At 36.7% G+C, this 57,671-nt stretch carries 50 protein-coding genes and 1 tRNA gene (1 of these 51 cut by a window edge); 23 read left to right on the top strand and 28 right to left on the bottom strand.

What is annotated here, in order from left to right; translation table 11 throughout:
• Positions 1–34: 34 nt before the first annotated feature.
• From IC610_RS15525 to hutI, 3 genes are read right to left on the bottom strand one after another with little or no spacing between them, the layout of a single operon-like run.
• Positions 35–190, bottom strand: a complete 156-nt coding sequence (locus tag IC610_RS15525) for a hypothetical protein (protein WP_191737669.1) — start codon at positions 188–190, stop codon at positions 35–37.
• A 6-nt stretch (positions 191–196) separates the two neighbouring features.
• Positions 197–1,324 carry a DUF695 domain-containing protein gene (locus IC610_RS15520; protein ID WP_228462946.1) on the bottom strand — a complete coding sequence of 376 codons (1,128 nt, stop codon included), beginning with the start codon at positions 1,322–1,324 and terminating at the stop codon, positions 197–199.
• Entirely contained in the window at positions 1,305–2,531 is a 1,227-nt protein-coding gene (hutI, locus tag IC610_RS15515) for an imidazolonepropionase (RefSeq protein WP_191737668.1), read from the bottom strand. The genes IC610_RS15520 and hutI overlap by 20 nt, the downstream gene beginning before the upstream one ends.
• A 200-nt stretch (positions 2,532–2,731) precedes the next feature.
• Between hutI and ruvB the strand changes: the two genes are divergently transcribed.
• The 3 genes from ruvB (at position 2,732) to coaE (ending at position 5,346) form a co-directional block, all read left to right on the top strand.
• Complete coding sequence (ruvB, locus tag IC610_RS15510) at positions 2,732–3,754, top strand: Holliday junction branch migration DNA helicase RuvB (RefSeq protein WP_191737667.1); 1,023 nt, start codon at positions 2,732–2,734, stop codon at positions 3,752–3,754.
• A gap of 80 nt (positions 3,755–3,834) precedes the next feature.
• The gene (locus tag IC610_RS15505; protein ID WP_191737666.1) at positions 3,835–4,701 is read left to right on the top strand and encodes an MBL fold metallo-hydrolase; all 867 of its coding nucleotides are present in this window, start codon (positions 3,835–3,837) and stop codon (positions 4,699–4,701) included.
• 9 nt (positions 4,702–4,710) lie between these two features.
• Positions 4,711–5,346: a dephospho-CoA kinase gene (coaE, locus tag IC610_RS15500; RefSeq protein ID WP_191737665.1), complete on the top strand. Its 636-nt coding sequence runs from the start codon at positions 4,711–4,713 to the stop codon at positions 5,344–5,346.
• 227 nt (positions 5,347–5,573) lie between these two features.
• On the opposite strand, the gene IC610_RS15495 is transcribed toward coaE, so the two are convergent.
• From IC610_RS15495 to IC610_RS15480, 4 genes are all read right to left on the bottom strand, one after another.
• Entirely contained in the window at positions 5,574–9,416 is a 3,843-nt protein-coding gene (locus IC610_RS15495; protein WP_191737664.1) for a fibronectin type III domain-containing protein, read from the bottom strand.
• 372 nt (positions 9,417–9,788) lie between these two features.
• Positions 9,789–12,806: a reprolysin-like metallopeptidase gene (locus tag IC610_RS15490; protein ID WP_191737663.1), complete on the bottom strand. Its 3,018-nt coding sequence runs from the start codon at positions 12,804–12,806 to the stop codon at positions 9,789–9,791.
• A 168-nt stretch (positions 12,807–12,974) separates the two neighbouring features.
• On the bottom strand, positions 12,975–15,011 hold the full coding sequence (locus tag IC610_RS15485; protein WP_191737662.1) for a M43 family zinc metalloprotease: 2,037 nt from the start codon (positions 15,009–15,011) through the stop codon (positions 12,975–12,977).
• Positions 15,012–15,184: 173 nt separating this feature from the next.
• Positions 15,185–17,185 (bottom strand): M43 family zinc metalloprotease, encoded by a 2,001-nt coding sequence (locus IC610_RS15480; protein WP_191737661.1) that lies wholly within the window; start codon positions 17,183–17,185, stop codon positions 15,185–15,187.
• Between the two features lie 123 nt (positions 17,186–17,308).
• Here IC610_RS15480 and IC610_RS15475 point away from each other — a divergent pair, with 123 nt between their 5' ends.
• Entirely contained in the window at positions 17,309–17,779 is a 471-nt protein-coding gene (locus tag IC610_RS15475; RefSeq protein ID WP_191737660.1) for a hypothetical protein, read from the top strand.
• A 15-nt stretch (positions 17,780–17,794) separates the two neighbouring features.
• Here the strand turns inward: IC610_RS15475 and IC610_RS15470 are convergent, their stop codons facing one another.
• The 10 genes from IC610_RS15470 to lpxB all read right to left on the bottom strand — a co-directional run bounded on the left by IC610_RS15470 (position 17,795) and on the right by lpxB (position 31,249).
• On the bottom strand, positions 17,795–18,457 hold the full coding sequence (locus tag IC610_RS15470) for a DUF6048 family protein (RefSeq protein ID WP_191737659.1): 663 nt from the start codon (positions 18,455–18,457) through the stop codon (positions 17,795–17,797).
• The gene (locus IC610_RS15465) at positions 18,423–18,899 is read right to left on the bottom strand and encodes a hypothetical protein (protein ID WP_191737658.1); all 477 of its coding nucleotides are present in this window, start codon (positions 18,897–18,899) and stop codon (positions 18,423–18,425) included. The genes IC610_RS15470 and IC610_RS15465 overlap by 35 nt, the downstream gene beginning before the upstream one ends.
• A 1-nt stretch (position 18,900) precedes the next feature.
• Positions 18,901–21,369: a zinc-dependent metalloprotease gene (locus IC610_RS15460; RefSeq protein WP_317173442.1), complete on the bottom strand. Its 2,469-nt coding sequence runs from the start codon at positions 21,367–21,369 to the stop codon at positions 18,901–18,903.
• 44 nt (positions 21,370–21,413) lie between these two features.
• Positions 21,414–22,820 carry a 23S rRNA (uracil(1939)-C(5))-methyltransferase RlmD gene (gene rlmD, locus IC610_RS15455; RefSeq protein WP_191737656.1) on the bottom strand — a complete coding sequence of 469 codons (1,407 nt, stop codon included), beginning with the start codon at positions 22,818–22,820 and terminating at the stop codon, positions 21,414–21,416.
• Between the two features lie 161 nt (positions 22,821–22,981).
• Complete coding sequence (locus IC610_RS15450; protein WP_191737655.1) at positions 22,982–24,538, bottom strand: TlpA family protein disulfide reductase; 1,557 nt, start codon at positions 24,536–24,538, stop codon at positions 22,982–22,984.
• Between the two features lie 139 nt (positions 24,539–24,677).
• Complete coding sequence (locus IC610_RS15445) at positions 24,678–25,445, bottom strand: succinate dehydrogenase/fumarate reductase iron-sulfur subunit (RefSeq protein ID WP_191737654.1); 768 nt, start codon at positions 25,443–25,445, stop codon at positions 24,678–24,680.
• A gap of 24 nt (positions 25,446–25,469) precedes the next feature.
• On the bottom strand, positions 25,470–27,482 hold the full coding sequence (locus IC610_RS15440; protein WP_191737653.1) for a fumarate reductase/succinate dehydrogenase flavoprotein subunit: 2,013 nt from the start codon (positions 27,480–27,482) through the stop codon (positions 25,470–25,472).
• Between the two features lie 16 nt (positions 27,483–27,498).
• A complete protein-coding gene (locus IC610_RS15435; RefSeq protein ID WP_191737652.1) occupies positions 27,499–28,161 on the bottom strand; it encodes a succinate dehydrogenase cytochrome b subunit in 663 nt (220 codons plus the stop codon).
• A 146-nt stretch (positions 28,162–28,307) separates the two neighbouring features.
• Positions 28,308–30,083: a ComEC/Rec2 family competence protein gene (locus IC610_RS15430; RefSeq protein WP_317173441.1), complete on the bottom strand. Its 1,776-nt coding sequence runs from the start codon at positions 30,081–30,083 to the stop codon at positions 28,308–28,310.
• Between the two features lie 44 nt (positions 30,084–30,127).
• Positions 30,128–31,249 (bottom strand): lipid-A-disaccharide synthase, encoded by a 1,122-nt coding sequence (gene lpxB, locus IC610_RS15425; RefSeq protein ID WP_191737706.1) that lies wholly within the window; start codon positions 31,247–31,249, stop codon positions 30,128–30,130.
• Positions 31,250–31,353: 104 nt separating this feature from the next.
• On the opposite strand from lpxB, the gene IC610_RS15420 reads away from it, so the two are divergent.
• The 17 genes from IC610_RS15420 to ligD all read left to right on the top strand — a co-directional run bounded on the left by IC610_RS15420 (position 31,354) and on the right by ligD (position 46,527).
• Positions 31,354–31,863, top strand: a complete 510-nt coding sequence (locus tag IC610_RS15420; protein ID WP_191737650.1) for a DUF2480 family protein — start codon at positions 31,354–31,356, stop codon at positions 31,861–31,863.
• 3 nt (positions 31,864–31,866) lie between these two features.
• Entirely contained in the window at positions 31,867–33,123 is a 1,257-nt protein-coding gene (locus IC610_RS15415; protein ID WP_191737649.1) for a protein O-mannosyl-transferase family, read from the top strand.
• Positions 33,124–33,198: 75 nt separating this feature from the next.
• Complete coding sequence (locus tag IC610_RS15410; protein WP_191737648.1) at positions 33,199–33,852, top strand: DUF937 domain-containing protein; 654 nt, start codon at positions 33,199–33,201, stop codon at positions 33,850–33,852.
• A gap of 134 nt (positions 33,853–33,986) precedes the next feature.
• Positions 33,987–34,532: a DUF2975 domain-containing protein gene (locus tag IC610_RS15405; RefSeq protein WP_191737647.1), complete on the top strand. Its 546-nt coding sequence runs from the start codon at positions 33,987–33,989 to the stop codon at positions 34,530–34,532.
• A gap of 33 nt (positions 34,533–34,565) precedes the next feature.
• Positions 34,566–35,129 (top strand): DUF2975 domain-containing protein, encoded by a 564-nt coding sequence (locus IC610_RS15400; RefSeq protein WP_191737646.1) that lies wholly within the window; start codon positions 34,566–34,568, stop codon positions 35,127–35,129.
• A gap of 3 nt (positions 35,130–35,132) precedes the next feature.
• On the top strand, positions 35,133–35,336 hold the full coding sequence (locus IC610_RS15395) for a helix-turn-helix domain-containing protein (protein ID WP_056035798.1): 204 nt from the start codon (positions 35,133–35,135) through the stop codon (positions 35,334–35,336).
• Positions 35,337–35,352: 16 nt separating this feature from the next.
• Positions 35,353–35,778, top strand: coding sequence for an ankyrin repeat domain-containing protein (locus tag IC610_RS15390; RefSeq protein ID WP_228462945.1), 426 nt, complete (start codon positions 35,353–35,355; stop codon positions 35,776–35,778).
• Positions 35,779–35,884: 106 nt separating this feature from the next.
• Positions 35,885–36,319 carry an ankyrin repeat domain-containing protein gene (locus IC610_RS15385; protein ID WP_191737645.1) on the top strand — a complete coding sequence of 145 codons (435 nt, stop codon included), beginning with the start codon at positions 35,885–35,887 and terminating at the stop codon, positions 36,317–36,319.
• Positions 36,320–36,512: 193 nt separating this feature from the next.
• Positions 36,513–38,267, top strand: a complete 1,755-nt coding sequence (aspS, locus tag IC610_RS15380; protein ID WP_191737644.1) for an aspartate--tRNA ligase — start codon at positions 36,513–36,515, stop codon at positions 38,265–38,267.
• A 35-nt stretch (positions 38,268–38,302) separates the two neighbouring features.
• Positions 38,303–38,839, top strand: coding sequence for a hypothetical protein (locus tag IC610_RS15375; protein ID WP_191737643.1), 537 nt, complete (start codon positions 38,303–38,305; stop codon positions 38,837–38,839).
• Positions 38,840–38,968: 129 nt separating this feature from the next.
• On the top strand, positions 38,969–40,039 hold the full coding sequence (locus IC610_RS15370; RefSeq protein ID WP_191737642.1) for a hypothetical protein: 1,071 nt from the start codon (positions 38,969–38,971) through the stop codon (positions 40,037–40,039).
• A gap of 234 nt (positions 40,040–40,273) precedes the next feature.
• Positions 40,274–41,710, top strand: coding sequence for a DNA helicase RecQ (gene recQ, locus IC610_RS15365; protein ID WP_228462944.1), 1,437 nt, complete (start codon positions 40,274–40,276; stop codon positions 41,708–41,710).
• A 96-nt stretch (positions 41,711–41,806) separates the two neighbouring features.
• Positions 41,807–42,466 carry an HRDC domain-containing protein gene (locus tag IC610_RS20035; protein ID WP_317173440.1) on the top strand — a complete coding sequence of 220 codons (660 nt, stop codon included), beginning with the start codon at positions 41,807–41,809 and terminating at the stop codon, positions 42,464–42,466.
• Between the two features lie 87 nt (positions 42,467–42,553).
• Entirely contained in the window at positions 42,554–43,099 is a 546-nt protein-coding gene (locus IC610_RS15360; protein WP_191737641.1) for a hypothetical protein, read from the top strand.
• A 70-nt stretch (positions 43,100–43,169) separates the two neighbouring features.
• Positions 43,170–43,955, top strand: a complete 786-nt coding sequence (gene ku / locus IC610_RS15355) for a non-homologous end joining protein Ku (protein ID WP_191737640.1) — start codon at positions 43,170–43,172, stop codon at positions 43,953–43,955.
• Positions 43,956–43,957: 2 nt separating this feature from the next.
• Positions 43,958–44,560: a DNA polymerase ligase N-terminal domain-containing protein gene (locus tag IC610_RS15350; RefSeq protein ID WP_191737639.1), complete on the top strand. Its 603-nt coding sequence runs from the start codon at positions 43,958–43,960 to the stop codon at positions 44,558–44,560.
• Between the two features lie 41 nt (positions 44,561–44,601).
• On the top strand, positions 44,602–46,527 hold the full coding sequence (ligD, locus tag IC610_RS15345; protein WP_317173439.1) for a DNA ligase D: 1,926 nt from the start codon (positions 44,602–44,604) through the stop codon (positions 46,525–46,527).
• A gap of 1 nt (position 46,528) precedes the next feature.
• On the opposite strand, the gene IC610_RS15340 is transcribed toward ligD, so the two are convergent.
• The 6 genes from IC610_RS15340 to IC610_RS15315 all read right to left on the bottom strand — a co-directional run bounded on the left by IC610_RS15340 (position 46,529) and on the right by IC610_RS15315 (position 51,685).
• Complete coding sequence (locus IC610_RS15340) at positions 46,529–46,990, bottom strand: hypothetical protein (RefSeq protein ID WP_191737638.1); 462 nt, start codon at positions 46,988–46,990, stop codon at positions 46,529–46,531.
• Positions 46,991–46,993: 3 nt separating this feature from the next.
• The gene (locus IC610_RS15335) at positions 46,994–47,725 is read right to left on the bottom strand and encodes an SDR family NAD(P)-dependent oxidoreductase (RefSeq protein ID WP_191737637.1); all 732 of its coding nucleotides are present in this window, start codon (positions 47,723–47,725) and stop codon (positions 46,994–46,996) included.
• Positions 47,726–48,149: 424 nt separating this feature from the next.
• Complete coding sequence (locus IC610_RS15330) at positions 48,150–49,700, bottom strand: hypothetical protein (RefSeq protein WP_191737636.1); 1,551 nt, start codon at positions 49,698–49,700, stop codon at positions 48,150–48,152.
• A gap of 209 nt (positions 49,701–49,909) precedes the next feature.
• Positions 49,910–50,266 carry a preprotein translocase subunit YajC gene (gene yajC, locus IC610_RS15325; protein ID WP_056074939.1) on the bottom strand — a complete coding sequence of 119 codons (357 nt, stop codon included), beginning with the start codon at positions 50,264–50,266 and terminating at the stop codon, positions 49,910–49,912.
• Positions 50,267–50,271: 5 nt separating this feature from the next.
• Positions 50,272–50,778, bottom strand: coding sequence for a DUF1573 domain-containing protein (locus IC610_RS15320; RefSeq protein ID WP_191737635.1), 507 nt, complete (start codon positions 50,776–50,778; stop codon positions 50,272–50,274).
• A gap of 1 nt (position 50,779) precedes the next feature.
• A complete protein-coding gene (locus tag IC610_RS15315; RefSeq protein WP_191737634.1) occupies positions 50,780–51,685 on the bottom strand; it encodes a transcription antitermination protein NusB in 906 nt (301 codons plus the stop codon).
• 90 nt (positions 51,686–51,775) lie between these two features.
• Between IC610_RS15315 and IC610_RS15310 the strand changes: the two genes are divergently transcribed.
• A complete protein-coding gene (locus IC610_RS15310; protein ID WP_191737633.1) occupies positions 51,776–53,437 on the top strand; it encodes an ABC transporter ATP-binding protein in 1,662 nt (553 codons plus the stop codon).
• Between the two features lie 100 nt (positions 53,438–53,537).
• The gene (locus tag IC610_RS15305; RefSeq protein ID WP_056035754.1) at positions 53,538–53,873 is read left to right on the top strand and encodes a DUF3276 family protein; all 336 of its coding nucleotides are present in this window, start codon (positions 53,538–53,540) and stop codon (positions 53,871–53,873) included.
• Between the two features lie 118 nt (positions 53,874–53,991).
• On the opposite strand, the gene IC610_RS15300 is transcribed toward IC610_RS15305, so the two are convergent.
• The 5 genes from IC610_RS15300 to IC610_RS15280 all read right to left on the bottom strand — a co-directional run.
• Positions 53,992–54,067, bottom strand: a tRNA-His gene (locus IC610_RS15300).
• A 36-nt stretch (positions 54,068–54,103) separates the two neighbouring features.
• A complete protein-coding gene (bshB1, locus tag IC610_RS15295; RefSeq protein WP_191737632.1) occupies positions 54,104–54,823 on the bottom strand; it encodes a bacillithiol biosynthesis deacetylase BshB1 in 720 nt (239 codons plus the stop codon).
• Between the two features lie 76 nt (positions 54,824–54,899).
• Positions 54,900–56,576 carry a tetratricopeptide repeat protein gene (locus tag IC610_RS15290; protein ID WP_191737631.1) on the bottom strand — a complete coding sequence of 559 codons (1,677 nt, stop codon included), beginning with the start codon at positions 56,574–56,576 and terminating at the stop codon, positions 54,900–54,902.
• 77 nt (positions 56,577–56,653) lie between these two features.
• The gene (locus IC610_RS15285) at positions 56,654–57,523 is read right to left on the bottom strand and encodes a PstS family phosphate ABC transporter substrate-binding protein (protein ID WP_191737630.1); all 870 of its coding nucleotides are present in this window, start codon (positions 57,521–57,523) and stop codon (positions 56,654–56,656) included.
• On the bottom strand, positions 57,516–57,671 hold the 3' portion of the coding sequence (locus IC610_RS15280) for a hypothetical protein (protein ID WP_056074950.1). Its footprint extends 45 nt past the window's final position; only the last 156 of its 201 coding nucleotides appear in the window; its start codon lies beyond the right edge, outside the window; it ends in the stop codon at positions 57,516–57,518. Before IC610_RS15280 ends, IC610_RS15285 begins: the two co-directional genes overlap by 8 nt.

The raw sequence follows: 57,671 nt of genomic DNA, 5'->3' as shown, positions 1-57,671 counted from the left end.
TTTTTTTATCAACATAAAATATTTCTCATCTTAATTAACCTCTATTTCTTCTATAAACGTTATGAGTAGTAAAACCATGAAAAACGAAGTAGTTAGTTGAAACAGAATCGTAGTTTTTTTCTTCTTTTACTCTTTGAAATATTCTGTGATGCAGTAATTCCTCATCATCATTTCTTCCCTGCCAAATCATTTCAATTTAATTTTGATTTACGTTATAACGTTCAAAACTCTGCCAGTATTTATCCTTGTAAATTTCAAGTGACATTTTATATTCAGGATGATTTTTGATAATGTTCTGCAAAACCTTTGACGGCTTTCTGAAATCTTTGCTTGCAAAATAAATCTCTCTTACATTATTGGCGCTTTCCCTCCCTATATAAACACTTCCGCCTCCTGTTTTCAGATTTTGATAAGCGTTTTCTTCGATACTGTCTAATTTTGCATAATCACCGCTCTCAGGAAGCCCGTTGTTTTCGTTTCCGTTGTATTCAATTTTCAATGCAGAAATCCATGGATAGGATGCTTTGGCTTCGTAGTTCAGCGCAGTTGTATTGACTGTCGCAATCAGAGGTAATCCGTTATTCAGAACAGCTTCTAAAATAGAGTAAGCGTCTTCGTCACCCATATCTTTCAGATCCTTATATTTCTCAATAAATTCTCTTTCCCTCCACGATAAAAAATCTCTTAATTTGGAAACAGGAACAAGCTCAGCTTCTGCCTCATCTGTACCGACAACATTAAATGTATCGATCTGCGTTGCAAAATTAAGTTCGCCCAGAAAATTATCCAGAAAAATGCAGACTCCGGTTACGCAGTCGTTTTTGTTTTCTTCAGTAAGACCTTCGTAGACAAAAGTCACATCGATTTCATCCGGATAACCTTCGATTTCGTTGGAATAGAAGAAAATATTATCCTGCGAAAAGTCTTTGCCATCCATTTTTATTCCGTGGTCAAGGTTCATTTCAGGTTTCAAGGCTGTGAATTTCCAGCGCTCAGATTTTGGAGCCTCGGCAATGATTTCTTCAGCAAAAACGATATTTTTAACATCTCCGTCCGCTGTAATGATGAGTTCGGCTACAGCATCGTCGCTCATCCCGCACAGGAAATAGTAGCCTTCATTAAGTTGCTTCAGCTTGGGTGAAATGATATCAAAAAAATCAGTCTCAATGTTTTTATGATTTTTAATGACTTCATAAAACTCTTTTTCTTCCGTTAAAAACCAATCCCAGAAATCTTTATAGGTTTTGATTTCCACTTCCCTTTTTTCTTCTTTCTTTCCGAAAACTTTATTGAAAATTCCCATATTATTGTATTTTTTCTCCATCAATAAAAACATTTTCTGCCTTCAGACTTCCCTGACTGTAAAGCACATTCTGGAAATTATCTGTTTTGAAAGTAACAAAATCTGCTTTTAAACCTTCTTTTAATATTCCTCTGTCTTCCAAACCTAATGCAAAAGCTGAACGGAAAGTCATTCCTGACAAAACTTCCGCGGTGGTCAGTTTTTCAAATGTGGCTAAAATGGATGCTTGTGTAATCAGATTTCCCATCGGCGCTGACCCCGGATTCCAGTCGCTTGCAATGGCAACGATGGCTCCTGCATCCAGCAGTTTTCTTGCCGGAGTAAATTTTTCACCTAAACCTAAACTTGCACCTGGCAATGCTGTCGCAACTGTATTTGAGTTAGCTAAAAACTCAATATCCTCATCAATTGTTGCTTCCAGATGATCAGCAGATTTCGCTCCGACTTCTACAGCGATTCTTGAACTTCCAGGAGTGAACTGGTCTGCATGAACTGTAATTTCAAAACCTAAATCTTTAGTTTTAAGTAAGAATTCTTTGCTCTCTACCGGCTGGAAGGCAGATTTTTCAATGAAAATATCAACGCGCTTTGCCAGATTTTCTTCTTTTACTTTTGGTAAAATTTCTGTTAAAATATAATTTAAATATTCTTCGTTTGTTCCCTCAAAATCTCTTGGTTTTAAATGTGCCGAAAGACAGGTCGGAACTAAAGTTGCCTTTGTATGTTCCTGTGCCTTTTTGATGATGCGAAGCATCTTAAGTTCGTTTTCTACGTCTAAACCGTAGCCACTTTTTACTTCAATTGTTGTAATTCCCAAAGAAATTAAAAAATCAATTCTTTCTAAAAGTGTTTTGAGCAATTCGTCTTCTGATGCTTTTCTTGTATGCTGAACGGAACTCCAGATTCCACCTCCACTTTCAGCGATTTCCAGATATGTTTTTCCCGCATTACGCATGGCAAAATCATTCGCACGGTTTCCGCCAAAGCAGATGTGCGTATGAGAATCCACGAAGGCTGGAAGAACAATTTGATCTCCTTCAATGTTTTCAATTTCTATATTTTGATTTTCAGTTTTTAGCGTTTCGAAATTTCCGGTTTGCAGGATTTTACCATTCTGAATTAAAATTCCGCCATCAACAATAATTTCGAGTTGTGCGTCTGAAAGTTTTCCTCTTAACGGAAGATTGGCAAGTGTGACAACCTGCCTGAAGGGACCAAATAGTTTCATTAAAAATTAGGTTAAGGTTGAGGTTGAGCCTAAAAAGTACAACGCTGCAATTTTCTATTTCAAAAATACTTAAAATATATCAATTCAGTAACCGATATACGGCACGTCTTCCAATCTTTCACATTGTCGTAAATTTATCTCAGTCTCAACCTTTGCCTAAACCTAAATTTATTATCTTTACGGTAAATGAAACTGAATTAATGCCCGATTTTTTACATCCAGATAAAGACAATTACTCCAACGAAGAGCTGATGCAGGAAGAGCAAATCCGTCCGCAGAGCTTTAAGGATTTCGCCGGACAGCGAAAAACACTGGAGAATCTTGAAGTTTTCGTCAGCGCTGCCAAAAGACGTGGCGGTGCGCTCGATCATGTACTGCTGCACGGTCCGCCCGGCCTGGGAAAAACTACTTTAGCCAATATTATTGCCAATGAACTGGGAGTTGGCTGCAAAATTACATCAGGGCCTGTTTTGGATAAGCCCGGAAGTTTAGCCGGACTGCTGACCAATCTTGAGGAAAATGATGTGCTTTTCATCGATGAAATTCACAGGCTTTCTCCTGTTGTTGAAGAATATCTGTATTCTGCAATGGAAGATTATAAAATCGACATCATGCTGGAAACCGGCCCGAATGCGAGAAGTGTTCAGATTGGTTTAAATCCTTTCACTTTAGTTGGGGCAACGACGAGAAGCGGAATGCTGACAAAGCCCATGTTGGCAAGATTTGGAATTCAAAGCAGACTGGAATATTACACGATTGAACTCCTGTCGATGATTATTATCAGAAGCGCCAGGGTTTTGGGCGTGAAAATTTATGAGGATGCTGCGATTGAGATTGCGAGAAGAAGCCGTGGAACACCAAGGATAGCCAATGCTCTGTTACGGAGAGTGCGTGATTTTGCTGAGATAAAAGGTGACGGTGAGATTGAAATTGAAATTACAAAATATGCTCTGAATTCTCTTAATGTTGACGAATTTGGTTTAGATGAAATGGACAACAAAATCATGCGCGTGATGATTGAAAATTTCAGAGGTAAGCCTGTCGGAATTTCAGCTTTGGCAACTTCCATTGCAGAAAATCCGGAAACTTTAGAGGAAGTTTATGAACCGTTTTTAATTCAGGAAGGTTTCATTATCAGAACTCCGCGGGGTAGAGAAGTGACGGAAAAGGCTTATAAACATTTGAATATTGCTGTGCCGAGAAATCCCGGGGAACTTTTTTGAAGAAAAAATGATTTCATCTTTTTCAGGTTACCGAAATTGCACCATAACATAAAATAAATAACGTAAAATAATAAACAAATATGAAACTATATCCAATCCAATGCGGAAAATTTAAGCTCGACGGCGGAGCGATGTTTGGGGTCGTCCCGAAGAGTCTGTGGGAAAAAACAAATCCGGCAGACGAAAGAAATTTAATTGAACTCGGCACAAGATCTCTGCTTGTGGAAGACGGCAAAAAATTAATTTTAATTGATTGCGGTCTCGGAAATAAACAGGATGATAAATTTTTCGGACACTACTCGCTTTGGGGTGATGATACTTTAGATAAAAACTTAAAAAAATATGGTTTTGTAAAAGAAGATATTACAGATGTTTTTCTTACCCATCTTCATTTTGATCACTGCGGTGGCGCGATTGAATGGAATGATGACAAATCAGGTTACAAACCGGCATTTAAAAATGCCCAGTTCTGGACCAATGAAAATCACTGGCAATGGGCAACTGAACCCAACCCGAGAGAAAAAGCAAGTTTTTTAAAGGAAAATATTCTTCCCATTCAGGAAAGCGGACAGCTGAACTTTTTACCGCTCCCGGCAACCGGAAATTATGGCTTTGCTCCGGATCTAAAGATGGATGTTATTTTTGTAGACGGTCATACAGAAAAGCAAATGCTTCCGGTGATTCAGTATCAGGAAAAAACAATTGTTTTTGCAGCTGATTTAATTCCGACTACAGGACATATTCCACAGGTGTATGTGATGGGATATGACACAAGACCTTTATTAACTGTTGAAGAGAAAGCAAAGTTTTTAAAACAGTGTGTAGACAATGATTACTTACTGTTCTTTGAACATGATGCGCACCATGAACTGGCAAGTCTAAAAATGACTGAAAAGGGTGTCCGTCTGGATGAAACGTTCACTTTTAATGATGTTTTCGGATATTAATTTTTAGCTATGGAAGAATTGAATTCAGAAAATCAGAAAAACGACCCCGATCCCTTATCTGCTCCCAAAATTATTGGTCTGACAGGAGGAATCGGTTCTGGAAAAACAACCGTTGCCAAATTCATTGAAGACTGTGGATTTCCGGTGTATTATTCGGATGACCGCGCGAAAGACATCGTGAATGACAATGAAGATTTAAAATTAAAAATTAAAGCACTCCTCGGTCAGCAAGCCTATGATGATAAAGGACTTTACGACCGTAAATTTGTGTCAGAAATAGTTTTTAACGATAATGAACTGCTTCAGGCACTGAATGAAATTATTCATCCCGCTGTGCGTATTGATTTTGAAGAATGGGTAAAAGATCAGAAGAAGTATTTGGTTTTTAAAGAAACCGCTCTGTTGTTTGAATTAAAATTAAACAGACAATGTCACCGCTCAATTTTGGTTACTGCAGAAGACAATATCAGAATAAAAAGAGTGATGGACAGAGACGGAAAAACCTACCGTGAAGTACAGACCGTGATGGAAAAGCAAATGCCCGAAAAGGAAAAGATCAAGCTGGCAGATTGTATCATTTACAACAACACCAATCTTGACGATTTGAAAGATCAAACTGAAAAAGTCATTTTTGAAATTGAATAAACAAAAAATCCCGCTGAAAATTTTCAGCGGGATTTTTTGTGAGTTATAGTACTAATCATTTTTACTTTTGATTCTAATTCTATACTCAATCTCGTCGATGGCACAAATCGTTATGCGTAGATGTTTACAACTGTCTTAATTAAACAAATCTTTTAGAACTAAGAATTATTTGCTAAAAAAACAGGCTCCCATTTCTGAGAGCCTGTTCTATTTTAAAATTTAATTTATTATTCTTTAATAAATTTCTTCTGAACTGTTTTGTCGCCATCAACCAATTCAATCACGTAAAGTCCGTTGATCAATCCGCTAACGTCAATCTTATTGTTTAAGATCAATCCATTTGAGATTAACTGACCTGACGAACTGTAAATTTTGAAATTAGCTTTTTTGCTAATGTTTTTCACGTTCAGTACAGTCGCTACCGGGTTAGGGTAAATCATAATATCTGTCTGGTTAAGAGGATTGATTACTGGTTTTTTAACGATTCTCACCATATAATCTTCAACCTCACCGTTTGCAAAATTGGTACAGTTTACAGGAATACCGTCTTTTTGCATAGCTACTCTCATCATTACATACTTGTAATCTGTCAAGCTTACGAAAGCATCATCAGGAACTGTAAATGATGCACTTGCAGTGTCTGCAGTGTTTGGTCCGTTTGAAAGAATTTTTTCGTTTACATCAAAGTATCCGTTTCTGTTAAAGTCGATCCAAACTGCTACTCCGGTATTAGAACCTGAAGATGAAGTTTTATCAATTTTAACAACGTTACCCTGACTTCCCTGAACCAAAACAATCTGCTTACCATCCGCGTTAGCTGTATAGTATTGATATCCAAGATTTACAGAAGGATTCACAAATGCTGCACCCTGATAAGGAGTAACTGTAACTTTGTTGATATAATCTGGTCCTCCAGGAGTTCCTCCCGTTTGACAGTAGGTTACTGTAGGAGTAGTAAAGTAGTACAGTGGAGTAAAGTTACCCGGTGTACCGGTACAAACGTTCGCTACCTGCATTTCGTATTTAGTTAATTCCAATAAACCATTAATAGTATAAGTGTTGGCATTATTAACATTGATATTCGTCCAGCTAGGAATTCCTACTTTTCTGTATCTCAAGATATAGCTGTTTGTAGCACCAGTACCAGTATAAGGTTCCCAGGTCACTTCAGCACTTGTAGGGTTCAGTTGAGTAATAGTTAATCCCGGCGGCGGAATTGAACAAACTCTCACTGTTGTAAACACTTGTGGATTAGACCATGGGTTTCCTACAGTTGAACCAACACAAATAGTTCTAACCTGTACTTCATAACTTTTATAAGACTCTAAACCTTGCATTAAATAACTATTCAATGGAGGTTGAGGAGTAGTTCCTCCAGTAGTCTGTGGAGTAAACCAGCCCGGTGTACCTACTTCTCTCCATCTGATTTCATAAACAGCACTGATCACTAAAGGCCCCCATGTTGCTAATGCAGAATTTGAAGCTACATTGCTTACAACAACATTTGGAGGTGTAGGATCACAAGTTGTAGAGAATGGAATTGATGGTGCTGCACCTTCATTGGCATTACAAAGCGCTACAACTTTCACTTCATAATTCTTAGCCGGCTGTAAACCAGTATTTATTACAAAGGATGTAGTTGGAGGATTTAATATTGGTGACGAATTTGGCCATGTCGTTAATCCTGCTTCTCTCCAGTACACTTTATAGCTTAAGTTATCCGGTGACTGAGTCCAGTTTACCTGAGCTGATATATGATTAATATTAGTAACAGTTACGTTTGTAGGAGCAGTTGTAGAACATGGTCTGATTATAAATGTATAATCAACATAGTTTCCATAAGCTGCAGGACCACAAGGGGTAACTGCACCCAGCCAGTTTGAAGCGAATCTTACTCTATAAGAACCAGAAGGTCTACCCACTGAGCTTATAGGAAAAGATACCGATGTAAGATATCCTGTAGGAGTATATACACTTTCATTTGCATCAAATACCATATTTTGATTCCAGTCAACCCAAGCATGATAATAGTGCGTTCCAGAAGGTGTTGCTAAATTGACAGTCACAGAATTTCCTGGCAATACAGAGAAACTTTGTGCAGAATTATTCACATAAGCAGTATAAGAATTTGCAGTATAAGCAATATTCGTAAAACCTGATGTTCCGGTGTTTATATTATTTAAATAATACGTTGTAGAAGAAGTTCCACCAGAAGGCACACAATAGTTTGTATATATTGAAAGAGGTCCCGTCCAGTCACCAATACTTGTTGGACTACACTTCGCTCTAATCCAAATATAATAGGTTGTACTTGGCAAAAGGTTGTTAATTAACTGAGTTGGACCAGCAACCCCTACGTACTGAGGAATAACCGTTGCAAGCGGAGTTGCAGGGTTTGTACTGTAATAGATATCATATCCGTTTGCTGGTGCAGGATTTGATACTGTCCATTGTACTGTTGTACTTGTAGTAGTTGTACTCACTACGGTGAAACCTTGAGGATCCAGACACGAAGGAGCTACTCTTAATTTGAAATCATCTAAACCTAAATACCATGGTGCACCTGTAGATGAGGAATTTACTCCAAAATTATATGCTGCAGTTGTAGTCGGTGTAAAATAGACTTTATACTGAACATAATTACTTGTACCCTGCGTTGCAGTAATAAAGGTTCCTAAATTAGTAGCACCAGTACTTGACTGAGATGTATTCACTAATACGTTCCCGGTAAATCCAATGTAAGAACTAGTTGTTCCATTGGTATTATAGTAGAACGAATATTCATAAGTTACACCGGCAGTCAAGTTAAATGCCGGAGTCCAAAGCTGACTGGCATTAGTATTTCCATACTGTATTCTTACATAGTTTGGAGTAGACCTTGGCATATTAAATGTTGTGGATGCAGCATTTGCTGTAGTCCATGCGTATGTACCTGAAATATTTTTCCAACAAGGTGGAAGAACCCCAGCACCTAAAGTAGTCATCGCATCAAAGTTTTCCGTCCAAGGTAAAACTGTTACTGGCACACAAGGAGTAACAAATGAGATAGATGTCCATCCACTTAAATCTGATGCACTACACCTTGCTCTTATCCATACATAATATGTAGTAGCTGGTAATAAAGGAGAGATTACAGTTGAAGTTCCGGTAACACCCGTCTGATTAGGTGTTGTTCCTGCAGTAGGAGGTGTTGCAGATGTGGTATAATAAATATCATACCCCGCACCTGGTACTACCGTAGGGGTAGCCCATCCTATTGTTGCACTTGTAGGAGCTGAAGAAATCACATTAAGTGCTGTTGGAGCAAAACAGCTCGGCGGTGTCCATGTGTACGTAAGGCCATCACTGGGCATACCCGGTGTTGCGGCTGTAGTGTTGAACGCCTGTGAGTTTGCATTTCCCGTTCCTGCTGTAGAAGCAGTATAAAGCACAGTTGTTGAGTTATTACGATTATTGAAATCAGCATTGCTTGTGCCTCTTAGTCCTACCTGAGCTGTACTACTGTAGGTTGTAGTTCCAACCAGATATGCTCCTTTTGTATAAACTGCAGCAATAGTACCTGTAGTTTCTCTCAATCTAATCTGAAAAGAGAAAGCATAAGCAGCTGTAGTTGAAGTTGTATAAGTAGGTCTGAAGTCTTTCCATTGAATTACAATCTCCCTGTTGGGAGCTGTACCAACAACTCCCCAGCTAATATCACCAGTAACGTTGGTAATGTTAAACATGGTATTCAGATCTCTACCAAATGCAGAAACTGCACCTGAGTAAGTTTCAGTGCTTGATATAGGACTGTATGTTGCAGTTCCCGGCACTGTAGCACCAAATGTTATAAAACCATTCGTAGATACATTCAATGCAGAGTAATTTACTCCATTAAACGAAATAGGAAAAGGTAATGTCACAGGATAAACAGCATTATCCAATGAATTTGACGAAGTTGCTGTTGCCAAAACTGTAGCACCTGTGAGTGGTGTGTAAGTCCCTGTAGACTGCACAAAACTGTAAGTGCTTACCTGCGCATTTGTAAAAAATGCCAGTATTAATGAAAAAAGTAGTAAAATCTTCTTCATATTTTTAAATATTTATATCCAAAAGGATAACAAGAATTATACATAGTTGTAAAGATAAAATTGTTTGAACTATTTAAAACAAAGAGTTTGTTTTAAATTTTTTTTGTGTTGAAAAGAGTAAAATGTAAAGAATTTCTTCATAGGCTATAAAATTTTATATTAGATACAAATCTAAACATTTTTAACAATTATCATAAAATTTAAATATATTATTTTGCGAAAATTTTATTAAAAGCAATAAATAACATTTGAATAATAAATTATATTTTTATTAAAGTGTGAATACTCAAGCGTTTCAAAAGGTTTGATCAGAATATTTCAAACAAAAAAACCTCAGAGATTTCTGAGGTTTTAAATAATTATAGAGAAAATTTATTTTTTTATAAACTTAACGGTCTCTGTAATGTCTTTATCTTTAATTGTTATCAGATATGTACCTTTTACCAATTCGGCTACTCTTACCTGATTATTGGCAATATTTCCGGATTTTACCAATTGCCCAACCGCACTGTAAATTTCAAATTTAGCCTTTTCTGAAACTTTTGTGATGTTTAAAACCTCAGTTGCAGGGTTAGGGTAAACCTGAATATTGTTTTGAGTTAATGCTGTTTCGCGTGTTCCTAAATTAGTATCTACAATAACATTATAATCTTCTACTTCACCACTAGGGAAAGTTCCGCATGCAAATGATTCCGGAATACTTGCACCAATAGATTCAGGCGTTAGCAGAACATTTACAATTCTCAATCTGAGAGGCGCATTCAGTTGAGCTGATGCAGGAACAGCGAAAGTACCTGTAACAGGAGTTGTTCCAACAGCCAATAAAGTTGCAGGAAGATTTAATACTCTTTCTGACGCTTCAAATATACCGTTTCTATTAAAATCAATCCATACGGCCATTCCATTTAATGATGTAGCTGTTGCTGTTTTTGTAAGAGAAACACTTATTGAATTATTACTGCTGTTCGGTGCTAAAGCAACTTGTAATGCGGCATTTGTTGTAAAATTAGAATAGGTAGATCCTGTTGTTGTATTATTTACAAGAGCTAGTGTAAGATTTGATATGTAATTTGAAGTAAAAGTCGTGCTTGCTGCCGCACAGTACGGTATCTGAGATGTTGTAAAATTAGTTGAAGGCGAGTATGTACCTGTAACCCCTGAACAAACTGCAGCTACCTGAACTTCGTAATTCGCACCATCATTTAACCCTGTAAGATTTACAGTAGCTACGGTTGATGTTGTTTGTTGCCATGTAGAAGAACCTACAATTCTATATCGGATAACGTAAGTAGCATTTACAAACGGTGACCAGGTTACTGTAGCACCGCTGGTTGTAATTGCACTAACTGTTATTCCTGTAGGAGCAGCACTGGTACAAGGAGCAAAAGCAGCAACCTGTACAGATTTTACAGCATAGAAAACATTTCCTATAGCTGAAATCCTTAATTTGACAGTCTGACCGTTTAATGAGGCAGGGAAAGTAATATTTTCATTACCGTCATTCGGAGTTGAAGCCAGAAGTGTAACCCATGTTGCACCTGTAGGATCAGTTGTATAGTCAATTTTTACATTGGCAACATTATAAGGTGCTGCTGTCGTATTTACAACATTCCAGGTTACGTTAGTAGGTGCTGCTGTATCTGCAAATTGTGTATTGATAATAAAAGGTCCGTCATCACCTGCGTTGATAGTCTGCTCTGCAAACTGTGTCTGCTGTTGAGTTGAAATAGGATGATTATCTCTTACAGTAACAGCAAATTTCATAGATCTTGCGACCATTGGTACAGATTCCCATCCATTATTTGAATTATCCAAAACACCATTTAGAACAGATGACAATTTAGGAAAATAACGGGTTGGACTTGCTGTTGGGGTTAATGATCTGAATGCAGCACCATAAGTGTTCGTACCTAAATTACTTGAATTTGTTGTTTCTGTAGAAGTAGTACCGCTATTGACCTGCTCCCAGGTATAAGTCAATGGATCATTCTGGGCATCAGTGGCAGAAGCTGTTAAAACAAACGCCGTACCTTTAGGAATTGTATAGGTAGGTAAAGCAGCAATAACAGGAGCATCATTAGCTACGGTCGCTTCGACGTCACAAGTTTTTGAAATTAAATTAGCCTGAACCTGGCTGATACTTACTTTATGAAAATATGCATCAGAATTTAGCTGTACATCAGTGGCAGGGCCACCTGTAATTCCTGCATATCCCATAATTGTAGATCCTGAACCCGGCTCTACATTTACACCGGTACCCTCGATTGACATAGAGAAGGTATGGTTTGCTCCCAGCTGGTGGCCAATTTCATGTGCAACATAGTCTATATCAAATAAATCGCCTTGTGGAATTGCATTTGCAGGAGAGGTAAATCCTGAACCTTTTTGCTTGGATAATGATGTCGCTGGCGTTCCTGTTGGGTTTATGCAGACACATCCTATACAACCCGCATTTCCTCCACCACCGGAATCACCGAACAAGTGACCGATGTCATAATTGGCATTTCCAACATTTACACTTAACGTTTGCTGAAGCTGAATATTCCAGCCATTAGCGTTGTTTGAATTTGTATTAGCTGTACCTACAGAAGGAATAGAATATGGATCACTATTTGGATCTGTAAATATTACATTTGTATAATTCTGCAGGTTTAAATGCAATGCAAAATCTTTCTCAAACACAAAATTTACTCTTGTTAATGTTGCATTAATTGCTGTGAGTGCACCAGCAATAGTACCTCCGTGAAAAGCCGTATACTCACCTGTAACCGACATTGCAAGTCTCATGGTTCTGTACTTCTTATCAGACATTTTAGAGTAATCTGAAAGCTGATTAGTGAAAGAACTTCCCGCTTTAGACATTTCCTTGATTTGCTGTACAGCTGCCTGACCTTCGTCTGTAGAGCAGACAAATGCTTTATCACCAGTTTTCTTCGTCTTTAAATGTACTGTGTACAAAGTTTTATCCGGTCCATATGCATCAACAAATTCATATTGATCTCCGGAAATGATCATCGATTGAAAATCGTTTGGTGCTAAAGAAAATCTTATGTTTTTTGAGGGATCATCAAGTCCAACTCCAGTATAAGAACCAAGCTGATATTGATCTGCAAGCTCTTTTACAACTACGGGAAAGCTATAAACAGCAAACCTTTCAATTTTCCCATTTACTGTCGGAACAGAAATCTCAACTGGCTTGGCATTAGCTCCCATCTCCTGAGCATTTTTCAGTTTTGCCTGTAACTGTGGCAGATCTAAGCGATATTGGCCTCCAATTTCAGCAACTTCCGCTTTAGAACTGCGTTTCGAAGCGCCTGCAGCAGGACTCCATTGCGAATACGCAACCCCACTTACAGCACTCAAAAACAAAGCAGTAATCAATTTTTTCATAAAATGAACTATTTTTGAATTATTTATTAATTTTACCTCCCAAATGTAAGCAATATCCAACAATTGACTTATAAGATTTAGTAATTTAACATTTTAAATACATTAGCTACATATCTAAACGAAAAAACCCCTGGATATCCAGAGGTTTTCATAATCAAAAAATGATTTTTATTTTTTTATAAATTTAAGTGTCTCTGTAAGATTTTTATCTTTTACAGTGATTACATATACACCCTTTACAAAATCTGCAACTTTCACCTGTCCGTTTTCTATTTTACCGGATTTTACAAGTTGACCAACTGCGTTATGAATTTCAAATGTAGCTTTGTCTGAAACATTTTGAATATTTAATACATCGCTTGCAGGGTTTGGATAAATATTAAATGTCGGTTTTTTAACATCACTCACAGACAATACCTGATTCGTAAATGCTTTTGTAGCATATCCTCCTATAGCATCACTACCACTATAAATTACAGTTCCCGAACTGGTTGTTAAGGTTACATAACCGCCATCAAGGCTGGAAAGACCATCACCGTATGCATCTGATATTGCAAATACATAACAACCTAAAGGAAGTGTCCATGTTTGAGAGATTAGTGCAGGTAGAACTGGAGTTGTTGAATCTGCATAGGGACCACCACTATAAAGTACCTGACCCGCGGCATTTTTTAAAGTCCATTTAGTTTCTGAACCGTAGAAATCTCTTTGAAGAGCAAAGTTAACTGTCGTAGTATTGTAATAATCCGGAGTAGCTGGTTTGGTATAAGTTCCTGTAGAAGAATTATTTGAAGCTCTCTGATCTGCACCACCGTTTACAGAAGTTATTGTTGTTGTAACTGCCGAAGTAGGTACTGATGGATCAACCGGAATAGTAATTATGCTAAATTTATCTTGTGCCAAACTACCGGTCCATGTATAAGTTTGTGCAGCTCCACCAGCAAAAGTGTATGATATCACTGCATTTGTAAGATTTGCCGTTCCTCTGTTATATAGGCTTAAACGTAAAACTCCTCCACCGCAAACTCCTACTGCACAACCACCATCAATCTTAACTTCAGCGTCATTAGCGAATAATGGTATTGCAATATCTTTAGTTGAAGTTTTCAATGTATTTCTTCTTGGTGAATTATTCATCACAGCTGTTAATCTAGCTGTCTGATTAACTGTAAAAATATTCATACAGGTATCAACAGTGTAATCCATATAATTTTCAATCATATCATTACCAGGATTAGCAGGACAAGAATCTATTGTCACGCAATTGAAATTTGGTGCTGCGGCCGCCGGCGTATCCAGACAAAAATCATTATTGCTGTCTGTAGCATTCACAACACAAGATGAAGTATCTCCCCAAATATGTCTCAATCCTAAAAAGTGACCAACTTCGTGTGTCATCGTTCTTCCTTTATCGTACGGTGCGGACAACATAAATGTACCGTCGTTATAAGTACTGCTTCCAAAAGTGGCGAAATTAGCTACAACACCATCAGTATTTGCTAAACCACCATTGGGATTAAGACCACCAAGACCTGAGTTTGACGGAAATTGTGCATAACCCAAAAGCCCTCCATCTGAAAAATTAACACTCCACATATTCATATATTGTGTAGGATCCCAAATTGTGGTAGGCTTTACATAATCATCAATCTCATCTTGATTCCAGCTATCTTGACATAGATTCACTCTGTTGATTCCGTTTGTAGGATTGCCATTAGGATCAACTTTTGCCAACGCAAACTGAATCTGAGTATCTGCACCCACAGCGTTACTATTGAAACCTGGGGTACCCGCCATTCTTCTAAAATCATTATTCATTACAGTAATTTGTGAAATCACCTGATTATCTGTAATATTAGGAGCAGCACCGACATTCTGTCCACTGTGTATAACATGTATTACCACAGGAATTGTAATAATATTTCCGGTTTGAGATTTATTTGCTTTAGCCTGCTCTACAAGCGGAGCCAACCATGCTTCAAACTCCTGAGTTGACATTCTTTTAGGATATTTGGTCTGCAGGTAATGTTCATACTCATCTGTAGAGCATCTATCGAAACCATGGGAATGTGATCGCTCTTCAGCATTTTTCACTGGGAAATTTCCATTCTTTTTGACCAATTTTCCGGCATCCTGAGCGTTTAGAGCCCCACCAAAAATCATCGATAAGAAAAACAGAAATTTAAACGTAGTAAATTTTCGCATTTTCAAATTATTTTTTACAGTGCAAATATATCTATTTTAAAATTATAAAATATTTAATACAAAAGTAAAGAAAGTTAAAATTATTTAAATTAATTAATATGAAAGCCTATATTTATTTGTCAGCATAAAAAAACCTCCACAAATGGAGGCTTTCAATATGATTCAAAAAAAAATTACTTTTTAATAAATTTTAATCTTTCTGCAAGATTTTTATCACTTACAGTAATTATGTAAACACCTTTTACAAAATCTGCTACATTTACCTGAGCATTTTCAATATTTCCGGCTTTTACAAGCTGACCAACTGCATTGTGAATTTCGAATGTAGCTTTGTCTGAAACATTTTTGATATTTAAAACATCAGTTGCAGGATTAGGATAAATGCTGAAAGTATTTTTTGTTGCCTCGGATGTTCCTAATGTCTGTATTTTAAAATATTTCGTCTGGCTGGTCGCAAAGTGTGATCCTGTTACAAGTGTAGACCCTGTAGTTGACTGAACATTATAAAAACCTCCATAAGGATAGATACCATCTCCGTAAGAATCTGAAATCACAAAGGTGTAACATTCATTGGCATTCAGAGTCCAGTTTTGAGTGATTAATGGCGGATTTACCTGATCTGTATATGGGCCACCGCTGTACACTGTAACGCCAGCACTGTTTTTAAGAGTCCAAGACGTTTCGCTTCCATACTGATCTCTCTGAAGGTTAAACACCACATTTTCGTTTAATCTGGTAGGAGCTCCCATATAATTAACAAATATATTGCTGTTTGACGCTCTCTGATCAGCTACCCCATTTACTGTAGGAACAGTGATATTCATATATCCTCCAGAAGCATTTGTTGGCATTGGCAAAGTAACAATAGCGTATTTATCCTGAGCAAGACTTCCTGTCCAGTTGAAAGTTTGTGACAGATTATTAACTGTGTAATTGATAACCGCAGAAGTCATTACAGCAGTACCTCTGTTATAAAGCGAAACTTTTACACTTTGAGCAGTTGGTGTAGTACAGCTGATAGTAGTGCATTCTCTTTCCAACTTCACTTCTGCATCATTCGGAAACAACGGAATTGCCACATCTTTTGTAGAAGCTTTTAATTCCAGTCGTCTCGGAGAATTATTCATCACAGCAGTGATTCTGTCTTTTTGATTAACTGTATAAATGTTCATACAAGTATCATTAGTGTAGTCCATGTAATTCTGAACCATTTCAAAAACTGAAGGAACCGTACAGCTTGGGATACTCGGGTTACAGGTATAATTCGAAGTATGCGCTGTAGGAGTATCTGCACAGAAATCATCACCACAGGTTGCATCACCCCAGATATGTCTTAATCCTAAAAAATGCCCAACCTCGTGCGTCATTGTTCTTCCTTTATCATAAGGTGCACTAAGCAAAAATGTACCGGTTGTATTGAAATCACTGCTGCCAAAAGTTGCATAGTTGGCTACAACACCATCGGTGTAAGCTTCACCTCCATTTGCATTAAGCCCAGCCAAATTAGAATTTGAAGGAAACTGTGCATATCCCAGCAAACCGGTATTTGAAAACTGTACACTCCACATATTCATATACAGCGTTGGATCCCATATAGTTTCAGGTTTAACGAATGAATTTATCAGAGCCTGTGACCAGTTTGCCTGACAAAGATTTACTCTGTTAATACCATTGGTAGGGTTACCAGCAGGGTCTACTTTAGCCAAAGCAAACTGAATCTGGGTATCTGCACCTACTGGATTACTGTTGAAACCCGGTGTACCTACAAGTCTTCTGAAATCCTGATTCATTACAGTAATTTGCGATTGCACCTGCTCATCTACAATATTTGGAGCAACTCCGTAAGCCTGACCAGCATGAATTACATGTACTACTACAGGGATAGTAACGATATTACCGCTTTGAGATTTATTATTTCTTTCTTTTTCAATTAAAGGAGTAATCCATGCCTCAAATTGATCAGCAGTCATTCTGCCAGGAAAATGTTTTTGTAAAAACTCTTCATATTCTGTAGAGGAACATCTTTCCACACCACCAGCTCTCGCTAATTCTTCAGCAGAAGGATGTGAAAACTCAGCATTTTTACCTGTTTTTACAGACTGCCCAAAAACCATTCCGCCGCTGTAAAAAGCAAATAAAACTGCTGTTTTAAAGATTGTAGATTTTATATTCATAAAGATTCTATTTTTACTACAAATATAATTCAAAATTGGAATTTCCATAAATATTTAACGAAAAAATTTATTAAAAATAAAAATATGGCATCATAAATAGTGTATTTTTACAAAAAATTTAAAATGAAATTACATATTGCGTTGGCCGTAAGTTTACTTACTTTAATTAACTGCAACACAACCAAAACTACCGGAAGTACGATGAATGAAGACAAAAATGTAGTAGGAAAACTCTCGGTTCAAAGAATTTCGCTATCTGAACAGACTCGTGGTACTAACAGATTATTCACCATTACTCCGACTAAAACAGAGACCGACTTGAATGGTAATTTAACAAGCAAAAGCTTATCCCCGGACAGCTGGAAAGTAATTTCGGATAAAATTGCTCAAATAAATCTTGAAGAAATACAATCTTACAAGTCGCCAACAACCAAAAGATACAGTGACGCTGCCTTAGCATCTGTAATCATTATTGAAAAAGACGGAAAAACTTACAGCTCGGCAGATTTTGATTCGGGAAATCCTCCGCAGCAACTTGCAGATGTATATAATGAAATCAAAAATACAGTGGGAACTAAAAAGGGTAAAAAATAATTTCACCCTTTTTTTTTAAAATTTATAAGCCAGACTCCAGGAAAACCCCATATTAAAACTATTGGAACTCCTTCCGAAACCTGGAACAATCATTGGTTCCACTTCATCCTGCTTTGAGGTAGCAATCAAATACCTTGGCTGCATATTGACATCAATGAAAAAATTGGATTCGAAAAGCTGCACTCTTCCTCCTAAGGTTCCTTCAATCCAAAATGAGGACTGTGATGATGCAGGCATAGAAACACTTGCAGAACTTCCACCGAAACCTCTTACCGGAATCGCCATGTATTCCTGTTTATAAAAAGATCCAGCCACTTTTCCTCCACCATAAAAACCGTTGAACTCATTTTCCTTATCTGTTGCCAACATATAAAATGCACCAATCTTGGCAAACGGTCCGTTCGCTGTTGCGTCGTAACCATTTTTCTGATATACATTTTTTTCAAAACCAGCTTCAATAATTGCGTGGATTCTTCCTTTCACTTTAGATGAAATAAAACCCTGAAAAAGCTGACGGTCTGAGAAGAAAGAAACTGTAGTATTCAACACGTCAACACCAACCATAAAGTTGGGTTCGTAGTTCCATTTTTCTTTAGCCTCTTCTTCTTTTTTTTCCTGTGCAGAAATCTGCAGAGTCATCAGACTAAAAAGTAAGGAAAAGATTAGTTTTGTCTTCATTTTCGATAAAGTTTTGTCCGTTTGCTGCTGCGGTTACCTTGCCCGGTGTTACCAATTGTGAATTTACATTCTGATACGTTTTTTTTACACCACAGCCTGGCGATACATATTTTGATGTAGTTGTATAATTTACTCTGACTTTAGATTCCACTTCCGTTCTTCTGGTTTTAAAATACAGATCGGTAAAAGGAGATTCGTCAACTCTTAAAGGAACGATGAGTGAATCTGCGTTGACAGTCCTGCCAAAATCAACGATACGGTTTCCGTAATCTACTCTCAGATAAAGGGAATCTACCGTTCTTAACTGACCACCGGCATTTCTGAATTTTATTTTCATCCTTGGTGTTCCTTCACCGCTTTCGCAGATATCGTCATCTCCGCCGCAACTTACCACGGTTCCGAGACAAAAAATAAGGAATGTATATTTTAAAAACTGCTTCATTTTATTTTGGGTCTAAAGCTTTTTCAATTCTGAAAACAAGATCTTCATAATGGTATTTATTCACAGTATTGTTATCTGTTTTTGCTGCCAGCTCTTTTTTAATTGAATTTAAATTTCCTCTAGCAATTGCTGAAACATCCGTTTTATCAAAAGATTTTGAATCTGCCAGTTTAATCTGCTGATCCACGTAGCTTCTCTGAAGATTTCTCACGTAAACATCAGGATTATCTTTTCTGATAATGGATGTATTTAAATCTGAAAACAACTCGATTAAAGTATATGTTCTAGGATCCACAGTTTCCATCTGAGCCATTTTCTGTAAAACCATCGGGCTCAAAATTCTCGACAAGACTCCATTTTGTACATCCGAAACTGTTCCTGCAGGTGTTTTTCCTGTTTTCTCAAAAATTTCTTTTTTAATCAGCCAATTTGGCGTAGTGAAAATGTTTTCATCTAAAAATTTCATCGCCTCTTTCTGATCTTTTTTCGAAACCGGCTCGTAAACTACACCAGACTGCTCTACATTTTTAGGCGTTTCCATTTCACCGCCGATGTATTTTGAAACATGACCGGAATACCTTTTAAACTGAGTCACCACCTGATCATACATCATTCCGAGATTATCGTAATCTTCGTTTGGTTTTTCAGTCCATTTTTCGAGATTGTCTACGATTCTTTTCAGATTTTTAATTCCGTATGTGCTTGCAATCATGGCGTTGTCACCTACCTGCTCGCTTTGAGATCTCGGGTCAAAAGGATTGGTTTCAGTTCCGAACCAAAGTCTTTCGTTTTTGAGGTTTTTGATGACCCATTTATTTAAAAATTCCTTTTCAGTTTCAGGAGTTTTATATTCATTAAATCTTCTGTAGCCCCACTCAATTGCCCAGTCGTCATAGTCACCAATTCTAGGCATGATTCCGGCATCGCTGATGTTATCTTCCGGCTGTGCAACATAATTAAATCTTGCATAATCCATGATTGATGGCGTGTGACCGTTTTTTTCAACCCACTTTTTATCTCTCAATTTCTCGACAGGAACAGTTGAACTTGAACCGTAGTTATGTCTTAAACCTAAAGTGTGACCTACTTCATGAGAAGAAACAAATCTGATCAGTTCTCCCATCAGCTTATCATCAAAATCTACCATTCTCGCTCTCGGATCGTTTGGAGAAGCCTGTACAAAATACCAGTTTCTCAGCAACAACATTACGTTGTGATACCAGTTGATATGACTTTCCAGAATCTCACCGGTTCTTGGATCTGAAATTGATGGACCTGAAGCGTTCGGCACGTCTGAAGGTTTGTAAACAATCGCAGAAAATCTCGCGTCTTCAAGGCTCCAGTCTGGATTGGTTTTTAAGTCAGGAACTTTTGCGATGATGGCATTTTTGAAACCTGCTTTTTCAAAAGCTTTCTGCCAGTCGTTTACGCCCTGCATTAAATAAGGTACCCATTTTTTCGGAGTTGCGGGATCGATGTAAAATACAATTGGTTTTGCAGGCTCTACCAGTTCACCATTTTTATATTTTTCCAGATCCTGAGGCTTAGGCTCAAGTCTCCATCTTTTAACTAAGGAAACTTTCTTTACACCTTGCGGATCTAAATCGAAATCTGTGTATCCAACAGCAAAATATCCAACTCTCGGGTCGAAATATCTTGCCTGCATTTTGTTCTCGGGAAGAAGAACAAATGAAGAATTCACTTCCACGGTATAATTTCCGCTGATTTTTGGAGCATCCTTTGCCAGTTCCGGTGGCAATTTACCTAAAGTTCTTGCGAAAGTTTTGGTTGTATTGATTTCAATATTTGTGGGATATGATTTCACAAAATTCACAAAAGACATATCTTTCTGAAAAGCTCCAACACGAAAAGCGTCTTTTGCCCAAACGGAGAATGAAGTAAGCTCTGTATCTGCGTTCAAAACATCGGTTACTTCAATTACTGTCGTCTTTTTATTGACTCCATACGTTTTAACATCAAAAGATTTGATGATGCTCTGCACATTATTTCTTGTTACAGAATTGTACATGTCCGAAGTAGAATCTTTCGCATAGTCTACGAAGGATATTGATCTTAAAAGAATTTTGTCTTTCGGTCCTTTTTCGAAAGCAACAACCTGCTGGCCGATCTGGTCGCCGGCATATCCTGACATTCCGGAACGCATTCCTGCAGCTGCTTTTGTTAATCTTGTCACGAGAAGAAATTCTTTTTTCAGTACAGAATCCGGAATTTCGAAGTAATATTTATCGTCAACTTTATGAACTGTGAAAACGCCGTCGTCAGAAACCGCTTTATCTGTAATGATTTCTTTGTAAGGCTTTATCGGAGATTTCTTTTTATCATCTTCCTTTTTTGCTCCAGCAGCAGCTGGTTCTTTCTTTGTAGTGGCAGAATCTTTTTCCTGAGCAAATAAAGTCTGCGTTGACAACATCATTGCAGCGGCAGCCATTGCTAAGCTTATGTTTTTCACGTTTTTCATTCAGTTCTTAAAATTATAATTTCAAAATTAAGCAATTATTTCTTGATAAGCAGAGCAATATTCTCCACGTGGTGAGTCTGCGGAAACATATCGACAGGGAGAATCTTTACCACATCATACTGTTCTTTCATCAAAGCCAAATCTCTTGCCTGAGTAGCTGAATTACAGCTTACATACACCACTTTGTGAGGAGCTAATTTTAAAATCTGCTCTACCACTTTCTGATGCATACCGTCTCTTGGCGGATCTGTAATTAAAACATCTGCCGGTGGATGATTTTCTAAAAACTCATCGTTGAAAACGTTTTTCATGTCTCCACAGTAGAATGTTGTGTTGGTTAGACCGTTCAGTTCAGCGTGTTCGATGGCTGCATCGATGGCTTCCTGTACAGATTCAATTCCGATAACGTGTTTTGCATTTCTGGCAACGTACTGAGCGATGGTTCCTGTTCCGGTGTACAAATCGTAAACGACTTCATCACCTTTCAGATCAGCAAATTCAAGTGTTTTTCTATATAATTCTAACGCTTGCTTATAATTCGTCTGGAAGAATGATTTAGGTCCTATTTTAAATTTCAGTCCATCCATTTCTTCCATTAAAAATCCTTCGCCGAAATACGTTTTCACATCTAAATCATAAATGGAATCGTTCTGTTTCGGATTGATGGCATACACCAAAGTTTTAATCTGTGGGAACTGCTCCAGGAGAAAATCAAAAAGCTCAATGCGGTTTTCTTTTTCTTCTCTGTGAAGCTGGAATAAAACCATCCATTCACCCTTAGAATTCTGTCTCATCATCAAAGTTCTCAGGAAACCTTTCTGAATTTTAACATCAAAAAAGTCTAATCCTTTGTTCTCTGCAAATTTCTTAACAGCCAGACGGATTGCATTGGAAGGATCTTCCTGCAGCCAGCATTCCTTTAAATCTAAAATCTTGCTCCACATTCCCGGAATATGAAAACCTAAAGCATCTCTGCTCCCGAAATTTTCTTCTGAACTGATCTCATACTGAGTCAGCCATCTTGCGTTGGAGAAAGAAAACTCCATTTTGTTTCTGTAGAAATACTGTTCTTCAGCACCCAAAATTGGAACGGTTTCAAAATTTTCAATACCACCGATTCTTTTAATATTATTGTAAACCTCTTCCTGTTTAATTTCAAGCTGTTTTTCGTAGCTCATATTCTGCCACTTACAACCACCACACACACCAAAGTGAATGCATTTCGGCTCCACTCTGAACGGAGATTTCTCAACGAGTTCTTTTACTTCAGCCTCGTAATATTTTGACTTCGACTTTTTAACTCTTGCGTTTACCACATCACCGGGAATCGCTCCGGAAACCAAAACGGTTTTTCCTTCTTCAGTTTTTCCAATGGCTACACCTTTTGCGCCGGCGGCAAATAATTTTATATTTTCAAGAATGACGTCTTTCTTCTTTCTCATAACAATTTCTATCGCTACGGATCTAACTTTCTATTATTGTATCCGTAAAATTTCTATTTTTTCTAATCAACTTTCAGAAACTTTTCAGTTTCAGTCTGCAAAAGTACAAATAAAAAAAACCTTATCCGAAGACAAGGTTTTGATCTATTTTGATATATATATTATTTTGTCTGAGCAGGTTGCTGTTGTTGTTGCTGTTGTGCTGCCATTTCCTGCATCTGCTGCATTTGCTCTGGCGTCAACATTTGCTGTTGCTGCTGAGGATTTGGTGCAGCCATTGGTGCAGATAATCCTGTTTGTTTGTCAAGAATTGAAACCAATTCCGGCTCGCCTAAATTCATGTATGGTCTGCTTGCCACTTTTCCTGCTTTGTCGAGTACGATATAGCAAGGTAATTTGAAACCGTAGATTCCGAATTTTTTTGCGGCGTCAGAGTTTAAACCACCTTCTCCGTAAACATTTGTTCCCTGTACTCCAGTAAACATCGCTTTGCTTGTTTTTGTGAACTGATCTTTTGTATCATCAAGATTTACGAATACAAAATTCATTTTTGCCTTATAGAAATTTACCACTTCTTTCACTACAGGTGCAGTACCTTCTGCGATATAGGGATTCCACGAAGCGTAGAACATTACCACTGTTGGCTTACCTCCATTATCAGAAAGCTTGAAAGCGCTTCCGTCCTGTTTAGTTAATTTCACATCAGGAGCCGCTTCTCCGATTTTAACACCGTTGATGGCAAACTGCATTTTTTTAAGATCTTCTTTTACTGAAGAATCTTTGATGTCTTTTTCAATAATTTCAGAAATTTTAGCTGATGCTTTTGCAGGAGTTCCCAAATGCATATCAGACTGAGCAATCACGAATGCCAAAAGATAATCTTTGGTGGTTTGTGAAAGATCTTTCTTAGTTTTAAGGAAGTCATTGAAAAGTTCTGATGTAGAAATATCTGTTTTTCCTTTTGCTTTAGCTTCAGCAAATTTTTGGAAATCCATGCTGATTTTTGTTAAAAGATACTGTCTGAAAAACGGGCTTGAAGCTACCATTTTTTCTTTGTCTTCCTGAAGTTTGTTTTCGTAATCTGTAAACGCTTTAGAAACTTTGAAAGAAGGATTTCCTGCATTCTGTTGTTTTTTAGACATTTCGTAACCAGCCATTACGTTAAGAATCGCAGTGTTTACATCGTTCTTTTTCCATTCAATAACCTCTTTTCCGGGATTGAATTTCTTTACGTTTTCTTCAATGTTTTTATTTAAATCTGCTGAAATTTTTTGAATTCCTTTAAGAAATGCATCTTCAGTTCCGCTGCTTAATGTCTGAATATCTATCGTCTGACCGTAAGTCATTAAGAATTTCTGACAAGCCTGGTAGAATTCATTATCTGCTTTACCATCTCCGGTTACTGTAAATTCGTTTGGAAATGTAGCAGAATTCCCTGAAATATTGATATTCTGACCTCCTTTTAAGAAAATTAGGTTAGATTTCCCTGCATAATTCATCAGGTACATTCCGTCTTTAGGAGCTTCAAAAGTTCCTGTAAAATTTCCGTCTTTGTCTAAACCGATATTGGTTAACGGTAAAGTAGCCACACCGGAAGCCTCCACAAACTCGATTCTTTCAAGCGGTGAACTTCCTGCGATCTTTCCTTTGATCTCAACTTTTTTTGAACAAGACATTACAAATATTGCAATGACAAATAACAAAAGATATTTCTTCATTTTTGATTTTAAATAATTAGGCAAAAATAAGTTTTTCAAATCAACTATAAACACTGTTTAAACTTATTTTATGAAAGATTTAACTAAAAAATCGTCCTCACAATAGAAGACGATTTTATAAAATTTATTTTAAAACAGATTATCCTCTGTCTGCATAAGCAGCCATGTACTCTCTGTTCATTCTTGCGATATTCTCAAGAGAAATTCCTTTAGGACATTCCACTTCACATGCTCCGGTATTTGAACAGTTTCCGAATCCTTCTTCATCCATCGCTTTCACCATGTTCAGAACTCTTCTCTTAGCTTCTACTCTACCCTGAGGTAAAAGAGCATACTGAGAAACTTTAGCTCCCACAAACAACATTGCTGAACCGTTTTTACAGGAAGCTACACAAGCTCCACAACCGATACATGCTGCTGCATCCATTGCTTTGTCTGCATCTTCTTTAGGAACAGGAATTGCGTTGGCATCCAAAGTATTTCCTGAAGTGTTTACCGAGATAAATCCACCTGCAGCCATTACTCTGTCGAACGCGCTTCTGTCTACCATCAAATCTTTGATTACAGGGAACGCAGCACTTCTCCAGGGTTCGATCACGATAGTTTCACCGTCTTTGAACATTCTCATGTGAAGCTGACACGTCGTAATCCCAGTATCCGGACCGTGAGCTCTACCATTGATGTATAGAGAACACATTCCGCAGATTCCTTCACGACAGTCGTGGTCAAAAGCAATTGGTTCTTTTCCTTCGTTGATTAACTGTTCGTTCAGAATATCCAACATTTCTAAGAACGAAGAATCTGTAGAAACATCTGATATTTTGTAGGTCTCAAACTGACCCTTAGTTTTTGTATTTTTCTGTCTCCAAATTTTCAGCGTAAGATGAAGGCCTTTTTTTGCACTCATAATTATTTATTTATAGATTGGAGATTATTTATAACTTCTTGCTTTAACTTCGATGTTTTCATAGATAAGATCTTCTTTGTGCAGAACCTCATTTTTGATATCATCTCCCTGATATTCCCAAGCTCCTACATATTTGAAGTTAACATCATCTCTTTCTGCTTCACCTTCCGGAGTTGCATGATCTTCTCTGAAATGCCCACCACAAGATTCGTTTCTGTGTAATGCATCGATAGCCATAAGCTGTCCTAATTCGATGAAATCTGCAACTCTGAAAGCTTTTTCAAGCTCTGTGTTCATCCCTTCAGTTTCACCCATTACTTTTACGTTTTGCCAGAAATCTTTTTTCACTTCGTCGATTTCTGCAATTGCTTCTCTTAAACCTTCAGGAGTTCTTCCCATTCCAACCTTATTCCACATAATGTGTCCCAGCTTTTTATGGAAATAATCTACTGAATGTGTTCCTTTATTATTAACAAAGAAATTTACTTTGTCTTTGATCTCTTTTTCAGCTGCGTCAAACTCAGCAGAATTTGTAGGAATTTCTCCTGTTCTGATGTCTGCAGATAGATAATCTGCAATCGTGTAAGGAAGAACGAAATATCCATCTGCCAAACCTTGCATCAAAGCTGAAGCTCCCAATCTGTTGGCTCCGTGGTCTGAGAAGTTAGCTTCACCGACAACGAAACATCCTGGGATTGTAGACTGTAAGTTGTAATCAACCCAAACACCACCCATTGTATAGTGAACGGCAGGGTAAATCTTCATTGGAGTTTTGTAAGGATCATCCGCAGTAATTTTTTCATACATTACGAATAAGTTACCGTACTTCTCCTCGATCCATGCTTTTCCAAGATCATAAATCTGCTGATCTGTAGGATTGTTGATATGTTTTTCAATAGCGGCTTCTTTACCTTTTTTCATGATTTCTGTAGAGAAATCCAGATAAACACCTTCTTTAGTATCGTTATTTTCGATTCCGTAACCGGCATCACATCTTTCTTTACCAGCTCTGGACGCGACGTCACGGGGAACCAGGTTACCGAATGCAGGATATCTTCTTTCCAAATAATAATCTCTGTCTTCTTCTTTAATATTTTCAGGTCTCAGCTTCCCTTCTCTGATGGCAACTGAATCTTCAATATTTTTGGGAACCCAGATTCTTCCGGAGTTTCTTAATGATTCAGACATCAAAGTCAGTTTAGACTGCTGTGTTCCGTGAACCGGAATACAGGTTGGGTGAATCTGAACATAACAAGGATTTGCGAAATACGCTCCTTTCTTATGAATCTTCCAAGCTGCAGAAACGTTTGAACCCATTGCATTGGTCGAAAGGAAATAAACATTTCCGTAACCTCCTGAAGCAATTACCACTGCGTGAGCTGAGTGTCTTTCGATCTCACCTGTTACTAAGTTTCTGGCAATAATTCCTCTTGCTTTTCCGTCCACGATTACCAGTTCAAGCATTTCGTGACGGTTGTACATTTTCACTCTTCCTTTACCGATCTGACGGCTTAATGAAGAATATGCACCTAATAATAACTGCTGACCAGTTTGTCCTTTTGCGTAGAAAGTTCTTTTAACCTGAACTCCACCGAATGAACGGTTATCTAACTGTCCGCCGTAATCTCTTCCAAATGGAACTCCCTGAGAAACACACTGGTCAATAATATTGGCAGAAACTTCAGCTAATCTGTAAACATTAGCCTCTCTTGCTCTGTAGTCACCACCTTTAATGGTATCATAGAATAATCTATATGTAGAGTCACCATCACCCTGATAATTTTTAGCAGCGTTGATACCACCCTGAGCAGCAATAGAGTGCGCTCTTCTTGGTGAATCCTGGTAACAGAATGCCTTTACATTATATCCCTGCTCAGCCAGAGTAGCTGCTGCAGAACCTCCTGCCAAACCTGTACCTACAACAATAATATCAATCTTGTCTCTGTTGTTTGGTGCAACAAGGTTCATATGGTCTTTATGATTTTTCCATTTATCCTTAAGTGGACCAGCAGGAATTTTTGAATCTAATTTACTCATATTAGTATATTGAAAATTATTGAGTTACGTAATGAAAAACTGCGATGATAATAAACCCAAGCGGAACAATTACCGAAAACCAAAAACCAATCGCTTTGATTACCGGTGTATATTTTGGATGTCTAGCACCAACAGACTGGAATGATGACTGGAAACCGTGAGCTAAGTGCATTCCTAAAAGAACGAATGAAATCACATAAAGCACCACTCTCCAGATGTCGTGAAATTTATGGTGAAGCTCGTCCCAGTATCTTGTTTCGTCGGGAGTATTGGCCTGAATAAATTTATAATCCAGTTCCGGAAACCAGAAATCGTAAAAGTGTAAAGCAAAGAATGCTAAAATTACAGCACCTGAAATAATCATATTTCTCGATACCCATGTAGAATTTGCCGAACCGTTGTTGTTGGCATATTTTATCGGACGCGCTTTGTTGTTTTTGATTTCAAGGATGAATCCCATAATAAAATGGAAAAGAACCCCGATGGCAAGCACAGGCTGCAAAGCGTACTGAACCAAAGGATTGTAACCCATAAAATGAGCGACTTCATTGTAAACATCAACGCTAAAAATCGATGTGATGTTAGACGACACGTGTATCACCAAGAAACTCAGCAGAAACATTGCCGAAAGTGCCATTGCATACTTCCTACCTATAGTAGAACTTGTTAAACCTGCCATAATTAGCTTTTAATTTGAATTTCCACAAAATTAAGAAATGTTAACAAGACTAAAAACTGATGAATCTCACTATTAGGCAGTTTGTAATGTTTCTAAATAAGATTGTTCACGGCTTTTTCAGCCACATATTCAGCAGGATTTTAAGTTTATTTTAATGGATAAATTTTACCTTTAAAAACAAACATTTCGGAAGACGGAGGAATTGTTTTTATTTTAAATTCTTCAATTCTACGGGATGACAGATAGGGATTAATAATATACTGCTGAATTTTATCTTTTTCATTTTCCGAATTCAACCAAAATTCCACGCGATTTCCGGTTTTTACCGAGATGATGATTTCTTTTTTGTAATGATGTACGAGTAATTCATCCTTTTGATTTTCAATGATATTAAATGATATTCTGATGATAAAAAATAGGGAAACGGCAAGAATCACATTTGAAATATTTCTCAGATTAAATTTACTGAGCATGAACTTCAATAAATACACTATTCCGAAAAGAATAAAAACCTCAGCAAGATTCATCGGAATATTTTCGAAGAAGACCGAATCGAAACCGGCAAACCAGTGAATGATTTTGAGCAGCATCTGAATCACAAAGTCATAAATCAGATTTATAAAGTAGAAATCTAAATTTAAACCAATCAAAGCCGTCATCAGGAAAGACAAAATGATAATCGCTTCAGAAAACGGAACGATGAAAAAATTCGCCAGAATTGAAATCAATGAAAACTGATGAAAATAATACAGAACCAATGGCAAAGTTGCCAGCTGCGCAGAAATGGAAATTGAAATGGTGTTAAAAATGAGCTTCTTAAAATAATTATCCTGTCTCGGGAGGTATTTTAAAATCGGTTGATTGAGCCAGTAGATTCCTAAGACCGCAAGAAAACTTAACTGAAATCCGACATCGAAAATCTGCTGCGTATCAATGATTAAAATGATGAACGCCGAAAGTGCCAAAGAATGGAGCAGATCCGGTTTCCGCTGGAGCAGAACATAAATAAAATAAACCGAAATCATAGTACAGGAACGCACCACAGAATTTCCAAACCCAATGAAAACTGCAAAAATCCAAATGAAAATGAGACTGATGACGATCGCATATTTTTTAAACCTTACCGGTGAAAACCTCATCATCAGGAAATAAAACATTCCAAAAATGACAACGATATGCGTTCCCGAAATCGCCAGAAAATGTACCAAACCAGAACGGTTGAAATCCTGAACGGTTTCAGAATCTATTTCGGTTCTGTCTGCCAGAATAATTCCTTTTAAAAATTCACGGCTTCGGAAATTCATTTCAGAATGATCGATTTCCTGTAAAGTTTCAAGCCGTTTCTGCCGGATTTTTTCAGTTAAATCTAAATCATTTCTCGGAGCAGACGAAATTTCGCCATTGACAAAACACTGATAATAAATATTTTTTCTCTGTAAATATTTCGAATAATTAAACTGGAAATCATGCTCGGGAGATTTTGGCTGAATAACATAAGTTTTTGCTTTGTAATAATGGTTGAAATCTAATTCCTTCTGATCTTTTCCAACACTTAAAACTGCATCAAAAGATTTTTGCCCCACCTGAGCCACAACTTCATATTTCTTATACTTTTCGTTGGAATTCAATTTTTTTGAAACTTTAAAAACGACGGTTTCGTTTGTCTTTAAATTTAAATTTTCAGATTTCGAATTATTATAAAAATGAAAAGAAATTCCCAATCCGAAAAACAGGATGGGTAAAAAAAAATTTCTGATTTTAAACAAAACATTATTCTTAAAAAAAAGCAATCCTGAAATGATGAGCAAAGACAGCAGAATCCCGAACACCGGTTTTTGCCCAAAAGAGAAATGATCCTGAAAGAAAATCCCGAGGATAAAAGAAATGACAAGAATCAAAAGAGGCTGCCTGTTCAAAATCACCTGTGTTTGAACAAACTAAATTAAAAAATTTTAGAATATGAAAGTTAAAATATTTCTACTTTTTTTAGATTTAAGATAATATCGGCTGCATTTTCACTTGCTCCTCTCCCACCTAATTTTTCTCTTAAAAGTTTGAAATCATCAAACATTTTCATTCTTTTTTCGCCTTCAATAATGAGTTTAAGCTCCCCAACAAGATTTTTTGTACTGAGCTCGCTTTGAATTAATTCTTTCACTACTTCCCTGTCCATAATCAAATTCACCAATGAAATATATTTGATATTCTTCACAAGTCTTTTGGCTATGGCGTAAGAAATTTTGCTTCCGCGGTAACAAACCACTTCCGGAATATTCAGCAAAGCCGTTTCCAAAGTTGCCGTTCCTGATGTGACCAAAGCAGCTTTCGAACACCTCAGCAAATCATAGGTTTTGTTGGAAACGAAATGTACATTTTCATCCACATATTTTTGATAAAAAGATTGATCCAGACTCGGCGCACCTGCAATTACAAACTGATAATTCTGAAAATGAGGACGCACAGACAGCATAATTTCCAGCATTTTTTCTACTTCCTGTTTTCTGGAACCTGGCAGAAGAGCGATAATTTCTTTTTCGTTTAAACCATTTTCAGATTTAAAATCATCAACATTAATTTCATCTAAATTTGAAATGGCATCTAAAAGCGGATGGCCTACAAAATGAGATTTTACATTATGTTTTTGGTAAAACTCTTCCTCAAAAGGCAAAATCACCATCATTTCATCCACATATTTTTTGATGATTTCCACACGGCCTTCCTTCCACGCCCAAAGTTGTGGCGAAATGTAGTAAACTACTTTAATTCCCAATTCTTTTGCAAATTTTGCAATCCTCAGATTGAAGCCCGGATAATCTACTAAAATCAAAACATCTGGCTTATTATTTCTGATGTCTTCTTTACAGATTTTAATATTGTTTAAAATGGTTCTCAGATTCATCGCCACTTCAAGAAAACCCATAAATGCGAGGTCGCGGTAGTGTTTTACCAAAGTTCCTCCCTGCTTCTGCATCAGATCTCCACCCCAAAACCGAAATTCTGCGTTGGAATCTTTTTCCTTTAAAGCTTTCATTAAATTGCTCCCGTGCAAATCTCCGGAAGCTTCACCTGCGATGATGTAATATTTCATAAATGATGAATGATGAGCGATGATTGATTTTCTAAATTTCAAATATCAAACCTTAAATTTCAAATTTGAAATGAGTAAATTTGCTTCAAAGATAATGATTAAAAATGTCAGAAGAATTTGAAATAAAAAATAAAGTGGCCGCCAGCGGATTAATCAACTTTGACCTTACCGATCTGGTTCCGAAAGGTTCAAGAAAAGGGATCGACCTTAAAGATTTTCTTTTCATGGAAATGGTTTTAAAGGAAAAGGATTTCCGTGAAAAGGTAGCTGCCATCGACATTGAGGATTACAGAGATTCGTTTGTTTATGTTTACAATTCTGCAGATGCGATTGTTCCGCTCTGGGCCTATTTTTTAATCACCGCTAAACTCAGTGATGTTACCAGAAAAATCGTTTTCGGAAACCTGCAGAATTTAGAAGTCATTCTGATGCACGACGCTATTTCCAGTCATGATTTTTCTGAAATGCAGGGAAAAAGAGTTTTGGTGAAAGGCTGTTCAGACAAAGAGATTCCGGAAAATGCTTATGTGGAACTGGTGGAAAAAATTCAGCCCATTGTAAAATCTCTGATGTTTGGTGAAGCCTGCTCGAATGTTCCTATTCTGAAGAATTAATTGATGAATAAATATCTTACGGGTCTTTTACTTTTTTTAACCTTTCTCGGAATTTATGCTTGGGGAAGTTTTGCCAGAATTCCCTTTGCCGATTGTGTGGGATTTGTACTGACGGTTGAACAGGGAGAGTTCGCGACAACTGCTACTGCTACTTCTCATTTTCTCTACGTTAATACTGCGATTTTAATCAGAGATATTTTTAGCCTCAACGGAATTGAAGCCAACCGGATTCTAGTGATCGTATCCGCAGCTTTATCTGTAGCCATCGTGTATTTCAGTGTTTTATCTTTAAAAGCGAATACCTTAACAGGTGTTGCAGCGGCCGTGATTTTTGGTTTCAGTTTCAGCTTTTGGAGAAATGCAGAAATTCCTGAAGTGTATACCTACAACTGTTTTTGGATTTCTCTGTTTTTTCTAAGTATGATCAGAAGTTTCTACACTGACAACAAAAATTATATAATTTTCAGCGGATTATTTTTAGGCATCTCATTATGGGTTCATATTCAGAATGTACTTTTGATACCCGGTTTTATTATTTTCATTTATTATCTGAGAAATCATAAAAAGGAAGCCGGCCTGTCTTTACTGCTTTTTTTTACCCTGTTTTTCTCGCTTTTTGTTCTCAACTATGCTCAGGGATTACAACTCAATTCTCCTTATTCATCAGATCAGGGTCAGTGGGTTGAAGAATCTTTCAAAAAAACACTTACCCAATACATTTCAGATTTTATAAAATCTGTTTTCTACGTGATTTATAATTATACCATCTACATATTTTTCGGAATTGTTGGTATTCTTACGCTGTACAGGAATAACAGAGAAATGTTTTATGTTTTCCTTGTATCTTCTTTTTTCGTCTATGGTTTTTCAACATTTTATGCCGTGACAGATAATTATGTGTTTTTTCTGCCCTTCAATATCATTTTCGCAATCGCCATCGGATACGGACTGATGCACAGACAAAAAATGTTCAAAAAAATATCTTTTGCTGTGCTTTTAATTCCGGTGTTTTACATTTTGTCTTATTTTATTGCCGGACAGACAGATCAAGGAAAAGAAATTGATGATTTTAAAGGCTATAAAGGCGGACTTGCCTATTATCTTTTACCATGGATGAATGACAGTAAAGGAATTCTGGAATTTGTTATCGATAAAAAAACTGCTCCTGAACCGGTTAACTGGATGACCAACTCGGCCGAAGAATACGTGGAACTCCTAAGAACCAAAGGATACACCGATGAGCAAATCAGACAATTTTAGATTCATTAAATTGTTTTACCATCAATCATTTTTTTTATTAAATTTGACATCTAACAAATAAAATTTAAACACAATATGAGTTTATTAGACCTTTTAACAGGAAACACAGGCAACCAGGTTGCTGAGCAGGCAGAAAACAAATATGGAGTGAGCAAAACCCAGATTCTTGCACTTTTGGCGGTAGCTGCACCACTGGTAATTTCTTACCTTAGAAACAAATCGCAGGATGCAAAGGAAGCAGAATCTCTAAATAATGCTTTAGACAAAGATCACGACGGAAGTATTCTGGATGACGTATCACAGGCTGGTGCAAGACAGGGCGAAGGCGGTTCTATCCTTTCCCACATTTTCGGAAACGAAAAAAACACAGTAGAAAATAATCTTTCACAAAATACAGGAATTTCAATTGATAAAATCGGACCTATTCTGGCTATGCTCGCACCTGTGATCATGGGTTATATCGGTAAAGAAAAGCAACAGAATAATGTAGGAGCAGGAGGTATCGGCGACCTTTTAGGAGGAATTTTAGGAGGCGCACAGACCCAGGCACAGGCATCAAATGATCCTTTGAGCAACATTCTTGGAAGTGTTCTTGGTGGTGGAAATTCTCAATCTTCAGGAGGCGGACTTGGTGACATCCTTGGAAGTGTTCTTGGTGGAGGCGGAAACAATAATAAGCAAGGCGGCGGTCTGGGTGATATCTTAGGCGGTTTTCTTAGCGGAAAATAATAGATTTAAACTTAAATACAGAATACCGGAGATTTTTGTCTCTGGTATTTTTTTGTTTTAAATGTTTTAAATTTCAATAAAAATTTATTGTTTTACGATAATAAATTATATATTTGCAATAATAAAATTAACTCATGAAAAATTACTCCCATCTTGCTATTTCATTTTTGAAAATTATCTTATGGATCAGTCTGGTTTCTGCAAGTATTGCAATTTTAGTCACCACGCTCTGTCTAGCTGCTGTAGTTTTCGATTTTAATCTGTCTTTTCTGACCGGCACCAAAATTACAGTAAATGACACAGCGATACAATTTACAGATCTTAAACAGACAGGAACTTTCAGTTTTGCAGTATTCGGAATTTTGATAATTGCTTATTTATGGATTTTTATTAAGTTGGTGAACAATGCCCTGAACGTTTTATACAAAGTAGATTTTCAAAATCCGTTCAATCTGGAGACTTCAAATATGATTACAAAACTGGGTTTTTCAGCATTTGTTCTGGGTATTCTTAATATCGCTTTCAGTTCAATTATTCCAATGCTTTTTAAAGGAAATTTTGTTATTAATTTTAGCTTTGAGAGTTTTAATTTTCTGATGATTGCTGCAATTTTATACATCGTAAGCCTCATCTTTAAAAAAGGTGTAGAGTTACAATCTGAAAACGATTTAACCATTTAAAAACATTCAACAATATTTCATAAAATTAAAATCATGAAACTTTTAGGAAAAAACTCCCTACTCTACTGGCTCAAATATCCTTTTGGAATCTACACCGTCGGATTTACACTGATGTCCATCTGGATTTTAGGCTTAATGTCAGTCTACGCATTCACCAATTCAACCAATCAATTTACGTCCGTTGATCACTGGAAAACTGAAAATCACAACCAACAGGCTAATTCTGAAACTGTACAGTTTCACTATCCGTTTACAAAAATGGTTCTGGCAACAGAAAATTCTGTGGAAGGCATTTCTTTGGCGTTTTTAGGATTGGCTTCTCTCAGTTTTATTTTAATTACTGTTTTTAAAATTTTAAATGAACTTTCAAAAGACAATTTTTTTACTGAAAATGCAGTAAAGAATTTCAAAATCTTAGGTTTCGGGCTCATAGCTTTCGGAAGCATTCATTTAGCCATCGATCTGTTCACCTCTTCACAAAAATTTGATATAACGCCACCACTTATCTTCATTATCACAGGATTAATTTTTATTTTTCTGAAAGAGATCTTTGCAAAAGGAAGAAAAATTCAGGAAGAAAACGATTTAACGATTTAAATTATGCCAATCATCATCAACGTAGACGTCATGTTGGCGAAAAGAAAAATGCAGTCGCAGGAGCTCGCAGAAAAAATAGGAATCACTCAGGCCAATCTTTCTATTTTGAAAACAGGGAAAGCCAAGGCTGTGAAACTTTCAACTCTGGAAGCCATTTGCAAAGCACTGGATTGTCAACCCGGAGATATTCTAGAATTTAAACCTTAAAATAAACATTTTTACAATGAAAAAACTATTATTTATATTAGCCATCGCAGCATTCAGCGTTACATCAGCACAGGAATTATCTGATGACCACAAAAAAATGATCAGCTATGATTCTACAGAAGAATTCACCAGACTTGTCAACAAAGAAAATATTGATCTTTGCTACAAAACGAAAGATGCATCCTATTCTCTGTTAGCCTTGGCCATCAAAGCAGACCGTCCTAAAGTGTTCCAGAAACTTCTTGACAGCAATGCCGATCTGGAAAAGGTTTGTGACGGAAAAACGCCTCTGATGTTTGCTGCAAAATATGGAAATACAGAATTTGCTAAAAAACTGATTGAAAAAGGCGCCAACAAATCAGCTAAAACAGAAAAAGGTTACACCGCTCTGGATTATGCAAAAAAGTACGAGAAACCGGAAATCATAAAACTTTTGGAATAAAAGTTCTGCGAAAATTTCATTTATCCTTTGTCTCTTTGTAAGTTGCATGAAAATTTATCAAAAAAAATCTTTAGATTTGTAAATAATAAAGAAAAATAAATGATTTATGAAAAATATAATCTTTACCCTTTTCGCTGTTGCAGTATTTTTTATTTCAAATCTCGCTCATGCACAACAAATTACTGATAAACAAAAGCAAATTTTCAATAATGATAATGTTGAAGAGTTTATAAAAGCATTTTCTTCAGATTACAACAAGTGCATCAACGTAAAAGACGAATCTTTTACACCACTAGCATACAGCACCAGAAACCATAAGACTAAAATATTCAATTTTCTTATTGAAAACGGCGTTAACGTAAGTCTTGCGTGCAAAGGAAATACTCCCTTAATGGAAGCTGCGAAATTTGACGCTCCGGACCTTGCAAAAATACTTTTGGAAAAAGGTGTTGACAAAAGCATTAAAGACAGCAGAGGTAAGACCGCTAAAGATTACGCTGCAGAATATAAAAGAACTAAAATTTTAGATCTTTTAAAATAAAAAAGTCAACAATTTATACGTAAAAAACTTCCTTCGGGGAGTTTTTTTGTTTAAAAAAGCCCTCAAAAATCTTATCTTTGCACACGAAAAATTCTTTGTTCCGAGGAAAGACTTTCTGTTTTGATATTCAAAACTTTAAGCCCCGTAATTTGAACTTTGAATTTTAAATATTGAATTTTAAATCATAAAAAGCATGTTTCGATCGCACACAAACGGAGAATTATCTCTGAAAAATCTTAATGAAGAAGTTACACTTTCAGGATGGGTACAGACCATTCGTGATAAAGGATTTATGATTTGGATAGATCTTCGGGACCGTTACGGAATTACGCAACTGGTTTTTGACCAGGACCGTTCTACCGCAGAACTGATGGAAAACGCAAAAAAGCTGGGCCGTGAATTTGTAATTCAGGTGAGCGGAAAAGTCATTGAAAGAGTCAGCAAAAACCCAAATATTCCAACAGGAGAAATTGAAATTTTAGTTGAAAAACTTACTGTACTTAATGAATCTCAGCTACCTCCTTTCACGATTGAAGATGAAACAGATGGTGGTGAAGAATTGAGAATGAAATACAGATATCTCGACATCAGAAGAGCTCCGGTGAGAGACAAACTGATTTTCCGTCACAAAATGGCGCAGAAAGTGAGAAATTATCTTTCTGACGAAGGTTTCATTGAGGTTGAAACGCCGGTTTTAATTAAATCTACTCCGGAAGGAGCAAGAGATTTCGTTGTTCCAAGCAGAATGAATCCCGGACAGTTTTACGCATTGCCACAATCTCCTCAAACCTTCAAACAGTTGTTAATGGTTGGCGGAATGGACAGATATTTCCAGATCGTGAAATGTTTCCGTGATGAGGATTTGCGTGCTGACAGACAGCCGGAGTTCACCCAAATTGATTGCGAAATGGCATTTGTAGAGCAGGAAGATATTATGAATGTTTTCGAAGGAATGACGAAAGTTCTTTTGAAAGACATCACAGGAAACGAATTCGGAGATTTCCCAAGAATGACCTTCGCCGATGCGATGCAAAAATATGGAAACGACAAACCGGACATCCGTTTCGGAATGGAATTTCACGAACTGAATGACTTAACAAAAGGAAAAGATTTCAAAATATTCGACGAGGCAGAACTGGTGGTCGGAATCAATGTTGAAGGCATTGCAGATTACACCAGAAAACAAATCGACGAATTGGTAGATTGGGTAAAACGCCCTCAAATCGGTGCAACAGGATTGGTTTGGATTAAATTCCAGAACGATGGCGTTGTAACTTCGTCTGTCAATAAATTCTATTCTGAAGAAGATTTAAAGAAAATCACAGAAGAATTCGGAGCAAAAGCAGGAGATTTAATTTTCGTAATGTCCGGAAATGCAGACAAAGTGAGAACGCAACTTTCCGCTTTGAGAATGGAACTAGGAAACCGTCTCGGCTTGAGAAAAGGAAACGAATTCGCACCACTTTGGGTGGTAGATTTCCCGTTGCTGGAATTTGATGAAGAAAGCGGACGTTACCACGCAATGCACCACCCTTTCACGTCTCCGAAAACCGAAGATTTCCACCTTTTGGAAACCGACCCAGGAAAAGCAAGAGCCAACGCATACGATTTAGTTTTGAACGGAAACGAAATTGGTGGCGGTTCAATCAGAATTTTTGATAAAGATTTACAATCCAGAATGTTTGACCTTTTAGGATTCTCAAAAGAAGAAGCAGAAGCGCAGTTCGGATTCCTGATGAACGCCTTCAAATATGGTGCTCCACCACACGGAGGTTTGGCCTTCGGCTTTGACCGTTTGGTAGCGATTCTTGACGGAAATGAGGTGATTAGAGATTACATCGCTTTCCCGAAAAATAATTCCGGACGAGATGTGATGATTGATGCGCCAGCGTCTATTGCTGATGAACAGCTCGATGAACTGGAACTGAAATTAAATTTAAAAGCATAAATTAGAAGCGGAGATTTTTTCTTCGCTTTTTTATTATGAAAACATTTATTTCTACTCTTACGGCTCTGCAATTTATTGTTGGTTTCATTGGCTTCATAATTATTATTATAGCTTTTCTGAAAAAGAATATGTATGAATATCATCCATCGATAAAAGAAACTGAAATGTTTAAAATTAATACAAAACATTTCCTAGGTGGAACTTTCATTTTAGTTTGTTTAGTGATTTCCGGACTGAAAACCCAACTTATAAAAAAAGACTTCCAAGACTCTTTAAATGAGAATAAAATAAATTTTGTTGAAATTAATGGTATTTACTTTACTCAATATGATATTAGGGATTTATTCAAAAATTTTGAACATGATGCAGGGAGATATCGTTGTGAGAAATTTTCAGGCTTAATCAATCTGGAAAACGATAAAAACATCCCTATCGAAGTCATTAAACATTGCTATGACAAAGACAAATATATTATCATTTCAAAAGCATTCGAAACAGAAACAACAATTGGCGAAATCATAACGGATAAGTTCAATCAACTTGTAATAGATTCTGCATCTGCACAACAATAATCGATTTACGTAAAGCCTTTAAATTCTATATTTAGGAAACTCAGAAAGCAAGTCACGCTAAACTTAGAATTAAATTTAAAATCATAAATTAGAAGCGGAGATTATTCTCCGCTTTTTTAATAATTCCAAATGAACAAACTACTACTCAAACTAAATTTCATATTCTTTCTCATAGGATTTTTCAGTTCTGCTCAGGATTATATTGTTGAGAATGATAAATTAAAGGGAAATGTAAAGTCGATAGATATATTTATTATTGAATATGGGAATAAAGAAAAACCAGTAGAGCAACAGACTTTTGATATAAAAGGAAGACCACTGATCACAAAGAAATACAGTGAAGGATATTTGCGCAGCGAAGAACGAAATCAGTATAATCCCAATCAAATTATTACCACACTCTGCGAATCTTGCGGTGAAAATTTTGACCGTTACTTTTCTGAATTTTCAATTAAAGAAAATCAAAAAGATCCTTATTCAGGCTATGGTACAAACGATCCCAGTGCCAGAACAAAGACTTTTAAAACTCCGGATAAGAAAAGAAATATCATTTTAGAGAAGTTCTACAATTCGGAAGGATATCTTATTTCTACTTCAAAGTCTGTTTTTAATCTCGCCTCAAAAAAACTTTCAACAGAAAATTACAGTTCTGAAAACGAATTGCTTTCCAGCAGCAAAAATGTTTATAATAAGAGTAATTTAATCACTGAAACAATCAGTAAGAGTAAAAACAAACCTGAGTTAAAATTGAATTATTCCTACGATAACCAAGGTAGATTAATACTTGAAAAACAAAATTACAACAACAGTATCTCCGAAACTTTGTATGAACATCTTAAAGTACAGGACACCGCCAAAATTTTAAAATATTCTTCAAATTCACGAGGAGATAAAAGGCTGCATCACATTGAGAAAAGCTATCCTCAACTTCAAGGCAAAATAGTGGAAAAGCAGAATATTTTTGATAATAAATTAGGTAACAAAAGAGTGTACGAATACGATGAAAACAAGAAGTTGACTGCACTGAAATATATTAACGAACAAATTGAAGCAATTAGAGAGTTGCATTACACGTATGATAAAATCGGAAATTGGAGTGAAATTAATATTTCAGAAACAATAAACGTTATTTATGATAAGGAAAAACCGAGAAAGGAAATTCAGAAAACCAAATACATCAGAAGGATTGAATATTATTGAGTAAAAATCTTAATGAGAAATTTTTCAACCATATTTTAAAAGATTTTACGTGAGGTCTATGGATGGTAGTTACAAAAGTTTCCATGTTTACTATGCTTTATAAATCTGATTTTTCAAATATCAGATTTCCGATTCCGAAAATAATAAACCTCATATTTCTAAAAATTATGAGGTTTTTAAATTTTAAAACTCAATCAGAATTCCTTATTTTTACTCAAACACAAATCCAAAACCATGAACTCTCCCCTGCAAATCTTACAGCAATATTTCGGCTACAACAATTTCCGCCTCGAGCAAGCCAACGCAGTTGAAAATGTAATTTCAAAAAAAGACACCTTTGTTTTAATGCCCACCGGCGGTGGAAAATCACTTTGTTATCAGGTTCCGGCTTTAGTCTTGGAAGGAACAGCCATCGTCATTTCTCCGTTGATTGCATTGATGAAAGACCAGGTTGATGCGTTGCGCGTGAACGGAATTTCGGCTTCATATATCAATTCTTCCATGTCTTCTTTTGAGCAGAATGAAACTTTAAAACAATTAAAAAACGGTCAGCTCAAACTTTTATATGTTGCACCTGAAAAATTAAGTGCAGATAATGGTGCGTTTTTAAAATTGCTGAATGACGTCAATATTTCCCTGTTCGCGGTAGATGAGGCGCATTGTGTTTCGCATTGGGGTCACGATTTCCGTCCGGATTATTTGTTTTTAAATGGTTTAAAAAAGCAGTTTCCAGAAATTCCAATCATCGCTTTGACGGCAAGTGCAGACGAGATTACGAGGAAAGACATCATCAAACAGCTGAATCTTCAGAATCCTTTGGTTTTAGTTTCTTCGTTCAACAGAGTCAATATCAAATATTTTGTTCAGCCGAAACAATCTGTCCTTAAAAATATCATTCACTACCTCAATGAGCATCCTGACGATTCGGGAATTATCTACTGTTTATCGAGAAAAGGAACAGAAGAAATGTCGAATAATCTGAGGGAAAACGGTATCAACTCGGCTTTTTATCATGCAGGAATTTCTTCGGTGGAAAGGGCAAAAGTTCAGGAAGATTTTTTGAAGGATAAAACCCGCATAATGGTGGCTACGATTGCTTTCGGAATGGGAATCGACAAGAGTAATGTCCGTTTTGTGATGCACGCAGATTTGCCTAAAAATATCGAGAGCTATTACCAGGAAACTGGAAGAGCCGGACGGGATGGCTTGCCGAGTGAAGCGATTTTGTTTTATTCGAATGCGGATGTGATCAAATTGAAACGGTTTGCAATGATAGAAGGCAATGAGGAGCAATCTGAACTGATGCTGCGAAAACTGAAACAGATGTCTGATTTTGCCGAAATGCAAAAATGCAGACGACAGTATTTGATGGAATATTTCGGCGAAAAACACAATGGTAACTGCAACTCCTGCGATTATTGCCTCAGTGATTTTGAAACTTTTGATGCAACGGTTGATGCACAGAAATTATTGAGTGCTGTTTACAGATTGAAAGAACGTTACGGAAAAACAATGATTATTGACTTTCTGCGGGGTTCCCAAAGTGTGAAAATCACAGATTACATGCGCAGTTTACCGACCTACGGCGTTGGAAAAAATCAGGAGAAAAATTATTGGCAAAACTTGATAACTCAGTTGCTCATCAAAGGTATTTTAGCTGAATCGAATTAGGAATTTTCTGTTTTAAAACTGAATGACGAAAGCAAATCAGTTTTATTTAAAGATAAAAAAGTAATCTTCCAGAAAGTAAAAGAACGGGCAAAAGCTGTGACTGTTGCAGAAATAGAAACAGATTATTCCTCTCCAGATATCGATGCAAATGAAGAACTTTTTGCAGAACTGAAAACTTTAAGAAGGGAAATTGCCGAGCGTGAAAATGTTCCGCCTTACGTCATTTTTTCCGATGCAACCTTAATGGAATTATCAGCTTATCTTCCCAATTCAAAAGAGGAATTGAGTCAGATAAGCGGTTTCGGCGCTTTTAAAATAGAGAAGTATGGAGAAATATTTCTTCAAGCAATCCTCGAATTTTGCAGGAAGAATAATGTAAGCAGTAAAATTTCCGGGAAAAAACCTAAAAAAGTAAGGGAACCAAAGAAAGCAGCTAAAAGTACATCAGGAACTTTCGCCACCACTTTTGAACTGTACAAACAAAATCACAGTGTTGAGGAGATTGCCACACTGAGAAGTCTTTCAATAACTACAATTCAAAATCACCTATCAAGATTCGTTGAATCCGGAGAAATTGAAGCCAGTACTTTAATGAACATTGACAAAATTGCACCGATTATTGAAATCGCAAAAGGCCAGACCATTCAATCGCTGAAAGTCATTAAAGAACAATTAGGCGATGATTTTTCTTACTTTGAAATTCATGTTGCGATTGCATATCATAAATGGCTGCAGAAAAGTGACATAATTTTCTGATGTGTCAGATCATTTCAAATATATCTTAAAATCTGATGAAGCGGAGTACATACTACTTTCAGAATAACCAAATTAGAATATAAAAACATGAATCCCACAATTCTAACATACAATACACCAACTTCCGGACAAATTACCAAAACGATTTATGAGTATGAATTTAAAAGGCTTTGGGAAAAAAATCTGGATGGAAATATTGCAAATCTATTTTTTGGAATTTTCTGCCTGTTAATCGTAGTACTTACTCTCATATTTGAACCGGATTTATTTACAGGCTTTTTTGCAGGAATGGGACTGATCGCATTTTCAACTTATTTTTCCCGATATCTTTCATACCGAACATCCAAAAAAAAATCAAAGGATATAATTGAGAAGGACATTTCGGATCTGAAATTAAATTCTAACGATGTTATTTGGGAATTTACACCTGATCATTTTAAATTTAAAAACTATAAATCTGAGTATAAATGTATCTGGAGTGAAATCACCTATTGTGTTGTAGATGATCAATTTCTCTACATTACAGCATCTTCACGACTCAATTTCATTTTAGACAAAGCCAACGTAGATGAAGAAAACCTGAATAAAACCATTCAGTATCTGGAAGAGAAAGCTCAATTTAAAGAAATTTGATAAACTTCCTCTTTAAAATATACTAAATCCCACGGCACAATCATTGTAAGTTTTACAGAAAAGAAAGACAATGAAAGCAATTTGGAACGGTGCCATTGGTTTTGGCTTAGTCAATATCCCTGTGAAGATTTATTCTGCGACAGAAACCAGCAAACTGGATCTCGATATGCTGGATAAATCTGATTTTTCTAATATTAAATTTAAGAGAGTTAATGAAAAAACGGGCAAGGAAGTCAAGTGGGCAAACATTGTAAAAGGTTTTCTGATAGACGATAAATACGTTGTTCTGGAAGATGAAGATTACGAAGCTGCAAGTCCCGAAAAGACAAAAATTCTGGGCATCGAACACTTTGTGAAAGAAGCCGAAGTGGATTCTGTTTATTTTGAAACTCCCTATTTTCTGGAACCTCAAAAGAATGGTGAAAATGCATACAGACTATTAATCAAAGCTTTGCAGCAGACTAAAATGGTCGGTATCGGAACGTTTGTTCTGCGCGACACTGAGGCGATTGGGATGATCCGTCCTTATAATGATGATGTTCTGGTTCTAAACCGGTTGAGATTTGATCAGGAAATCCGCGATTATAAACAGTTGAAAATTCCTGCTAAAAAAGCACCGAAACCTGCAGAGCTGAAGATGGCAAAAAATCTGATCGAGCAACTCTCCGAACCTTTTGATCCTACTTTTTATAAAAATACCTATTCCGAATCACTGCTTAAAATCATTAAGAAAAAAGCAAAAGGAAAATCTGTTAAGGTGAAAAATTCTGAACCCGCAAAACAGGGTAAAGTAATTGATTTGATGGCACAGCTGAAAGCCAGTTTACAAACTCCGAAATCTAAAAATGCTTCCTGATCATGGCTCTTAAAGATTACAACGATAAACGAAAGTTCGATAAAACCACCGAACCCAAAGGAAAAACCAAAAAGAGTGATGACAAACTCGTTTTTGTAATTCAGAGACATGCTGCATCCCGTCTGCATTACGATTTCCGTCTGGAGATGGAAGGTGTGTTGAAAAGCTGGGCAGTTCCAAAAGGACCTTCATTAAATCCGGAAGACAAACGTCTGGCGATGATGGTGGAAGATCATCCGTACGATTATAAAGATTTTGAGGGAAATATTCCTGAAGGAAATTATGGCGCCGGACAGGTGGAAATATGGGACAGCGGGACATACGAACCTCTGGATGACACACGCAAACTTTCTGACGAAAAAGAACTTTTGAAAGAACTGAAAAGCGGTTCGCTGAAATTTATTTTACATGGCAAAAAACTGAAAGGAGAATTTGCTTTGGTCAAAATGAAAAATGCCGAAAACAATTCATGGCTTCTGATTAAGCATAAAGATAAATTTGCAGAAGATGAATATGATGCTGAAGAAAATGTTTCGCCGAAATCATTAGTTTCAAAATTCATCGAGGAAAAAAAAAGCCTAAAAAGCAGCAAAAAGAAGTCATAACTTCCGAAACCAAACCTAAATTTCAACGGTTCAATTCTTTGGTGGATGAGAAGAAATTAGAAAAATTCATCAAACCAATGCTCGCAAAATCTTCTGAAGATGCGTTTGACGACGAAGACTGGATTTTTGAGATTAAATGGGACGGTTACCGTGCTGTTGCAGATCTCAGCAAAAAACAGCCGTTGTTTTATTCCAGAAACGGAATTTCATTTTTATCTAAATTCAATTCTATTACCGAAGATTTTAGTCAGCAGAAACACCACATGATTTTGGATGGTGAAATTGTTGCCTACGACGAAAACGGAAAACCAAGCTTTCAACTGTTGCAGCAAATTGGCGACAATCCCGATTTGGCTTTAACGTATCAGGTTTTTGACCTCTTATGGCTGAATGGTCATTCTATCGAAGAACTTCCCTTGCTTCAGCGAAAAGAGCTTTTAAAAGATGCTTTAATTGAAACTGATCTAATCAAATTCTGCGACCACGTTCCTGAAAAAGGAATCGAGTTTTTTAATCAGATGAAAAAAATGCAGCTCGAAGGCATGATTGCCAAGAAAGCCGACAGTATTTACTCTGAAAGTTCCCGAAGCACCGACTGGCTCAAAATAAAATTCACCAATACTGAAGAAGCAATTATCTGCGGTTTTACAGAACCTAAGGGATCCAGACAGGGTTTTGGCGCTTTGATTTTAGGAAAATATATTGATGGAAAACTGATCTATTCCGGACATACAGGAACAGGTTTTAATAATGAGTTGTTGATTCAGATTCATGAGCGGCTGAAAAAACTGGTGGTAAAATCGTCACCCTTTGAAACCGTTCCGAAAACCAATATGCCCGTGACATGGACGAAACCTGAATTGGTCTGTGAAATTAAATTCTCAGAAATCACGAAAGACGGAATGTTCAGACATCCTGTATTTGTGGCGATCCGTGAAGATAAAGAGGCAAAAGAAATCAGCAATTCAGTTAAGAAATCTGTTCAGAAAACTTCAAAATCCAAAACTATGACGACTAAAAAATCTACCGAAAACACAGAAGATGCCAGCGAAAAAGACAGTGAAATTACGCTGAACCGTCACAAAATAAAACTGACCAATCAGGATAAAATCTATTTTCCAAAAGATAAAATCAGCAAAGGTGACGTGGTAGATTATTATCAGTCGGTGGCGGAATACATATTACCACATCTTAAAAACCGGCCGCTTTCCCTAAACCGTTTTCCAAGTGGAATTGATCATTCGGGATTTTACCAGAAAGATGCGGGAGATTCTTTTCCGGACTGGATTAAAACGACCAAAGTACATTCCGAATCCACCGATAAATACATTGATTACGCCATCTGCAACGACAAAGCTACTTTGGCATATCTCAACAATTTGGGTTGCATCGATTTCAATCCGTGGGATTCTTCCCTCCCCGATCTGGATCATCCGGATTATTTGGTTTTGGATCTTGATCCGTCAAAGAAAAACACATTTGATCATGTGATTGAAACGGCACAGCAGGTGAAAGAAGTTTTAGATTTAATTAAAATAAAAGGCTACTGCAAAACTTCCGGAAGTACAGGAATTCACATCTACATTCCGATGGGCGGCGGTTACGATTATGATCAGGTGAAAGATTTTGCACTGATTCTGATGCAGCAGGTTCATGAAAAACTTCCAAAAATCACAACACTGGAACGCAGTCTTCAAAAAAGAGACGACAAAAAAATCTACCTCGACTACCTTCAAAACCGACAGGGACAAACTTTAGCCAGCGTCTACAGCCTAAGACCGAAAGAAGGCGCAGCCGTTTCAATGCCGGTTGAGTGGGATGAACTGAAAAAAGGTTTGAAACCTACAGATTTCAATATTGAAAATGCGTTAGAAAGAATAAAATCAAAAGGAGATTTGTTTAAACCTGTTTTAGGAAAAGGAATTGATATGATGAAGGCGTTGGAATTGTTGCAGGATGTTGAGTAAATTATTTTTCTAATTCAGCAATAATTTTCAAACAATAATTAATAGATGATTCATCCCTGAGACGATTCATTAATAGATATAGATTATTAACAATACCATCAATCGACAAAACTAAACCATTTTTAAAAAATTTTCTTTGCATTACCTGTATTGCTAAATCATGATATAAATATTCCAAATATTCCGCATTATCAATTTTGGCAAAGCATTCACAGAAGACAAAAGATGATTCGTATTTCCCCTGCAATTCATAATCTGTAAAATTAAAACAATCTGCTACGAAATGTAATTCATGATCATCCCATCTAAAAACTTCTTCTACAAAATCATCTTGTTGTTGTGGCGTTAAAGTATCTAAAAACTTCACAATAAATGGGAAATGATCATACTCATAGTATTCTTGAGGTTGATCCAGGCTAATTGCGTTGATGTAGTTTTTGATTTCTAAATATTGATTATCCATAATTTAAGGTAATTTCGCCACCAAGCCTTCCGGCAACATTTTTAAAATAAAATAAATCAGTTTCCATTTAAAATTGGGAACGACTGTAAAAGAATTTCCTGCATCAACGATATGTTTTGCCACATAATCAGGTTCCATTAAAAGATTTTTATTGAGTTCCAGACCGGCGTTGATCTTTGTATTGATGTACCCGCTAACCAAGACATTCACTGTAATATTTCGTTGAGCCAATTCCTGCCTTAAACCTGCAAGATAGGTTGTAAACGCAGCTTTTGTGCTTCCGTAAACAAAATTACTTTTCCTTCCACGAACACCCGAAAGTGAGGACAGTCCGATGATTCTTTCTACATTTTTATTGGATTGATCCATCGCCACAATATTCAAAATAGAAACACCGCCCATGTAATTGACCTGCATCATTTGCTGAGTTCCTTTAAAATCTCTTAAAGCATCAACGTTTTCTACTAAAAATCCCGCAGCGTAAACAACGATGTGAGGTTTGACCAAAAGTTCATCATAAAACTTTTGGTGAGAATCAAAATCTGCTGCGTCAAAATATAAAACAGAAACTTTATCTGACAAATTATTTTCGGCAACAAAATCTTTCAGAGAATCTGTACTTCTAGACGCAGCAACGATTGCAAAACCTTTTTCAACATATTGCAAAATACACTGCTTTGCCACATCGGAATTGGCACCAAGAATGAGAACGTTTTTGGCTTTGTTTTGATTCATTCGGCAAAGATATTTTTTAAAATATGGTTTTACAAATCGTTGTCTGCATTAAACACAAATTTCACAGATGCCTTTCACAAAATGATTCTTCGATTTATTACTCTGCTTTTGAAATTTTAATCAAAATTCAAACTGAATATAATCATTAATATTGTTTAAATGTCTAGAAAACTGCAAATTTCAGTCAGAAACCGACAGGCAATCTTCCGAAAACCCATTTTCGTTCTACGATGCTTAAAAGCTGGATTCCGAAGTATTGGCGCTGCGTTCCGAAGCATTAAATCCGCATTCCGAAGCATTGGCGCGTCATTCCGAAGCCTTCGGGAGGGCATCTTTTTGCCTTCTGAATCAGGATTTTCCTGTACTGACTATATTTAAGTCTTTTTTGATAATGTAAGATGAATTAATGAGGACCAAAGCCGATTTACAAAGATACTTTCAGGAGTTGTTTTTTCGTTCCTTTTCTTCCGATGAAGAACGTAGAATTTCCTGACAGAGCACCATTGGAAACCATAAACGGAACTTCATTTTCTTTATCATCCAAAATTTCCTGATAGTCAAAATCTCCGTTTTCGCTGATTTTTATTATATTAAGATTGGATCGTTTAATTCCAGTCTGACCAAACTGAATTCTGTCATTGCTTAATTTTTTCACCTTTTCGCCTGTATTGATAAAAAAGTAGGCGTCGTTTCCGACAGCGGTGGAGGTGTAAGAAATGTAAGATTCATCTTCGCCGGTTTTCTGTCTTTTATTAATATTCCTTGCCCACACAATTTCACCGTTTGAATTAATTCTTGCGCTTACAATATCATCATAGTGATAAATCATCTGCGAAGTACCTCCTCCGTAGGGCGATGCATAATAATATGAAGTGATATAAAATTCTTCCGCATTAAAAATAATATCTCCGTTGGCAGTCGTAATTATTTTTCTGAAGAAAAGATTTTTCAGTTCTTTATCTTTGTCTGTACCATATTTATCGATCATAAACTGCTCGGTAAACGGATTGAATTTTACTTTTTTTACCTCCAAACCTGTTGGGTTCAGTTCATAATAACAGATTCCTTTGAACCTCGTGTCTTTTCTGTCTGAATAGAAACCAAGGCAAATCAGGCGGTTATCCAGAACAATAGTTTTTAAAGAAGCGGCAAAATGCTCATTAGAATCAAAAACCTGTGTTTTCACATTTTCTCCTGTAATGCTGGTAAGTTCGTACTGGTATTTTCCGCCTTCTTTTTTCTTTTTCTGTTCATCGGTGTATACTTTTCCAAGAACGTAGATTGTTTTTCCGTCTTTGGAAACATCTATGTTTTCGTAAACGAATTTCCGGTCTTTGATATCTCTTTTAAAGGTATGGTCAATATTTTTTCGAAGCGACTGATCAAAAACAAACATCCTGTGTGTTTCTACGTTTCTGTCTTTAATATCTACAGTCACTGCAAACGCAGTACGGTCTTCATTCACAATCATTCTTGAACCCGAGTCCCGGTCAAAAACTCCGAAACCGAGAAAAGCAAACTGCTTAATCTCATCACTGTTCACACGGAACAGTTCATTTTTTTTGAAATTAAAATCATTGATGTTGGCAGACATGGAAGAGCAGATATAAGCTTTCTGATCTTTCTCGTACATAAAATCGATGATATTTACATTTTCGCCATCCATGATGACTCCTAAAACAGAGCTTTGTCTCACTGCTTTTGAGTATTTTAGTTCATATTCAAATTCCTTGATCAGTTTTAGACTAGCATCATAATGCTCGAAATAATAACCCAAACCGGTAGAAAATGCACCGCCGACATACGAGCGGACAACAACTACTCCACCTTTTCCGTCATCTTCTACCAAAGCGATGGATGAATGTTTGTATTCATCTTTAAAAACAGAACTTTTTTTAATATCAAACGGAATTTTTTGTGCGAAAGAACTGAAGCTGAGAAATGCCAAAACAAAGCAGAGGAGATTTTTTTTCATGGTTAAAATAGTTTATCAGCAGCAAAGATATTTTTTTAACCTATATATCCATCATATTTTAATTGAAATTGTAACATTTATCAGTATTAATTAAATATTTTTCAAAATACAACTCATCCTACTTAACAAATCGGTAATTCTAATAAAACAAAAACGGCGGTGAAACACTTGGTTCCATCGCCGTTCTGATTTTATTTTAGAACTGAAAATTATTTCTTCTCAGTATCAATTACTTCTTTTTTATCACCGTCTTTCGCAGCTTTTGCTCCGAAACGTGCATCTGTAAATTCTCTTGAAATTGCAGCTTTCTCAAATTTTAATTTTCCGGAAAGTGTTTCGATCACAATTCCGTCATCATGAATCTGGGCAATTCTTCCGTGAAGACCGGAAGTAAGCACTACTCTGCTTCCCACCTTCAGCTCTTCCTGGAATTTTTTCTCCTGCTTCTGCTTTCTCATCTGAGGTCTGATCATCAGGAAATAAAACCCGACAAACATTACACCCATCATAATCAGCATCATTGAAGAATTACCTCCCTGTGGTGCCTGTAAAAATATTGTTAGCATAAGTATTATTGGATATTAGCTGTAAATGTAAGTTTAATCGGCGCTTTTTCCACATTGGCAAAAACATCCGCGTATTTGTTTACCATACCTGCATCAAAACTTGAAGAATCAAAGCTCAGTGTAATCTGTCCTTTTTTACCTGGCAGAATTGGATCTTTCGTAAATTCCGGAGCTGTACATCCGCAGCCAGGCTTCACTTCAGATATAACCAAAGGATTTTTCCCGGTGTTGGTGATTTCGTAAACGTGATTTACTTTATCTCCTTTTTTAATTTTTCCGAAATCGAAATTGCTTTCAGAAAGTGCAATGGATGTTGTTGGCTGAGTAGAAACCGGTGCTGCTGCAGCAGAATCTCCTGAAACCGCCGGAGCTGTAAGAGAATCCTGAGTTGGTGCTGCAGTTGAATCTGCGTTCACACCTGCTGAATTTGTAGTTTCTGTTGTTTCTTTTTTACACGAAACCAAACCAAAACCTATGATCGACAATGCGATGATTGATAATGTCTTTTTCATTTTATATTCTGTTTAAATCTTTGCAATATTTATCTAAAATCCCGTTGATGAAAATGTTTGAACGGTCTGTAGCAAACACTTTGGCAATTTCAATATATTCGTTGATGATTACTCTTGAAGGTGTAAGAGGAAATTTGTCGATTTCAGAAATCGCACAGGATAAAATCACTTTATCCATTACAGCAACTCTTTCCAGATCCCAGTTTTCCAATCTTTCTGTAAGTACTTTTTCGGTGTTTTCCCAACCGTTTAAGGTTTCGCGGAGAAGTTTTCCTGCAAAAGCTTTATCATCCTGATCTTTGATCATTTTAATCAGTGTTTTGCTTTCCTGATCTTCTTTTAAAAAACCGATTGTTTTCTGTACCATAGAATTGGCGATGTGCACATCATCAGACCAAGAAAGTTCTTTATCTGAAATATAGTCCTGAAAATCCTCATTTTCTGCCATATATCTGAGGAAAAGTTTACCGATGAATTTCTGATCAGCTTCAAAAGAATATCCTTCTTCCTTCATAAAATCCTGATACCTCTTTCCGGAAGTCATTCTCTGGAACGTTTTCTTCAAAAGATCATCATGCAGATCCCATTTAAGATCTTTGTGCTGACCTGTAAAAAATAATCTTTCCGGATTTTCTTCCAGTTTTTTGAGGACCTGATTGTTGATGAATTTCTGATTAGGATTGGTGTCTGAATCAGTCTTTAAATATTTGTTCTTACTGATTTCGATCTGATTTTCTGCCAAATCTTTAAGGGCTACCAGAAAATTCAGTTCATAGATATACAGATGGTAGATCTTTTCGATTGAGGAGAACATATTTTTCTCCAAAACATCAAATTTGATCGGGTTTTGACAGTACGAGTATACCGATTCTACAACTTTCTCACGGATTTGTCTTCTTCCTAACATTCAAAGAGCTTTTTATGGGTGCAAAGATATGAAATTTAAAATTATTGAAATTCGTAGTCTGAACCTATTTTCGTAATTTTGTAAAAGTTTATGAAAGCGCTTAAAACCTTAAATCCATATTTCTGGAAACACAAAACACTCCTGTTTTGGGGATTACTTTTCATCATCGCAAGTAATTTTTTCAATATCTACAAAGTACAGTTTATCGGGAAATCTGTAGACGAACTTACCAAAGGCGGCCATCTGGGGTTTAACAGACAGGTGTTGATATATGTTGCAATTATTGTCGGCTGCTCACTTCTTACCGGAGTTTTCACCTTTATGATGCGACAGACTATCATTGTGGCATCCCGAAGAATTGAATATGAACTGAAAAATAAAATTTACAGGCATTATCAGGATCTTTCACTTACAGATTACAAGCAGACGACGATTGGGGATTTAATGAACAGACTCAGTGAAGATGTGGTGGCAGTAAGAATGTATCTGGGACCTGGCGTAATGTACGTTGTGAATCTCATCATTCTTTTGATTATTACCAGCATCTACATGCTCACAACGGATGTTTCAATGACGCTTTGGACGTTGTTGCCATTACCTGTACTCTCTTATGTGATTTTCAAAGTGAGCTCAATCATCAATCAGAAATCGAAGATCATGCAGAGAAGCCAGTCTGGCATTTCAACTTTTGTACAGGACAGCTTTTCGGGAATCAGAGTGGTGAAATTTTTTGCTAAAGAAAGTTATATCAAGAAGAATTACGGTGCGAAAGTTTCCGATTATCAGGACAAGGCTTTGGATTTAGCAAAAACAGAAGCATATTTCTTTACCATTATTTTATTTGTAATCGGAATCCTGAATGTAGTTGTGATTCTTATTGGCGGTCAGAAATATATTGCAGGAGAACTTTCAGTTGGTAAAATCGCGGATTTCTTTATGTACATCAATATTTTGATATGGCCATTCTCCATGGTGGGTTGGGTAACTTCTATCAATCAGCGTGCAGATGCATCAATGGAAAGAATCAATGAGTTTTTGGATAAAAAATCTGAAATTATTAATACCAATTCGGACAGTTATGGAATTAAAGGAGAAATTGAATTCAAAAACGTCTCTTATATCTATCCGAACACGGGAATAAAAGCACTTGAAAACTTAAGTTTTAGAATTGAAGCAGGGAAATCGCTGGCCATCATGGGAAAGACAGGAAGCGGAAAATCTACGGTTGCTCTTCTTCTCTGCAGACTGATAGACCCTACTTCGGGAGAAATTCTGATTGACGGTAAAAATCTGAAAGATCACAACTTAAAAAATTACAGAGATTACATCGGCTACACTCCGCAGGAAAGTTACCTTTTCTCTGATACCATCGAGCACAATATCGGTTTTGCAATCGACAATCCTTCACACGAAAAAGTTGTTGAATACGCTAAAATTGCAGATGTTGACAAGAATATCATTGGTTTTAAAGATCAGTACCAGACTACAGTTGGCGAGCGTGGCGTAATGCTTTCCGGAGGTCAGAAGCAGAGAATCTGTATTGCGAGAGCTTTAATTAAGAATCCTAAAATCATTATTTTTGATGACTCTCTTTCTGCATTGGATACTGAAACAGAACAGAATATTCTTGAAAATATTGAGCGTAAAATTAAAAATGCAACTTCGGTGATTATTACCCACAGAGAATCGAGTGCCCAGCGGGCAGACAAGATTATCAACCTGTCTGAAATTAACAATTCTGTAACTCCTTAACAGTTTCTTTCACAATTGTTAAATAAATCATAAAAAAAATTTCGTGGTTAAAAGAAAACTTTTATATTTGTTCTAAACAAGATTAAAAATTTATCTAACAATGAGTGATTATAAGGAACGCCATGAAAATGAAATTTTCACGAAGGTGTTAAAGGCAGGAAGAAGGACGTATTTCTTTGATGTGCGCGAGACAAAAGCGGGAGATTATTATCTTACGATTACCGAAAGCAAAAAGAATTTCGGAGACAATGGAGAAGCAACTTTTGAGAAGCACAAAATTTATCTCTACAAGGAAGATTTCAAAAATTTTCAGGATATGTTTAATGAATCTACAGATTTCATCATCAACGAAAAAGGTGAAGATGTAATCTCTGAAAAACATGATAAAGACTTTAAAAGCAAATCATTCACAATCGATTCTGACGACGAAGTTTAAGTTTTAGAAAAATAAAAAATATACAGCATCTTTTTTGAGATGCTTTTTTTTGTGCAAAAGCAAAACCTGGAAGTTTTAGAGAATAAAAAAAGTACACTGTAAAAAGTGTACTTTTTTAGGGTGAATGAGGGGTCTCGAACCCCCGACCTCCGGAACCACAATCCGGCGCTCTAACCAACTGAGCTACAATCACCGTTTTTCGTGGTGCAAATATAGGAAAGATTTTTTAATTACAAAATTATTCCGTCAAAATTTTTCAAAGCCATCAACTTTTCCGTGGTAAAGCCTTCTGCGTAAGAAACTCCCGACAATCTGCCAAGATCCTGTGCACGGTAAGTTAAGCTTTCATAGAAATCTTTTGAGGTAATCGGAGTTTCAGGCTCTGTAGATTTTGGATCGTAGAACTGAGTTTTGAATGCCATGCATGCTTCAATCTTCTTATCAAGATGTTCTGAGATATCCATTACAAAATCCGGTTTCACATCCTTCCACTGAATGTAGTGGTAAATTTGCTTCGGCCGCCATACTTCCTGTACTTCTCCCTCCAGTACTGTTTCTATCTTTCTCAAACCGGCTAAAAAGCACGCGTCCGACTCTAATTTGGCGGCTTTTGCGTGATCCGGATGTCTGTCATCAATTGCGTTGGCTAAAACGATTTCCGGTCTGTATTTACGGATCATTTTTACAAGTTCCATCTGATATTCTTCCGAGTTCACTAAAAAGCCATCTTTCAAACCTAAATTTTCTCTTGCAGCCACACCCAAAATCTTAGCAGCTTCTGTTGCCTCTTCTTTTCTGGTCTGGTCTGTTCCGCGCGTTCCCAATTCACCTCTTGTTAAATCAACGATTACACAGGTTTTTCCTTCTGAAATTAATTTAGCTATTGTTCCGCCGCAGCCCAGTTCTACATCGTCTGGATGAGCGCCGAAAGCAAGTATATCTGTTTTCATAAATCAAAGATAATAGTTTCGGTTAAATAAAAAGAGACTGTTAAAAAACAGTCTCTCAATTTATGTATTGTGAAAATTATTTAGACATACTTTCTTTCAATGATACTGCCTCCGGAGTAGAGAAAGTTTCGATTGATTTATTGATATATTCTAAACTTTTTGCTTTATCACCTTTTGTAAGGTTCGCAAGATTGTAATATACAGTTGCTAATGTTTCTTTACCTTTTTCCTTTTCAGCAGGAGTTTTTGTTGCCAGAGTAGAAACAAATCTTTCGTATGAAGCGATTGCATTATCAGCATCACCTGCTTTCTGGAAAGCGTAACCCAATCCATAGTATCCGGATTCCCATGTTGGAAGGACATCTGTAAGTCTCTGCCAAGCATAAGCTGCACCTTTCCAGTTTTCTACATTCTGATATTCTGTTGCAAGTTTATACAAAGCGTCAGAATCTTTAGGATCAGCTGCCAGCTGCTTGTTTAAAGCATCAATTGCCGGACTGGTAGGTCCATCTCCAGGACCCGCTACTGTTGTAATTGATTTTTTACTTCCGCTTACAATTTCAAATTCCTCATCCCAGTTGAATGTTTCATCTTTAGCCGCTTTTGCAACAGCAACCTTTGCTTTGGCATCCGCTAATGAAGACTGATCATTATTTGCCTTCGCAAGCCCAGCCTGAATTAATCCCTGAAGACCAGTATCGCTTGGCTGTACTCTAGACTTTTCAGCCTGTGAAACGAATGTTTCAATATTGGTTTTAGCTGAAGCATAATCTTTCTTCTGATAATCAAGATATGCTTTGATTCTGTATTTAATAGGATCCTGAACTTTATCAAAAACAGAATTCAGTGACGTACCTGCTCCTTCAAAATCTTTTGAAAGGAAAGCAAGCTTAGCATAATCCAAAACAGTATTCGGATCATTATCTGCTAACGAAAGATATTTTTTGTAGTTTGCTGAAGCCTGTGCCCAGTCCTGATACATACTGAAGAATGTACCCAGATATTTGTAAGCCGGCGCATAACCCGGATCAGCTTTTACTGCCTGATCAAGATTAGTTTTAGCTTTATCCCAAGCCTTTGCATTCATCCAGAGCGCTCCCATTCTTGTATAAACTACAGCTTTTGATTTTGCAGACGGCAAAGCTCTTTCGAAAGCTGTCATTGCATTTCCATAGTCTACTCCACTTTTTGTCTGAACACCTAAGGCACTGTGTGCATCACCCAGAGAATAAAGATACCATGCAGGAGTTCCGTTCTTCTCAGATTTTGCTATCGCGAGGTTAAGAACTTCAATTGCATATCTCGGATCATTATTTTTCTCATATTTTACAAGCGTCTTTCCGGCTTCTGCTAAAAGATCTGTATCCTTTTCACGGGAATCTTTAACAATATTTTTGATTTCAGCTACCGCACCTGCTTTGTCGCCTTTACCTAATTTTACTGAGGCAAGACCCAATCTGCTGTAGAAAGATTTTTTAGCATCAAGTGCTACTCCTTTATTAAATGCTTCAGTAGCTTTTGCAAAATCCGGTTCCGGCTGCGACAGATACGTGTTTCCTAAATAGAAAAAGTTTTTATCTATAGCTTCTTTTGCAACCAACTGTGAAAATACCTCCTTAGCCTGACCAAATTTATAGCTCTCAACAAGATTCATTCCCTGCTCTGCAGTCTGTGCATAGGCAACATTCGCAAATGAGAATGCTGCAACTCCTACCATTGCTAATTTTTTTGATATTCCAACTCTTACTTCCATTGACATATTTTTGAAATTATAATTTTTTTTTAATTTTTTGACCGTTTATATTTATCAATTATCAGACCAATAATCTATTACTCACTGATTTTCACCTCTCTCGGAATAATATAAAATGGCTGTAATCCCTGTTTTTTTACGATGATCTGACCCGGCTGTGAACATGAAAATCTGATAAATCCATTTCCCAGACCAAAATATGCTTCATTTGTAATGAAATATAAGACCCTTGTAAAAGGATACGTATTATTTTTCATTGTCTGAGGCGAAATTGTCACGCTTTTACCATTTGCATCTGTTATTGGTAAAATCTTCACAGATTCACGAAACATTTTTGACTCTGTATTGTGTGGTCTGCTTAAAGCATTAAATCCTACGACACCAATGCTGTTCGGATATTTATTGATCTGAGTGATAATATCCTCGTTAGATGTCAGCGTAGAATATTGTAAATCATTGGGTGCAATCCCGAGCCTTTTGGCAATAAAACTTGTGTTTGCAGAATTGGATCCGTCAAAGATTAGTGAATTCTTGCCGTCAAGCAATCTTCTTTTAATTTCATCTACTGACACATTCTCCAGCGTTGACGCTTTTGACACTATAAATACAAGACCATCAGCTGCGAATCTAGCAGGTTCAATCTCAGATTTAAATTTCTGCTTAAATGCCGTTTTTTCATCTGCTGTAAGATCCCTTGACATTACAATTACCCGTGCGTTACCTTTAAGAAGATCCTGCAAAGCCTCATTCTCTTTTTTAATCTTCAGATTAATTTTTGTCTTGGGGTAAAAAAGCATGTAACGGTCTTTTAAAACCCTTGTAACGTTTTCAAAGGATTCATCAGCAACTACTGTGATATCACCTGTCTGCGGAGAATCTGTTTTATCAGCAGAACAGGACAGAAATATTGCCAGCGTAAAAAAGACGTAAAGAATATTCTTACTCATCCTGATCAGATTTTTTAATTTGATAAAAGCCCCTTGTTATTCTGAAAACTCCGTATCCGATCAGAACAGCACCTAAAGCATAGGCTGTTAACTGCTCCAGAGGAAAAACGATAAACGCTTTGTAAATAATGGTAAAAACACCTACAAG

This window comes from Chryseobacterium caseinilyticum (assembly GCF_014837145.1).
GTDB lineage: Bacteria > Bacteroidota > Bacteroidia > Flavobacteriales > Weeksellaceae > Chryseobacterium > Chryseobacterium caseinilyticum.
This window is presented reverse-complemented; position numbering and strand designations above follow the sequence as displayed.

Bases quoted from the DNA above. Each gene is read 5' to 3' on its own strand.
- IC610_RS15525 (WP_191737669.1), bottom strand. From the start codon at position 190: ATGATTTGGCAGGGAAGAAATGATGATGAGGAATTACTGCATCACAGA.
- IC610_RS15520 (WP_228462946.1), bottom strand. From the start codon at position 1,324: ATGGAGAAAAAATACAATAATATGGGAATTTTCAATAAAGTTTTCGGA.
- hutI (WP_191737668.1), bottom strand. From the start codon at position 2,531: ATGAAACTATTTGGTCCCTTCAGGCAGGTTGTCACACTTGCCAATCTT.
- ruvB (WP_191737667.1), top strand. From the start codon at position 2,732: ATGCCCGATTTTTTACATCCAGATAAAGACAATTACTCCAACGAAGAG.
- IC610_RS15505 (WP_191737666.1), top strand. From the start codon at position 3,835: ATGAAACTATATCCAATCCAATGCGGAAAATTTAAGCTCGACGGCGGA.
- coaE (WP_191737665.1), top strand. From the start codon at position 4,711: ATGGAAGAATTGAATTCAGAAAATCAGAAAAACGACCCCGATCCCTTA.
- IC610_RS15495 (WP_191737664.1), bottom strand. From the start codon at position 9,416: ATGAAGAAGATTTTACTACTTTTTTCATTAATACTGGCATTTTTTACA.
- IC610_RS15490 (WP_191737663.1), bottom strand. From the start codon at position 12,806: ATGAAAAAATTGATTACTGCTTTGTTTTTGAGTGCTGTAAGTGGGGTT.
- IC610_RS15485 (WP_191737662.1), bottom strand. From the start codon at position 15,011: ATGCGAAAATTTACTACGTTTAAATTTCTGTTTTTCTTATCGATGATT.
- IC610_RS15480 (WP_191737661.1), bottom strand. From the start codon at position 17,185: ATGAATATAAAATCTACAATCTTTAAAACAGCAGTTTTATTTGCTTTT.
- IC610_RS15475 (WP_191737660.1), top strand. From the start codon at position 17,309: ATGAAATTACATATTGCGTTGGCCGTAAGTTTACTTACTTTAATTAAC.
- IC610_RS15470 (WP_191737659.1), bottom strand. From the start codon at position 18,457: ATGAAGACAAAACTAATCTTTTCCTTACTTTTTAGTCTGATGACTCTG.
- IC610_RS15465 (WP_191737658.1), bottom strand. From the start codon at position 18,899: ATGAAGCAGTTTTTAAAATATACATTCCTTATTTTTTGTCTCGGAACC.
- rlmD (WP_191737656.1), bottom strand. From the start codon at position 22,820: ATGAGAAAGAAGAAAGACGTCATTCTTGAAAATATAAAATTATTTGCC.
- IC610_RS15450 (WP_191737655.1), bottom strand. From the start codon at position 24,538: ATGAAGAAATATCTTTTGTTATTTGTCATTGCAATATTTGTAATGTCT.
- IC610_RS15445 (WP_191737654.1), bottom strand. From the start codon at position 25,445: ATGAGTGCAAAAAAAGGCCTTCATCTTACGCTGAAAATTTGGAGACAG.
- IC610_RS15440 (WP_191737653.1), bottom strand. From the start codon at position 27,482: ATGAGTAAATTAGATTCAAAAATTCCTGCTGGTCCACTTAAGGATAAA.
- IC610_RS15435 (WP_191737652.1), bottom strand. From the start codon at position 28,161: ATGGCAGGTTTAACAAGTTCTACTATAGGTAGGAAGTATGCAATGGCA.
- lpxB (WP_191737706.1), bottom strand. From the start codon at position 31,249: ATGAAATATTACATCATCGCAGGTGAAGCTTCCGGAGATTTGCACGGG.
- IC610_RS15420 (WP_191737650.1), top strand. From the start codon at position 31,354: ATGTCAGAAGAATTTGAAATAAAAAATAAAGTGGCCGCCAGCGGATTA.
- IC610_RS15415 (WP_191737649.1), top strand. From the start codon at position 31,867: ATGAATAAATATCTTACGGGTCTTTTACTTTTTTTAACCTTTCTCGGA.
- IC610_RS15410 (WP_191737648.1), top strand. From the start codon at position 33,199: ATGAGTTTATTAGACCTTTTAACAGGAAACACAGGCAACCAGGTTGCT.
- IC610_RS15405 (WP_191737647.1), top strand. From the start codon at position 33,987: ATGAAAAATTACTCCCATCTTGCTATTTCATTTTTGAAAATTATCTTA.
- IC610_RS15400 (WP_191737646.1), top strand. From the start codon at position 34,566: ATGAAACTTTTAGGAAAAAACTCCCTACTCTACTGGCTCAAATATCCT.
- IC610_RS15395 (WP_056035798.1), top strand. From the start codon at position 35,133: ATGCCAATCATCATCAACGTAGACGTCATGTTGGCGAAAAGAAAAATG.
- IC610_RS15390 (WP_228462945.1), top strand. From the start codon at position 35,353: ATGAAAAAACTATTATTTATATTAGCCATCGCAGCATTCAGCGTTACA.
- IC610_RS15385 (WP_191737645.1), top strand. From the start codon at position 35,885: ATGAAAAATATAATCTTTACCCTTTTCGCTGTTGCAGTATTTTTTATT.
- aspS (WP_191737644.1), top strand. From the start codon at position 36,513: ATGTTTCGATCGCACACAAACGGAGAATTATCTCTGAAAAATCTTAAT.
- IC610_RS15375 (WP_191737643.1), top strand. From the start codon at position 38,303: ATGAAAACATTTATTTCTACTCTTACGGCTCTGCAATTTATTGTTGGT.
- IC610_RS15370 (WP_191737642.1), top strand. From the start codon at position 38,969: ATGAACAAACTACTACTCAAACTAAATTTCATATTCTTTCTCATAGGA.
- recQ (WP_228462944.1), top strand. From the start codon at position 40,274: ATGAACTCTCCCCTGCAAATCTTACAGCAATATTTCGGCTACAACAAT.
- IC610_RS15360 (WP_191737641.1), top strand. From the start codon at position 42,554: ATGAATCCCACAATTCTAACATACAATACACCAACTTCCGGACAAATT.
- ku (WP_191737640.1), top strand. From the start codon at position 43,170: ATGAAAGCAATTTGGAACGGTGCCATTGGTTTTGGCTTAGTCAATATC.
- IC610_RS15350 (WP_191737639.1), top strand. From the start codon at position 43,958: ATGGCTCTTAAAGATTACAACGATAAACGAAAGTTCGATAAAACCACC.
- IC610_RS15340 (WP_191737638.1), bottom strand. From the start codon at position 46,990: ATGGATAATCAATATTTAGAAATCAAAAACTACATCAACGCAATTAGC.
- IC610_RS15335 (WP_191737637.1), bottom strand. From the start codon at position 47,725: ATGAATCAAAACAAAGCCAAAAACGTTCTCATTCTTGGTGCCAATTCC.
- IC610_RS15330 (WP_191737636.1), bottom strand. From the start codon at position 49,700: ATGAAAAAAAATCTCCTCTGCTTTGTTTTGGCATTTCTCAGCTTCAGT.
- yajC (WP_056074939.1), bottom strand. From the start codon at position 50,266: ATGCTAACAATATTTTTACAGGCACCACAGGGAGGTAATTCTTCAATG.
- IC610_RS15320 (WP_191737635.1), bottom strand. From the start codon at position 50,778: ATGAAAAAGACATTATCAATCATCGCATTGTCGATCATAGGTTTTGGT.
- IC610_RS15315 (WP_191737634.1), bottom strand. From the start codon at position 51,685: ATGTTAGGAAGAAGACAAATCCGTGAGAAAGTTGTAGAATCGGTATAC.
- IC610_RS15310 (WP_191737633.1), top strand. From the start codon at position 51,776: ATGAAAGCGCTTAAAACCTTAAATCCATATTTCTGGAAACACAAAACA.
- IC610_RS15305 (WP_056035754.1), top strand. From the start codon at position 53,538: ATGAGTGATTATAAGGAACGCCATGAAAATGAAATTTTCACGAAGGTG.
- bshB1 (WP_191737632.1), bottom strand. From the start codon at position 54,823: ATGAAAACAGATATACTTGCTTTCGGCGCTCATCCAGACGATGTAGAA.
- IC610_RS15290 (WP_191737631.1), bottom strand. From the start codon at position 56,576: ATGGAAGTAAGAGTTGGAATATCAAAAAAATTAGCAATGGTAGGAGTT.
- IC610_RS15285 (WP_191737630.1), bottom strand. From the start codon at position 57,523: ATGAGTAAGAATATTCTTTACGTCTTTTTTACGCTGGCAATATTTCTG.